A 45298-nucleotide genomic window follows, 5' to 3' on the forward strand; every position below is an offset into this window, starting at 1 on the left:
AGCTCGCGGAGCTCCGCGAGCACCATGCCGGTCAAGCCGGTGCGGCGCCGGGGCGTACCGCCGTTGGCGCCAGTCGTCTGCGCCTGCTCCGCCGCGTCGGCACGCGACGTGGGCGCGGCGTCGGCCGCACCCGCGGCCGTATCGCTGCTTAGCAAATCAGTGTTGCTCACCAATGTCCTTCCTAACCGGTCCCCGCCTCCAACGCGGACCAGCGGACCCGCCGCCCGACGGAACGCGAGACGGCGTATTCCCCGGCGCTGGCTGACCTTCGCCGCGACCGTGGCAACCTGGCGGGCCAGGCGGACGACTTGATCGCCAACGCGGAGTATCTCGGTCACCACCTCATCGGGTACCTGCCAACGCCGACTCCGGCCTGATAAGGCCGAGTCAACATCTACGCAGAAGATGCGACCCGGAAAGAGTTCCCCGGGAACTGCACCGGGCGCCCGCGCGCGCGGTGACTGAACGCCCACGAGGGTAGACGGACCTCACTCAACGTGCAACAACCGGGTCCCCGGCGTGGCACAACAGTGACAACCGCGCCGACCTCGGGTTTGTTCCCGACCCACGGTCCGACTGGTACGAACGCAGGCCCAACCGTCTTGCTATTGGCCAGAATCGGGCCACTGAGCGTCGCTTGAGCGACGTTGGAGCCGAAAACTACTCATAAGTAGTGGGGCCGGGAGACGCGGTGAGCTTCGACACAAGTCGAGGTCACGCCTGCCGGCGGACCGTGACGCCGGTCCGGTCGACCGGGAGCTCGCACGCGGTGAAGCCGGACAGGTCCACCTCGCCGGGCAGCTTTCCGTCCACGGTGCAGGCCAGCACTGTCGGACCGGCGCCGGAAACCGTTGCGGCGACACCGGTTTCGCGCAACGCCCGGACCAGGCGCATGGTCGCCGGCCAGGCGCTGGAGCGGTAGTCCTGGTGCAGCCGGTCCTCGGTGGCGGCCAGCAGCAGATCCGGCCGCGCGGTGAGCGCCTGCACCGCCAGGGCGCACCGGGCGGCGCCGAACGCGGCGTCGGCGTGCGGCACCCGCTCGGGCAGCAGGCCGCGAGTCACCGAGGTGGCCGACCGCTCCCGCGGAACCAGCGCGATCGGGCGCAGGTCGGCGTGCGGTTCGAGCCGCAGCGCGCGGAACCGGTCGCCCTCCCGCCAGGCCAGCACCAGGCCGCCGAGCAGGCTGGCCGCTGCGTTGTCGGCGTGCCCCTCCAGCTCGGCGGCCAGCTGCAGCGCGTCTGAGTCCGGCTCCCGCCCGGCCAGCCCGTAAGCCGCGGCGATGCCTGCGACGATCGCGGCGGCCGAGGAGCCGAGGCCGCGGGCGTGCGGGATCGCGTTGCGGCAGCGCACGGCCAGTCCGGGCGGGACGACGCCGAGCCGGTCGGCGGCCAGCCGCAACGCCCGCACGACCAGGTGCGACTCGTCCATGGGGACCGAGCCGGCGCCCTCGCCGTCGACGCGCACCGTCAGCCCCGAGTCGATCACCTCGACGTCGACCTCGTCGTACAGCGCAAGGGCCAGGCCCAACGCGTCGAAGCCGGGCCCCAGGTTGGCGCTGGACGCCGGCACGCGGACGTGGATCACGCCAGCTCCAGCGCGTGCGCCACGGCGGTCGGGTCCACCGGGACCGGCTCGACCTCGAGCATGCCGCGCAACGCCGTCTCCGGGTCCTTGAGGCCGTGGCCGGTGACCGTGCAGACGACGAGGGAGCCGGCCGGCAGCCGGCCGTCGGCCGCGGTGGCCAGCATGCCGGCCACGCTGGTCGCCGAGGCCGGCTCGACGAACACGCCCTCCCGGCTGGCCAGCAGCCGGTAGGCGGACAGGATCGCCTCGTCGGTGACCGAGTCGATCAGGCCGCCGGACTCGTCACGGGCCCTGATCGCCCCGGCCCAGGACGCCGGGTTGCCGACCCGGATCGCGGTCGCCACGGTCTCCGGGTCGCGCACCGGCCGGCCGAGGATCAGCGGCGCGGCGCCCTCGGCCTGGAAGCCGAACATCCGCGGCGTCGCCTCCACCAGCCCGTCCGCGGCGTACTCGCCGTAGCCCCGCCAGTAGGCGGTGATGTTGCCGGCGTTGCCCACCGGCAGGCAGTGCACGTCCGGCGCCCGACCGAGCACGTCGCAGATCTCCCACGCGGCGCTGCGCTGGCCGATCAGCCGGACCGGGTTCACCGAGTTGACCAGCTCGATCGGGTACTCGGCCGCGGTCTTGCGGGCCAGCTCGAGGCAGTCGTCGAAGCCGCCGTCGATCTGCAGGATGCGCGCGCCGTGCATGACGGCCTGGGCCAGCTTGCCCGCCGCGATCTTGCCGCGCGGCACCAGCACCGCGCAGGTCAGCCCGGCGCGCGCGGCGTAGGCGGCGGCCGAGGCGGAGGTGTTGCCGGTGGACGCGCAGATCACCGCGCTCATCCCGTTGGCCAGCGCGTGCGTGATCGCCACCGTCATGCCGCGGTCCTTGAACGAGCCGGTCGGGTTGGCGCCCTCGACCTTCAGCAGCACCCGGCAGCCGGACTGCTCCGACAGCCGCGGCGCCTCGACCAGCGGGGTGCCGCCCTCGTAGAGGGTGACCACCGTTGCGTTGGGCGGCAAGGAGATCCGGTCGGGGTAGGCGCCGATGACGCCCGGCCAGGACGAACCAGTCACAGCTCCTCGCCTTCCACCCGCATGACGCTGACCACCTCGCGCACCACGGGCAGCCCGGCCAGCTTGTCCACCGTGGACCGGAGGGCGGCGTCGGCCGCCGAGTGCGTGACGATCACCAGGCTGGCGTCGGCCCCGCGGCCCTCTTGCCGTACCGCCGCGATGCTCACGTCGTGCTCGGCGAACACCGAGGCCACAGCGGACAGTACGCCGGCCCGGTCGGCCACATCCAGGCTGACGTGGTAACGGGTGCTTGCCCGGTCGATCGGCCGGATCGGCAGCGCGGCATACGCCGACTCCCGCGGTCCGCGCCCGCCGGCCACCCGGTTGCGCGCCACCGCAACGAGATCACCGAGCACCGCGCTCGCGGTCGGCGCGCCGCCGGCGCCCCGGCCGTAGAACATCAGCTGCCCGGCCGCGTCCGCCTCGACGAACACCGCGTTGAATGCCCCGCCGACCCCGGCGAGCGGGTGGCTGCGCGGGATCATGGCCGGGTGCACCCGGACCGCGACGGACTCCGTGCCGTCCGGGTCGGTGACCCGCTCGCAGATGGCCAGCAGCTTGATCGTGCGGCCGAGCACGCGCGCGGCGGCGACGTCGGCGGTGGTCACCGCGGAGATTCCCTCGCGGTACACGTCCGCGGCGGTCACCCTGGTGTGAAAGGCAAGGGAGGCAAGGATCGCCGCCTTGGACGCGGCGTCGTAGCCGTCCACGTCCGCGGTCGGGTCGGCCTCGGCGTAGCCGAGCCGGCTGGCCTCCTCCAGCGCCTCGGCGTAGCCAGAGCCGGTCTCGTCCATCGCGGACAGGATGAAGTTGGTGGTGCCGTTGACGATGCCCATCACCCGGCTGATCCGGTCCCCGGCAAGCGACTCGCGCAGCGGACGCAGCAGCGGGATCGCGCCGGCCACCGCCGCCTCGAAGTACAGGTCCGCGCCGGACTCGTCGGCCGCGGCGAACAGCTCGGCGGCGTGCTCGGCCAGCAGCGCCTTGTTCGCCGTCACCACCGACTTGCCCGCGCGCAACGCATCCAGCAGCAGGGTCCGGCTCGGCTCGATCCCGCCGATCACCTCGACCACCACGTCCACATTGGACGCCACGAGGGCGGCGGCGTCGGCGGTCAGCAGGTCGGCCGGGACGTCCGGGTGCCGGTTGGGCCGGCGCACCGCGATCCCCGCCAGCCGCACCGGCTTGCCGACCCTGGCCGCCAGGTCGCCGGCCTGGACGTGCAGCAGGCGATCCACCTCGGAGCCGACCGTGCCGTGCCCCAGCAGTGCGACCTTGACCGGATCCTCGCTCATGACACTTCCAACCTGCACAGGTCGTCCTCGGTTTCCCTACGCAGCAACAACCTGGCCTCCCCCGCGCGGACCGCGACGACGGCCGGGCGCGGCAACCGGTTGTAGCCGCTGGCCATCGCGTAGCAGTAGGCGCCGGTCGCGGCCACGGCGATCAGGTCGCCGGGAGCCAGGTTCTCCGGCAGCCAGCAGTCCCGCACCACCACATCACCCGACTCGCAGTGCTTGCCGACCACCCGGCACAGCATGGCGTCCTGGCCACGCTCGCCGTCGCCGGCCGACCGCGACACCAACCGGCAGTCGTACACCGCGTCGTAGAGTGCGGTGCGGATGTTGTCGCTCATCCCGCCGTCCACGCTGACGTAGCGCCGGCCGTGGCCGTGTCCCAATGAGACGTCCTTGATGGTGCCGACCTCGTAGAGCGTCACCGTGCCGGGGCCGACGATCGCGCGGCCCGGCTCGACGGCGATCCGCGGCGGCGGCAGCTCGGCCTGCGCGCACTCCTTGGCCACGATCGTGCGCAGCTGCTCGGCCAGCCACTGCGGCGGGGGCGGATCGTCCTCGGCGGTGTAGGCGATGCCCAGCCCGCCACCCAGGTCCACAAGGGACAGATCGGCCAGCGCGTCCGCGCCGTGCTCGTCGCGCAGCTCGGCGAGCAGCCCGATCACCCGGTGCGCGGCGACCTCGAACCCGTCCACGTCGAAGATCTGCGACCCGATGTGGCTGTGCAGCCCGACGAGGCGCAGGCCCTCGGACTTGAGCACCCGGCGCACCGCCTCCGCGGCGTCCCCCGCGGCCAGCGAGAAACCGAACTTCTGGTCCTCGTGCGCGGTCGCGATGAACTCGTGGGTGTGCGCCTCGACGCCGACGGTGACCCGCACCAGCACCGGCTGCACCACGCCGCGGTCGCGGGCGATCTTGTCCAGCCGGACGATCTCGTAGAACGAGTCGAGCACCACCGCGCCCAGCCCGGCGTCCACCGCCGCGGTCAGCTCGGCGCCGGACTTGTTGTTGCCGTGCAAGGTGATCCGCTGCGGCGGGAAGCCCGCCCGCAGGGCCAGCGCGAGCTCACCGCCGCTGCACACGTCCAGGCTCAGGCCCTCCTGCGCCACCCAGCGGGCGATCTCCATCGACAGGAACGCCTTGGACGCGTAGTGCACCAACGCCGGGTCGCCGAACGCGGCGGCGTGCTCTGCGCACCGGGCCCGGAAGTCGGCCTCGTCGATGACGAACAGCGGGGTGCCGTACCGTTCGGCCAGCTCCCGCACGTCCACCCCGGCCAGTCGCACCGCCCCGTCCGGCCCGCGCCGGGCGTTGCGTGGCCACACCGACTCCAGCAGCTCGTCCAGCTGGTCCGGAGTGGAGGGTCGGGGTCCCGCGGTGTTGGCCGGCGGCAGGACTTCCGCGTGCCGTGGTCCCGCCGGGTGCGCGCGCACGGGCCTACATCCGTTCCGGCGCCGAGACGCCGAGCAGGCAGAGACCGTTGACCAGGACCTGTTTCACCGCAAGGCAGAGCAGCAGCCGCGCATTGCCGACCGGCTGGACCGGCTCGTCGCCCTTCGGCAGGATCCGGCAGTCGTCGGTGTCGTACCACTTGTGCAGCCCGCCGGCGAGCTGCTCGAGATACCTGGCGACCCGGTGCGGCTCGCGCAGCTCCGCCGCCGTCGCGACGACCGAGCCGAAGTCACCGAGGGTGCGGATCAGCTCACCCTCCCGCTCGTGCCGCAGCAGCGCGAGATCCGCTCCGTCGGCCGACATGCCGAGCCGCTCGGCGTTCTCCAGCACCCGGCAGATCCGGGCATGCGCGTACTGGACGTAGAAAACCGGATTGTCCTTGGTGCGCGAAGTGATCAGGTCAAGGTCAATGTCCAGCGTCGAGTCCACAGAGGACCGTACGAGCGAGTAGCGGGCGGCGTCGACACCGACCGCCTCGACCATGTCCTCCATGGTGACCACGTTCCCGGCGCGCTTGCTCATCCGCACCGGCTGGCCGTCCTTGATGAGGTTGACCATCTGGCCGATCAGAACCTCGACCGAGTCGGGGTCGTCGCCGATGGCCGCGGCGACCGCCTTGAGCCGGTTGATGTAGCCGTGGTGGTCCGCACCCAGCATGTAGATGCAGGAGTCGAAGCCACGGGCCCGCTTGTCTTCGAAGTAGGCGATGTCCGCGGCGATGTAGGCGGGCTCGCCGTCGCTCTTGATGACCACCCGGTCCTTGTCGTCGCCGTAGTCCGTGGTGCGCAACCACCAGGCGCCGTCGGCGAGGTACAGCCGGCCGTTCGCCTTGAGCTGCTCGACCAGCCGGGTCACCGCACCCGACGCGTACAGCGCGCTCTCGTGGCTGAAGACGTCGAAGTCCGTGCCGAACTCGTGCAGCGACCGCTTGACCCACTCGAGCATCACCGCGACACCGGCCAGGCGGAAGATCTCGTGCCGCTGCCGCGGATCGGACTGGTCGAGTGCGCCGGGGTTGCGGCGCAACACCTCGGCGGCGACATCGGCGACATAGGCGCCCGCGTAGCCATCCTCCGGTGTCGGCTCGCCCTTGGCGGCCGCGATCAGTGAGTTGGCGAACCGGTCGATCTGCGCACCCGCGTCGTTGACGTAGTACTCGCGGACCACCTTGGCACCCTGGGCGGCCAGCACCCGGCCGAGCGCGTCGCCGACCGCGGCCCAGCGGGTGCCGCCGAGATGCAGCGGGCCGGTCGGGTTCGCCGACACGAACTCCAGGTTGAAGTTGCGCCCAACCAGCGCGTCGCCGTTGCCGTAGTGCTCGCCCTCGGCCAGCACCTGGCGGACCACGGCGCCCTGCGCGTCGGCGGCGATGCGCAGGTTGATGAAGCCGGGCCCGGCGATCTCGGCGCTGGCCACCCCCTCGGCGGCGGCCAGCGCCTCGGCCAGCCAGCCGGCCAGCTCGCGCGGGGCCACCCCGACCTTCTTGGCCACCTGCAGTGCCAGGTTCGTCGCGTAGTCCCCGTGCTCAGGATTGCGCGGGCGCTCGACGGTCACCACCGGCGGGAGCGCGGCGGTGTCCAGTTGTCGGCTGGTCAGCACGTCCACGGCGGTGGTCCGGACCAGATCGGCGAGCGCTGCGGGGTTCACTCGATGAAGTCTATGTAGGTTCGGGCAGGGGAGTTGACGGCGGGCAGACATCGGGTCCTTACACTGGCCGCTGGCAGTGAGCGGACATCTCCACCACGAACGAGACGGGGCCTGAACCGGTATGGCCAGCGGGACGAAGAGCAAGGGCGCGAGCGGGGCCAGAGGCAAGGGCGGCGCCAAGGGCAAGAGCGCACGGGCCGCCCGCGGTGCGGTCGCGGCGAGCAAGCCGAAGCCGTGGGGGACGATCCTGGCGGTGATCTTCGTCCTCGCGCTGGCCGGCGGCGTGTTCACCTACGCGTACCTGCAGATCAACGAGAAGAACAAGTGGGTCGTCTCGGACGACAACCAGGACCCGTCGGAGAACATCGAGGGCGTCGAGCGGATCAAGTACGACTCCGGCCTGCACGTCGACAAGACCCAGCGGGTGGCCTACGACCAGAGCCCCCCGTTCGGCGGCCCGCACGACGGCGTCTGGGCCGACTGCACCGGCATCGTCTACCAGACCGCCGTGCGCACCGAGAACATGGTCCACTCGCTCGAGCACGGCGCGGTGTGGATCGCCTACAACCCCGACCAGGTCAAGGACGCCGAGCTGGACAAGCTCAAGGCCAGGGTCGAGGGTCAGCCGTACCTGATGCTGTCGCCCTACCCCGGCCTCGACCGGCCGATCTCGCTGCAGTCCTGGGGGCACCGGCTCAAGCTGGACCGGGCCGACGACACCCGGATCGACGACTTCATCAAGTCGCTGCGGCAGAACCGCTACCAGAACCCCGAGCCGCGCGGCCGCTGTGACGCCGCCGACCCGACCCAGTTCGACGTGTCCAACCCGCCGCCGTTCGTGCAGGACCCGCCGGGACCGGACGCGGTCAAGATGGACGGCACCGGCGCGAAGAACGAAAGCCAGGCCGAGCAGAACGGCGAGGTGCCGACGGCGCCGCCGAGCGCGCCCAGCGGCGTGCCCTCGTCCGGCGCGGCCCCGCCCAGCTCGTGACCGACGAGCGGGACCCGGCGCCGGCAGGCTTCTCCGGTCCGCGCCGGGCGCTGGTGCTGACCGGTGCGACGCTGGTGGTTCTGCTGGTCGGCGCCGCCATCGGCATGCTGATCACGACCGCCCGGGTGGATCGGGCGCCGAGCGCGCCGAGCCCGGAGTCGGTCGACGTGGGGTTCGCGCAGGACATGCAGGTGCACCACCTGCAGGCGGTCACCATGGCCGGCATCGCGCGCGACCACACCACCGATCCCGAGGTGCACACGCTCGCGTTCGACATCGAGTCCACCCAGCTCGGGCAGGCCAGCGAGATGGCGGGCTGGCTGACCGTGTGGGGCCGCCCCGAGCTGCCGGACGCCGGTCGCGGGCACATGGCGTGGATGACCGGCAGCGGCCATGGGCACGGCGACGCCACCACCGCGGCCGGCGGGAGCGCCCGGATGCCCGGCATGGCGACCACCGAGGAGCTGAACCGGTTGAGGACCGTGTCCGGCAAGGAGCTGGACGTGCTGTTCCTGCAGCTCATGCTGCGTCACCACCAGGGCGCGATTCCGATGGCCCAGTTCGCCGCCGACCGGGCCGGCACCGGCTACGTGCGCGACCTGGCTCAGAAGATCCTCTCCGGGCAGACGGCCGAGGTCACGCTGATGACCACCATGCTGGCCGCCCGCGGCGCGACCCCGCTGCCGCCGCCGAACTAGCCGGCCGGCTCGGCCGGCGCGGGCCGGCCGTCACCAGGACAGCTCGTGGCACGTGGCCGAGGCGCCGTCGACCTCCAGCTGCAGCGTCGCGTGCTCGATCCGGTACCGGGTGGCGAGCAGGTGCTGGGCCTCCCGCAGCACGTCCGACTGGTCGACGCCGTTGTCGATGTCCAGGTGCGCCGAGGCCACCTCCATGCCCGAGGTGAGCGTCCACACGTGCAGATCGTGCACACCCGTCACGCCGGGCAGGCCGCACAGCGCGCGGGTGAGCTCGTCGATGTCCACCCGTTCCGGCGCGTGCTGGAACAGGATCCGCAGCGACCGGCGGGCCAGGGTCCAGGTGCGCGGCAACACGAACAGTCCTATCGCGACACCGACGATCGGGTCGGCGTAGCGCCAGCCGAACAGCAGCGTGATCGCGCCGCTGAGCAGCACGCCGAGCGAGCCGATCAGGTCGGCGAGCACCTCGAGGTAGGCGCCGCGGACGTTCAAGCTCTCGGTGGATCCCTTACGGAGCAACAGGAACGAGACCACGTTGGCGAGCAGCCCGAGCGAGGCGGCGATCAGCACGGGCAGGCCGGGCACCTCCGGCGGGTCGGCGAGCCGCGTGGCGGCCTCGTACCCCACGTACCCGGCGACCCCGAACAGCAGCACGGCATTGGCAAGCGCGGCAAGGACTTCCGCCCGGTACAGGCCGAACGTCCTACCGGGACGCCCGGTGGAGCGCCGGGCGACCACGATCGCGGCGAGGGCAAGGCCGACGCCGACCACGTCGGTGAGCATGTGCGCGGCGTCGGAGATCAGGGCGAGCGACCTCGTGGCGAGGCCCACCACGAGCTCGACCACCATGAACGCCGCGGCGATGCCGAACGCCGCGGCCAGCGGGCCGAGGTGTCGCGCAGAGGCGCTGACCGGCGCCGCGCCGTGGCCGTGATCGTGTCCCAATGGCCCTCCCCCGTGGGTTCTCCCGGAAACATATAGTCACATGCGCATGAGTTCAACTTGGGAATCACTAGGTAACTACTCGCCCCGCCGGGCCACCTTGTCGGCCCGCGCGGCGATCCACCGGCCGAGAGCCCTGGTGAGGGCGGGCGCCGCCCGGGCGCCCGCGCTCACGATCCTGGCCTCCGGGGTCACCGGGACCACCAACCGGTTGTCCCGCACCGCCTTCAGCACGGCTTTGGCCACGCGGTCGGGTCCGTAGCCGCGCCGCCGGTAGGCCGCGGTGGCCCACTCGCGCCGGGCGCGCTCCTCCTCGGGGCCGGCCCCGGCGAACCGGGTGGTGTTGGTGATGTTGGTGTGCACCACGCCGGGGCAGATCGCGCTCACCCCGATGCCGCTCGCCCGCAGCTCGCCGGCCAGGCACTGAGCCAGCATCAGCACGCCCGCCTTGGTGGTGGAGTAGGCGGGCAGGTTGGGGGTGGCGAAGTAGCCGGCCATCGACGCGGTGATCACGACGTGGCCACCCTCGCCCCTGCGCACCATGGGCGGCAGGAACGCGCGCAGCGTGTTGACCACGCCCAAGAGGTTCACGTCGAGCACGCGCCGCCAGTCGTCCTCCGTGGTGTCGAGGAACGGGCCGGACACCCCAACGCCCGCGTTGGCCATGACGATGTCCGGCACGCCGTGCTGGGTGATCACCTCGTCGGCCAGCTCGCGGGTGGCGGCGCCGTCGGCGACGTCGAGCCGGTAGGCCAGCCCGGTCGAGCCGTGCGCCGCGACCTGCCGGGCGGTGTCCTCGGCGGTGTCGACGTCGATGTCCAGGCACAGCACGTCGGCGCCGGCCTCGGCGAAGGCCAGCGCGCTCGACCTGCCGATGCCGCTGCCCGCGCCGGTGACCAGGATCAGCCTGCCGGCCAGCGGTCGGTTTTCCTGGCCGACACGGGCCCTGGCCAGCTCGCGGCTCGCGGGGTGGCCCTCGAGGTGGTCGACGAACTCGGTGACGAACCGGGCCACGGCGTCCGGGTGGGTGCGGATGGCCCAGTGGCCGGCGGCCAGCTCCCGGCGCCAGAGTCGGTCGCACCAGGGGTCGGCGGCCGGCAACAGCGCTGGTAGGCAGTACTGATCCTGAGTTAGTGCTATCTGCAGGACCGGTACTTGCGTTCGGCTGGGTACTGCGCGCTCGGTGAACATGTTGGCCCGGTACAGCTGCAGCCCGTTGCGGGCGTCGCGGTGGTCGGCGTGGAACATCGCGCGCAGCTTGGGGATCCGCCACACGAGCTCCGGCACGACCGGCACCTGGAAGGCGGACATGTACCAGGAGCGCGCCGCCTGGCGCAGCGCCACCGGCAGCCGTCGCGGGTTGCGCCCCCAGGCGGCGATGTGCTCGAGGCTCGGCCCGGAGATCGACGTGAACGAGGCGAGCCGCCTGGCGATGTGGGGATCGCCGACCGCGGTCCACGCCATGATCGAGCCCCAGTCATGCGCGACGAGGTGCACGCGGGTGTCCGGGCCGGTTGTCTCGAGCACCGCGTTGAGGTCGCCGACCAGGTGCGCGATCCGGTACCCGTCGCGCCCGGCCGGCTCCTCGGAGTCCCCGTGCCCGCGCAGGTCGTAGCGCACCACCCGGAAACGCTCGGCGAGCCGGCCGGCCACGCCGTCCCAGACCGCGGAGTTGTCCGGATACCCGTGCACCAACAAAATCGTGGGCGCGCCGTCGGTGCGGCCCTGCTCCCGCACCGCGAGCCGCAGCCCACCCGAGTCCACCCACCGCCGGTCCGCCATACCGATCACCGTAGGCCCACTGATCAGCATTCACCGCCTTGGCCTATAGCCAACACCGCGCACGGAACCGCACGCTGGAGATCGCCCTTCCCTGCTTGCCGGGCCATCCCTCGCTGGAGGCACCCCATGGGCCGATTTCGCCTGCACAGCATCCTGTTCACCCTCACCGCCACCCTCATCCTGACCGGTCCCACGCCGGCACACGCCGCGGCGCCCGCCTACACCGCCCTCGGCGACTCGTACTCATCCGGCGTCGGCACCCGGACCTATTACTCCGACAGCGGTTCCTGCCTACGCTCCCCCTACTCCTACCCCGTCCTGACCGCCGCGCGGATCGGCGCCACGCTCACGTTCGCCGCATGCACCGGCGCCCGCGTCGCCGACGTGCAGAACTCCCAACTCGGCAGCCTCTCGCCGAGCACGAGCTACGTCACCGTGTCCGCGGGCGGCAACGACGCCGGCTTCTCCGATGTGCTCCTCGCCTGCGCCCGCCCATGGCCGTACACCTGCTGGAACGAGATCAACACCGCGAACTCCGTCATCAGCAACACCCTCCCCGCCCGGCTCAACAGCCTGTACTCCGCCATCCGCACCCGCGCCCCCACCGCCCGCGTGGTCGTCGTCGGCTACCCGCGCCTGTTCAACGGCGAAGAATGCAACCTGTTCGCCCGCATCAGCCCCGGCGAGCAGGCCGAGCTCAACCGCACCGCCGACCTCCTCGCCACCACCATCGCCGCCCGCGCCGCCGCCCACGGATTCGCCTTCGCCGACCCCCGCACGCCCTTCACCGGCCACGCCGTCTGCGACCCCGTCGAATGGCTCAACGGCCTCTCCGACCCCATCCGCGAGTCCTACCACCCCAACCGCACCGGCCAATCCTCCGGCTACACCCCCTTGGTCCTGACCCGCCTCGGCATCCCGGTCGCCGCCGTTACCTGAAACAGTCAGGGACTTGTCCTGAAAATGGCAATTGTGAACTTGATCTAGTTCAAATTAAGATCCAAAAAATGAACATGCTGCAACTGTTGCCACGCCCTCCTGGTGGCACCACATAATCAACGGGTGAGCCTGGCCGGTCACCCCGGCCACGGTGGTGTTGAGGAGGGATGCGCGTGGCGCTGCCGCCCTCGGCGGTCCACAGGACCATCATGGTGATCGACGTCGCCGACTTCACCAACCCGGCCAGGACCGTCACCCACCAGCTCGCCGTGCACAGGGGTATGTACGACGTGCTACACAACGCCTTCGCCGAATCCGGAATCGAGTGGACGAAGTGCCATGTGGAGGACCGCGGCGACGGCGCGATGATCCTGATCCCAGCGGAGGTGCCGAAGAACCTGATCGCCGATCGGTTGCCCGATCGCCTCGCCGCCGGCTTGCGCCGCTACAACGCGATTCATTCCGTCGAGGCGGCCGTCCAACTCCGCGTCGGCCTGCACTCGGGAGACGTATATCAGAACGCGAACGGCGTGGTCAGCCAGGCAGTGAACTTCGCTTTTCGCATCCTGGACGCCTCGGCGGCGAAATCGGCGTTGCGGGTGTCCCCCGGCGTGGTCGCGATCATCGCCTCGGATCCGTTCTACCGGGACGTCATCCTTCAGGACCCGGCCGCCAATCCCGACTCCTATCAGCGCATTCCTGTCTCGGTCAAGGGGACCTCGACCCAGGCGTGGCTCCGCATGCCCGGTGGTCCCGAACCCGTGCCCGATGTCGATCCTCCGAAGACGGTGCTTGACCTGCTGTCCAGCGAGGAGTTGGACCGGCTGTCCGGTTGGATCTCCGACATCACCGTTCCCAACGTGCTCACCATGGTGCGCCGCGCCGCGGGTCCCGCGGTCGCGGTACCGGCCAGTGACAACGCCTGGGACGTGTTTCGCGAACTCACCGACGTCAATGCCGGGCCGGACGGGATACCGCCCGCCCTGCTCTTCCTCGATTTGCTGACCGGCTTGGTCGACGACGAACTGCGAGCCAAACTGACCGACTGGATCGCGGCATACGCCCGCCAGCTGCGCGTCGAGTCCGCGCTCGAGACCCGCCGGAAAGCCGCATCGCCGGTGCCGAGTGAGCCGCACCTACATCTGTTGATCGCACTGGAACCATACGACGCCGATAGGTATCTGCTGTCCTCGTGGCGGCAGGACGATCCGGAGCTGTGGCCACCTCCCCGAGGGAACATCCAGGTCGTCACGGTCGAAGAGCTCGAGTATCGCGTCGATGAGGTGGTACTGGGTGCGGAACGGGAGTGGGCGTGCAAGAGTGCCCGGGTGACCCTGGAGTTCCTGCTCCCGCGCCAGTTGCTGCACTTGGCGGTGCATCACTGGTCCAAGGAGCACACGTCGGGTAACCCGAGCCCGCTGCGGCTCGATTACCCAATCATGCTCCGGTCACTAGAACGGATGAAGACGCGACACTGGCATCGCGTTTGGCGTGATCGGTGGCGCTCTATGCAGCACAATCCTTCACCGGCGCGGGTCCACTTCGGTGTGCTCGCCAACGCCGGCATCCCGCACCGGGTCGACGCCCTACTGAGAGACCCTCAATGGGTGTCGATGGTGCTCGCCTCGCCGCCGCCCAGCGAACCACGGCCGGGCCTCGACGAGTTGGCCGCCGCGCTGCGGTCGGGCCTCCCAGTCGTGATCTGGCATCCGGACGCGCCACCGGAGGACGTGCGTCGGATCGTTGACTGGCTCACCGACAGCGATGGCCTCGTCGACCTCCCAGCACGGTCGCACAAGTCACGGCTGTCCGAGTTCCTGCCCGATCCTGCCCCTTTCAATGTCGACGTTGCACGGGACCTGGTGATATTATGGGACGATCCCACTCGAATTGTCGCTTTCGATCAGCCACTAATCCCGTCGCGACAGTTAAGGAATACCGGGGATGAGCATCAACGAACACCCCGGTGAGGTGCGCCCGGCACCAGACTGGTGGATCTACCGCGGCACCGGCCGGCCCATCCACGACATTCAGGTGGCCGACCTGCTCCCGCCCCCGCCACCCTGGCGGAACTTCCGAGGCGGCCCGCTGCCGGCGCACGACGCGCCACCCGACGACGATCAGGACGCCGACCGGCGGCTCGGAGTGGAGTTCCATCTCGCCGAGCGACACGTCGATCCGCACGAGGTGGATATGGTCAACGCGGCGCTGTATCTGCGCCGCCCGTTGCTGGTGACCGGCCGGCCCGGAGTCGGTAAGTCAAGCCTGGCTTATCGAATCGCAAGAGAACTGCGACTCGGCCGCGTTCTACGTTGGTCAATAACGAGCCAGACCACTCTGAAAATGGGCCTCTACGAATACGATGCCATTGGACGCGCCCAGGCGGCCGCGACGGTTGCCGCCCGTCGCGGGTTGGACGGGGATGATCCGATGGAACCCCTACCGCAGATCGGCGAGTACATCCGGCTCGGCCGGCTGGGCACGGCGTTCCTGCCGTCGAGGCTACCGAGGGTCCTGCTGATCGACGAGTTGGACAAGAGCGAGGCGGATCTACCCAACGACCTCCTCAGCATCTTCGAGGACGGAGATTTCCTGATTCCCGAGCTGGAGAGGATGCGTCATCACACACGTGAAGTGACTGTGCATACCGCCGATCCGGGGATGACCGCCACTATCGTTGACGGTCGCGTCCGCTGCCGGGCCTTCCCCATGACGATCATTACCAGCAACGGCGAGCGGGAGTTTCCGGCCGCGTTCCTGCGCCGCTGCCTGCGGCTGGAGATCAAGGACCCGAACCCCGAGCAGCTCGCCGCGATGGTGGCCAACCACATGCTCGACCCGCACGGCGAGCATCGCGACCGGCTCGTCGCGGACTTCGTTACCCGATCTGCGACCAATGATGGCCTGCCGGCCGATCGCCTGTTGGAAGCGGTTTACCTGGCCACGTCGGGCGCGTACCGTGCCAACGACGAAGCCTGGCAACGACTGATTGACGCCCTGTGGCGTCGCTTGAATCCTCATTTGGTGCCGTGACGTGGGAAGACCAGCTGGAAACCCGGGGTCGCATCCCGACAAGCCGGCACAGTCCTCGGATGCCGGATCGTCGGGAACCCAACCATTGGCCGCGTGGGAAGTCGCCGACATCCTGTGGCTGGCGTCCGCCCGGCAAGACAGCGGGCTCGGAAGAGAATCCGTGTCCGACAGCCCGGAACCGGACAAGCAACCGGCAGAGCCGCCCCTTCCCGACACCCGATCGGTTACCGACGTCGCCGAGTCCGGCGCTGCACCGGCCCGGCCCACGCAACCCGTTCTCGAGCCGCTCGAGTGGGAACCGGGCGAGGCTCGGTTCCTCCCGCAATCGATCGAGGAACCTGGGTGGCTCAACGAGCCCGACGAGTACAGCTCGGTCCCGCTCGTCGAGCCGGCCCACGGCTCACTGGAGATCGTGCGAGCGCTCCGTCCGCTCAAACGCACGGTTCTCTCGTGGCGGCCCGACGACGTCGTCCTCGACGAGGAGACAACCGCCGAACGGGCCGTACAGGACGGCCTGTGGTGGCCGGTAACCAAACCCAACCGGGAACGCTGCCTAGACTTGACCCTGATCATTGACGACGGTCCGTCGATGTCGCTGTGGCGTACCCCGGTCGCCGCGTTCGCGTCCGCCTTGCTGCAGCTCGGCGCGTTTCGCACCATCCAGACGCGGCTGCTGGATACCCGTTCCATGGCTGATGGCATGCCCACCACGCCCACGCTGCGCGGGCCCACTAGCGACACCCCGGCCCGCGATCCCGGCGAGATCCTTGACCCCTCCGGCCGCCGCCTCGTTCTTGTGCTCACCGACGGCGTCGGCGACGCTTGGCGCCACGACCTCGCCGGCCCGATCCTCGCCCGCTGGGCCACGGCGATGCCCGTCGCAGTCATCAACCTGCTTCCGCAACGCCTCTGGCCGCGCACCGGCCTCGCCGTCGAACGCGCCCATCTGACCCTGCCCGCCGGGTTCAAACCGAACCGCCAGTGGTCGCTGCGCCTGCCCGACGCCTGGCTCGACCCCACCACAGCCGACGGCACCATCCCCATCCCCATCGTTGAACTGCGCCCCCGGGCACTCGCCTCGTGGGCCCAGCTCATCACCGGCGCGACCAACGGCCCGGCCTATGCCAAGGTGCTGCTCACCGCCGACAAACCCCGCCCGTACAGCGGCGGCTACGACCTCACCGGCAATCCATCGGCCACCGAGCTCGTCGACCACTTCCGCAGTGTCGCCTCACCCCCCGCCTTCCGTCTGGCCACCCTGCTGGCGACCGTTCCTGTCACCCTCCCCATCGCCGAGCTCCTCAAAACCGAGATGGTGCCGGAGGCCGGGCCCGAGCACCTGGTCGAGGTCTTCGCCAGCGGCCTCCTCACCACGTCTTCCCAGTCCACATGGGACGCCGCGACCTTCGACTTCCCCGAAGACGTCCGTGCGGTCCTGCTCAGCGCCCTCCGTCGCTCGGAAACCCAACGCGCCGTCAACCTCGTTGCGGGCAAATTCGCCAACGAGATTTGGTGCGTGGGTCGCCTCCGCGACGCCATCGCCGCCCCCGACGACACCCCCGATCCGGAATTCACTCCGGACACCGCGGCGGCCGTCGTGCTCGAAAGCGTCGTCATGCGAGCGCTGAGCGGCCCGTACCTGTCTCGCGCGGACCGGCTTCGTCACACAATGGTGGACGCTTCAATCCCGGGTAGCAGCGCCTCCCCCGATGCCCCGCGGCCACGCGATACAAGTGCTGGCGTGAGCAACACGGAAGCAATAGGGTTGGATGCCGTGACAGATCGCACGGAGCTAGCGAGCGCCCCGGATGCAGCCCATACTTCTCAACATCTGGACGCCCGTCGGGAGCGGCCGACCGAAACGCACAGCGGTGACTCCGACACGGTTAGCCAAGCTGGCTCGGCGATAACGTTCGGATTCCGTGAGCGCCAAGCGGACGATGCCCCACCCATTTGGGGGAACGTGCCCCCGCGCAACCCGAACTTCACGGGCCGCGTCGAGTTGCTCGACCAGTTGAGTAAACGGTTGGTCGCCGGCAGCACCACGGCCGTGCTACCGGCCGCCCTCCACGGCATGGGTGGAATTGGCAAGACCCAGATGGCGGTGGAATATATCTACCGTCACCTGCGTGACTATGACATCATCTGGTGGATCCAGGCGGCCCAGCCGACCCAGATCCGGTCCGGCCTGACCGAGCTGGCCAGGGCACTCCGCCTCCCGGGCAGCAACGAGGCTCACACCGCCGTTCCCGCCGTGCGTGAGGCGCTGCGGCTCGGCCAGCCGTTCCGCAGATGGCTGCTCGTGTTCGACGCCGCCGAAACACCCGAGTCGGTTCGCCAGTTCTTCCCGACGAACGGCCCAGGCGAAATCCTGATCACCTCGCGAAACCCTGACTGGGCAGGCATCGCGCGGCCACTCGAGATCTCGGTGTTCAAGCGCGAGGAGAGCATCGAGCTGCTGAGGCGGCGCGGACCCGATATCGCCGACGAAGAAGCCGGCCAACTCGCCGAAAAACTCGGCGACCTCCCCTTGGCTATCGAACAAGCCGCTGCCTGGCGCGCCGAGACCGGCATGCCGGTCACCGAATATCTCCGCCTGTTCGACGAAAAGGTCGCCGAAATCCTCGACACCTCAACCCCCGTCGACTATGATCTTTCTGTCGCTGCCGCTTGGAACGTCTCCTTCGACGAACTCCGCAAACGAAATCCCGCCGCACACCAGATCCTCCATATTTGCGCCTTCTTCGCCCCGGAGCCAATATCCCGGGACCTGTTTACCGGCGTCCGGAACGTAACGGTGTCTCCCGAACTCGACGTTGCACTACGCGATCCGATCCAGCTCGCCCGCGCGATTCGCGACATCAACCGCTACGGGCTCGCGAAGATCGACCATGGCAACAACACCATCCTGTTGCACCGCCTCGTCCAACTCGTTCTGCGCAACCGGGTCACTCCACCGCAACTCCAGGCACAGATGCGCCACGGCGCCCATCAACTGCTCGCCAGCCTCGACCCGAACGACCCTAACGCGGCCAGGAACTGGCCGCGCTACCGCGAACTGCTGCCGCACGCGTACGCCGCGGAGGTGATCGACTGCGACGACGGTTGGGTGCGACAGTTCGCCATCAACCTGATGCGATTCCTGTTCCAGTGGGGCGATCACGAGGAAGCGTACAGTCTCGCGCACCGCGCATACGAAAAATTCGCCAGCTCACCCGCGCTCGGTCCGAATCACCCCCAAACTCTCGAAGTCGCAGAACGCCTTGGCTTCTACATGTGGGTGGTCGGCCGGTTCGCCGAAGCGGCCGCGCTCAACAAGCGAACTCTCGAGTTGCGCATAAAGGAGCACGGGGAGAACAGCGAAGAAGCACTTCGTGCACAGCTCAACGTCGTAAGAGACCTCCGGGCCGAGGGCAATTTCGCGTCTGCCCGGAAACTAAGTGAAGAGATCTTCCAGAAGTCCACCAAATTGTTTGGACCCGACGATCCGGAAACGCTGGTCGCAGCCTTCCAGCATGGGATCAGCCTCCGCCTTTCGGGCGAGTACGCCGCCGCGGCGGAACTGGATGAAAAGACCCACAAACGCCGAGTCGAGGTTCTCGGTTTCGAGAACCTCGACACCTTGAGTACTTATTCGGCACTGATTGTTGATCGCCGCGAGTCGGGTGACTATGTATGGGCGCGGGCCGAGCATGAAAAGCTTGCAGAGCTCATGAGGGAACGCTTCGCTGAAGGCCAAGCCGACACCTGGGTCGTGTCTTTTCTGCTGGCTGTCGCGCGGCGCAAGGATGGTGACCACAGTGGTGCTCTGGAGTTGTCCGGCCCGGCGCTCGAACAGTTCCAGAATCGCTATGGCGAAAACCATCCAACCACCATGGCTTCTGCGCTCGCGCACTCGATCGACCTGCGCCACTCACGTGACTTGGCGGCCGCCCGGAGTCTGGGCGAGGAGACATTCGAGCGGCACCGGAACAGCCTGGGTGAGCATCATCCGCAGACCCTCGCCGCCACCGTCGACCTGGCCGTGACACTCCGGCTGTCCGGCGACGCGGCCGGCGCCCGGGAGCTTGACGAGCGTGCGCTCGAGCATCTTCGCGAGGGTGTTGGCGCCGATCATCCCTATGCCATTGTCGCCGCCGTCAACCTGGCGAGCGATCTGTTCGCATTGGGAGAGCTCGACGCGGCATTGTCGCTTGACACCGAGATCGTTGACCGATCGGCTCGAGTGCTTGGCCCCGAACACCCCACGTCACTTGCGGTGTCGATGAACCTCGGTCTCGACCTGCGCGCCGCCGGCCGCCCGAAGGAAGCGGAGCCACGCTACACAGATACGCTTCTCCAATATCGCAAGGTACTCGGCGAGGCGCACCCGGGAACCCTGGCTGCTGCCAGGGGCGTGCGCGCAGACTGCGACATCGATCCAATGTTGCTCTGATCGATCGAGGTCACGCCCGCGTTCAGTGTGCGGCCCGACCGATCCAGGCCGCAAGATCGACCGGTCCCGGACTGGGTGAGCCGCTTGCCCGGATGCTGCGGTACACGGCACGCACAAGTTCTGGGTGATGCAACAGAGCACCCGAGGCGAGGCGTTCTCCGGTCCTCGCCAGGGCGATGCCGAGTCCGGTCCAGGATGCGGGGCGGTCCGGGTCGGTTCTGAGTTCGGCGCTGTACTGCCGGATCGCTTCCTCGACCTGGCCGGTCGCGTAGGCGAGATCGGCCACGGTCGCGCCGGGCATGGTGGACCAGACCTTACGCATTGTGCGGCGGTCGGTGTCAATGGCGAGCCGGATCAGATCCACGCGCGCACTGGACCATGAACCATCCGGCACCGGCGTGGGCGCCGACCCGACCATGGTCGTGTGCATGACCGGTGGTCTCGAGCGGCCGGCCAGCCAGGCCGTTGTCAACTCCGCAACCATCACCGGATCCGGGCGGAGATGCCGGATTCGCCATCCAGCATGGTGATCCGCTCCCATCGCCTCGGCCAACTCGATCGTGTCGGCCGGCAACGGCTCGCTCTGCCAGGGGCCCAATTGGGCGGCGATCCCGTTGATGAACCGCCGACCGGACGAGGTCAGGCTGGCGTCCTCGCGGAGCGCACCGAGAACGCGCCATGTCTGCCCGCGCCAATAGGCGAATTCGAACGCGGCCCGCCGTCCTACAGCGGGTTCGCCGGCGCGGGCGAGCGCACGCCAGAACGCGGTGACGCCGAAAAAGGCATAGATGCCTTGGAGGACGCGGTTGAGCGGACGCGGGTCGTCCCGCCAGGGGACGTAGAACCGCTCTCGTGGATCGTCGTCGTACAGCCGGGTCAGATGCAGCACACCGCCAAGGACGATGTGCTGGAACTCGTGGATGAGCGTGGCCGCGAGCGACGCGGCGTCTGTTGGGCGGGCGACGAGCGCACTGCCGAAGGCCTCGCCGGAAGAGGCGCTTGGGTTGCGGAAGGGGACGCTCGGCGCGGGCACCAACGAGTCGAGGCCGACTGGGATGGCGCGGGCCAGCTTAGGGAGATGACGCACGATGAGCTGCCACGCGTCCTCGAGCAGACATCGCCACGTACCGACCTCGTCGGGGTCGAGTCGTTGCGGTGGCACGGGCCCGTACAGACCACGATACGGATCTACGTCGTCCAGCCAGAGTGCGAGCCGTCTGCCCCCGGTTGTCGCCGTGGCCCGACGGATGCTCCACCATCCCGGCGCGTCCTGATCGAGCGGGCTGGGCAGACGAACCCGATCGATACCGTTGCTCACCTCGAATTGTCCATTTTCGCCAACGACTTTGGCCACCGCATGCTGCTGTGCGGTGGGCAAGTTGACAAGGCCCAACGAGGGCAGGATCGCGTTGCCGTTCCACAGCGGCACGGAGATCTCGAAGTTGAGCCTGGCCCGAATCGCAGCGGCCGCTGCGATCGCATGCAGATGGCCAACGTGCATCCATAAAGGACATACACCTGTGATGTTGCTGTGCACTAAGCGCGTCGTGTAGCCGGACCAACTTCCAGTGTAGGGATGGGCGAGCAGCAGGTTGAACGTGGCGGACGATCTCGCCTCGACCCGGGCCAGCAATTCCCAAGCCGCCTCCGGTGACGAGAACGGGCCGGTCAGTTCGGGCATTTTGACAACTTCGTCCACCAGCGCGCGCAACAGCAGTAGACGCCTACTCCGTTCGGCGTCCCTGAGTAGTCGCACCGAACTCGGGTCGACGTTGCCACAGGCCAGCTGGTCGAAATGAAGCCAGGACAAACGGTGGAAGGCAAAACTGTCGTGATCGTCTCGACACTCGGGTTGCATGTCTTCGAATGGGCTCGATCAGTCGATCCGCTCACCTCCTGAGCTGCCTGAACTCCTGGATGTGATTCTGACCTGTCCGGTTCGCTCTACTACGTGTCGTAGGGCGCCGTGGAGAGTGGCGCCGTCGAGGTCACGCAGCAGCGCGAATGGGACCGTGCTGAGGTCGATCAGCTCGGATTCGATGCCCGGATCGGGGTCGGTGGAGAACGTGGTCATGATTCCCCTCCCTGTGGCGGCGGTGGGAGCGCGCAATTCCATGATGGCTCATGGGTTTGGTTTCAGGAAGGGGGCTGAAGGTTTGGTGGGGTTCCTGAGGCCAGGGAGCGGAGGAGGGCGGGGTCGAGGAGGGTGATGTGGTGGCGGGCGGTGCGGATGGCGGACAGGCGGCGGAGGGAGTCTAGGCCGCGGATGAGGGTGGAGCGGGAGACGCGGGCCAGGGCGGCGAGTTCGGTTTGGGTGATGTGGAGGTCGACGGTCACCTGATCGGCGGTTTCGGGGGCTTGGTGGGTGAGTTCGAGAAGGATGGCGGCGAGGCGGTGGGTGAAGTCCGGGCCGCCGGACTCCAGGCGTAGGCGGTCGGATTGTTGGAGGCGGATGGCGGCGGTGCGGAGGAGCTCTTCGGCGATGCGGGGGAGGGTGCGGAGGACGGCCAGCAACCGGTCGCGGGGGATGACCAGGGCGTGGACTAGGGACATGGCTTGGATGGTGGCGGTGCGGGGGAGGCCGGTGATGGGGGCGAGCTCGCCGACGATCTCGGCGGGGCCGCGGGTGGCGAGCGGGGCGTGGTCGCCGCGGTAGTTGGTGGCCGAAATTTTCACGCGGCCGCTGAGAATGACGAACATGCTGGTGGTTTGATCGCCCTGGAGGGCGATGATCTCGCCGGGGTGCCAGTTGCGGGGGTAGCCGGCGGCGGTGAGGGCCGCCTGTTCCGCCGAGGTGAGGCGGTGCCAACCTCGGATGTCCGATTCGAGAATGAGTTTCTGGATGGGGTGTTCCATCTGACACATCGCCTGTTCCCGTGCGCGCAGAACATGAGGGCGTCCGCGCTGTTGACCACAGGGAACTAACGATGGCAGCTCATTCTCGCGATCGCCAGATGCCGTCCGCCACGATGCCGCGGGCCTTTCCGCCGCATCCGCCGCTGCAGTCCGGAGGGTGGTACCGAAGCCTGGTGCGGTGGGAGGTCCTCGGGCCGGGGCGGTATCCGGTCGATTTACCCAGGCCGAGATCGGTGGCCGCGGCGCTGGTGTTGACGGCGATCTTCGGGCCGGTCGGGCTGTGCTACCTGTCGGTGACGACGGGGCTGATCGCCACGGCGTTGGCCACGGTGATACTTGTCATCTCGAATGCGGGGGCGGCGCCGTTGCTCGTGTTGTGGCCGCTGTCCATGGTCTGGGCGGTGATCGGCACGAACTCACTGCGGCGGGCCGTCGTCGGGGGGCGGCGGCACCTTGAGGGGGCATAGCCGCGCCCAGGCCGGGAAGGCGGCCGCCGGGTGCGGGGAGGGACGATCCGCCGCCGCGCTGGTGTTGACGGCGATCTTCGGGCCGGTCGGGCTGTGCTACCTGTCGGTGACGACCGGGCTGATCGCCACGGTGATACTTGTCGTCTCGAATGCGGGGGCGGCGCCGTTGCTCGTGTTGTGGCCGCTGTCCATGGTCTGGGCGGTGATCGGCACGAACTCACTGCGGCGGGCCGTCGTCGGGGGGCGGCGGCACCTTGAGGGGGCGTAGGCGCGCCCACGCTATGAAGGCGGCGGCGACGGCGAGCATGCCGATGCCGGCCCAGAGGTTGATGTTGACGTTGGCGGAGCGGGCGATCTGCTCGTCGGGGGTGAAGGCGATGCCGAGAACGGTGAGGACGAGGCCGTAGACGCCCATCAGGAGGGCGACGATCAGGCGGATGTCGAACATCGGTGCCTTCCTAGAAGACGAGGTTCAGCGCGATGGTCACGACCAGGACGATTCCGGCCAGGAGCCCGGGGTTGCGGTACCAGCCGGCGTCGGCGCCGGTGGTCGTGTGGCGGCGGTCGGCCTTGGGAGTGAGGGAGTAGACGAGGCCGACCAGCTCGGCTTCGGGTTTGGGCGTGGTGGCATAGGAAACGGCCACGCTGACCACGACGTCGACGACGAATGCCGCGCCGGCGCCGACGAAGGCCGAGCCCTGGCCGGGCAGGTCGATGACGCCGCTCTGCGTCAACCCGAACACGACCACCGCGGAGGTGATGCCGCTGACCAGGCCGAGCCAGCCGGCGGTCGGGGTCATGCGACGCCAGAACATGCCGAGGATGAACGTGGCGAACAGCGGCGCGTTGAAGAACGAGAACAGCTGCTGCAGGTAGTCCATCAGGTTGGTGTAGCTGGCCGCGATGAACGCCGTGCCGATCGCCAGAACCGTGGCCCCGGCGGTGACCACCCTGCCGACCCCCAGGTAGTAGCCGTCCGGCCGGTCGCGGACCAGGTAGTCCTGCCAGATGTCGTAGGTGAACACCGTGTTGAACGAGCTGAGGTTCGCCGCCATCCCCGCCATGAACGAGGCGAGCAGGCCGGCGATGGCGATGCCGAGCATTCCGTTGGGCAGCAGGTCGCGCATGAGCAGCAGCAGGGCGTTGTTGAACGTGGCGCCGCTCGGCGCTTCGCCACCGGCCAGCAGCGCGGCCTTGTTCTCGCCGGCCAGCTCGGCCACCGAGACGCCGGCGATCATGCCGGGAATGATCACGATCAACGGGATCAGCATCTTCGGGAACGCCCCGATGATCGGGGTGCGCCGGGCCGCCGACATGCTCCTGGCCGCCATGGCTCGCTGCACCTCGACGAAGTTCGTCGTCCAGTAGCCGAACGACAGCACGAAGCCGAGCCCGAACACCAGGCCCAGCACGGACAGCAGGTCGTTGCCGAAACCGGTGAGCTGGTTGCCTGGCCAGGAGTCGAGCTGCTCGGCGCCCCCCGGGCCGGCGGAGACCTTGTCCACCAGCCCCTGCCAGCCGCCGACCTTGTACAGCCCGACGATCGTCAGCGGCAGCAGGGCGGCCACGATCACGAAGAACTGCAGCACCTCGTTGAAGATCGCGGCGGACAGGCCGCCGAGCGCGGTGTAGGCCAGCACGATGGCCGCGGCCACGATCACCGACACCCAGATCGGCCAGCCCAGCAACAGGTTGACCACGCTGGCGAGCAGGTACAGGTTGATCCCGGCGATGAGGATCTGGGCGGTGGCGAAGCTGATCGCGTTGACCAGGTGCGCGGGCTGGCTGAACCGGCGCAGCATGAACTCGGGGACGCTGCGGACCTTGGAGCCGTAGTAGAACGGCATCATCACGATCCCGAGGAACAGCATGGCCGGGATCGCGCCGATCCAGAAGTAGTGCGCGGTCGGCATGCCGTACTGGGCGCCGTTGGCAGACATCCCCATGACCTCGATGGCGCCGAGGTTGGCCGCGATGAACGCCAGACCGGTCACCCAGGCCGGCAGCGAGCGGCCGGAGAGGAAGAAGTCGAGGCTGGTGGACACCTGCCGGCGGGCCAGGTAGCCGATGCCAAGCACCAGCACGAAGTACAGGCCGAGCAGGACGTAATCGACCGCGTTGGCGTCGAGTCGCAGGTCGGCCTCGGCGAGCACGGACAAACCAGCCACCTCCCCTGGTCGCGCCGCACCACCAGCAGATCACAGGTGATCAGGATCCGCATGACGCGACGCCGGGAGGGGTCGGGTGATGTAACGGTTAAGAACGGGGATTGACGCGGGTTACCCGCGGTGGTTCGCTATCCGTTACTTATCCGGTTCAGTGACGTGCACGCGTGCCCGAGGTGAATCACTATGCGAAACCGGTCCCGGTCCCTGATCCTGCTCGCGGCCGCCAGCCTGGCCCTGGTGGCGTGCACCGAGGGGGGTGATGGCGCCGGCCCGCCCGGCGGGGTGCCGGGTGGCGGGCAGCAGGCGGCACAGCCCGCCTCCTACCCCCGCAACGAGACGCTGTTCACCAGCGGCACGCAGTGGGGCCCGCCGGTGAGCTGGAACCCGATCGCGACGCAGAACTACGCCACCGGCACGATCGGCTTCGTCTACGAGACGCTGTTCCTCTACGACCCGCAGACCGACAAATACGAGCCGTGGCTGGCCGAGAGCGGCAACTGGACCAGCGACACGACCTACGAGGTGAAGCTGCGCGACGGTGTCAACTGGACCGACGGCAAGCCGCTGACCGCCGACGACGTGGTGTTCACCGCAGAGCTCGGCAAGATGAAGTCGGTTCCGTACAGCAACCTGTGGAACTATCTGCAGAAGGCCGAGGCGACCGACCCGCGCACGGTCAAGTTCACCTTCGGCGCCCAGCCCAGCTACCAGCAGTGGGCCAACTGGGTCTACTTCAACGCGATCGTCCCGAAGCACCTGTGGCAGGGCAGGTCCGAACAGGACGTCACGGCCGGGGCGAACGACAAGCCGGTCGGCACCGGCCCGTACCTGTACCAGACCCACGACCAGGACCGCATGGTCTGGGTGAAGAACGACAACTGGTGGGGCAAGCAGAAGCTCAACCTCGACCCCAAGCCCAAGTACATCGTGGACATCGTCAACTCCAGCAACGAGGCCGCGCTCGGGCTGCTGCTGCAGGGCGGCATCGACCTGAGCAACAACTTCCTGCCCGGCATCTCCACGCTGGTCCGCGGCGGCTACAAGCTGGAGACCTACTTCCCCGAGGCGCCGTACATGCTGTCGGCCAACACCACCTGGCTGGTCATGAACACCAAGAAGGCGCCGATGAACAACGCGGCGTTCCGCCGGGCGCTGGCCAACTCCATCGACATCAACAAGATCGTCAACGGGGTGTACGGGCAGATCGTCAAGCCGGCCAGCCCAACGGGCCTGCTGCCGATCTGGGACAAGTACATCGACCAGGCGGTGGTCGACGAGCTCGGGTTCAGCTTCGACACCAACCGGGCCAAGTCGATCCTGGCCGAGGGCGGCTTCCGCGACACCAACGGTGACGGGCTGGTCGAGAACACCGACGGGTCCCCGATCGAGCTGACGCTGGCCGTGCCGACCGGATGGACCGACTGGATGGAGGCGATCCGGACCATCGCCGAGGGCGCCAAGGCGGCCGGGATCAACATCAAGACGGAGTTCCCCGCCCAGACGCAGGTCGAGGACATGCGGGAGAGCGGCAGCTTCGACATGATCCTCAACAACGAGCGGCAGATCGACAACACGCCGTGGACCTACTACGACTACGTGTTCCGGCTGCCGATCCAGCAGCAGCAGACGACTGTCAACTTCGGACGGTACGAGAACCAGCAGGCGTGGGACCTGGTGAACCAGCTGGACAAGACCAAGGTCGACGACGTGGCCGGGATGAAGGCGGTCACCTCCCAGCTGCAACGGATCCAGCTCACCGAGATGCCACTGATCCCGTTGTGGTACAACGGCTTGTGGGCCCAGTACAGCAACGCGGTCTGGACGAACTGGCCGTCGGCGAAGGACAACGCACCCAAGCACCTGCCGACCACGTGGCGGGGCTACATGCAGCGCGGCGCCATCAAGATGCTCTCCGACCTGAAGCCGGCACCACCGGCCAAGTAGGACGGCGGCGGGGCGCTGGGCGGCGAGGAGGATCGGATGCGGCGGTACTTCGCGAGGAAGCTCCTCATCTACGTCCTCACGTTCTTCGTCGCCGTGACGATCAACTGGATGATCCCCCGGTTGGTTCCGGGGGATCCCATCCAGGGCATGGTGGCAAGGGCGGGCGCGCAGACGCCGGAAGCGGCGGCGGCGATCCGGGCGCAGTACACCGAGTGGTTCGGGCTGGACGTGCCGCTGCTCGAGCAGTACCTCAGGTTCTGGGCCGACCTGCTCGGCGGTGACCTCGGGGTCAGCATGTGGCTGTTCCCGGCGTCGGTGCGCTCGGTGATCCTGACCGCGCTGCCGTACACGCTCGGGCTGCTGCTCCCGGCCATCCTGCTGAGCTGGTGGGCCGGCAACAAGTTCGGCGCCTACGCGGCCCGCCGCAAGGTGCTCGACAACGCCGCGCTGCCGATCTGGTACGTGCTGACCGCCACGCCCTACATGTGGTTGGCGATCCTGCTGCTGTGGAGCCTGGGAATCGTCGCCAACGTCTTCCCGACCGCCGGGGGCTACGGTTTTCTCGTCGTTCCCACGTGGTCTTTGGACTTCGTCGGCAACCTCGCCCTGCACTGGTTCCTGCCGTTCGCGTCGCTGTTCCTGGTCGCGTTCGGCGGCTGGGCGATCGGGATGCGCAACCTGATCATCTACGAGCTGGAGGCGGACTACTCCCACTACCTGCAGGCGCTCGGGGCGCCCAGCCGGCTGGTGCGCCGGTACGCGTTCCGCAACGCGATGCTCCCGCAGGTCACCGGCCTCGCGTTGCAGCTCGGGGTGATCATCGGCGGCGCGGTGGTCACCGAGATCGTCTTCAGCTACCCGGGACTCGGCTACATCACGCTCAAGGCGATCGAGAGCGGCGACTACTTCCTGCTGCAGGGCGTGTTCCTGTTCATCGTCGTCGGGGTGCTGGTCGCCAACTTCATCGTCGACGTCGTGTACGTCCTGGTCGATCCGCGGACCAGGACCGGGGTGGGAGGTGGTCGGGCATGAGCACGCCGGACGAACGCAAGGCCGCCGCCGTGCCCGGGGTGGGCGCCGTGTCCACTGTGGTCAGCGCGCGGCGCGAGTCGCTTTACTTCGCGCTGCGGAACAGGAAGCTCGTCGGCGGGCTGGCCGTGGTGCTGCTGTTCCTCGGCACCGGCCTGATCGCGCCGCTGTTCACCGCGGCCAACCCGCTGGACTACGTCGGGCCGCGCGGGGAGGGGCCGTCGGCCGACTACTGGTTCGGCACCACCATCTTCGGTCAGGACGTGTTCAACCAGTTCGTCCACGGGCTGCGCGGCACGTTCTTCGTCGGGTTCTTCGCCGGGCTGCTGGCCGGCGTCATCGGCATGCTCATCGGGTTCGTCGCCGGCTACCGCGGCGGGATGCTGGACGAGATCCTCAACATGTTCACCAACATCGTGCTCGCGCTGCCGGTGCTGGCCGTCCTGCTGATCATCGCCGCATACCTGGAGGTGCGCGACATCCAGGTGCAGGCGCTGATCATCGGGCTGTTCTCCTGGCCATGGGTGGCCCGGGCGGTCCGGGCGCAGACCATGTCGTTACGCTCGCGCGACTTCGTCGACCTTGCCCGGCTCAGCGGGGCCCCGGTGCGCCGGATCATCCTCCGGGAGATCGCCCCGAACATGGCCTCCTACCTGTTCATGGTGTTCATCCTGCTGTTCGGCGGATCGGTGCTGTTCGCCGCCACGCTCGACTTCATCGGCCTCGGCCCGACCGAGGGGATCTCGCTCGGCCTGATGCTGCGCAACGCGGTCACCTGGACCGCGCTGCAGCTGGGCATGTGGTGGTGGTTCGTGCCGCCGGGGCTTGGCATCACGGCCATCGTCGGCGCGCTCTACATCATGAACGTGGGGCTGGACGAGGTGTTCAACCCCAGGCTCAGGGAGACGTGATGAGCCTGACGGTCACGGGTCTCGCGGTGTACTACCGGACCCTGCGCGGGGATGTGCGGGCGCTCGACGGAGTGACGTTCGCCGTCGCCGACGGGGAGATCATGGGGCTGGCCGGGGAGTCGGGCTGCGGCAAGACCACGCTCGGCAAGAGCCTGATCCGGCTGGACGGCCGGATGCGGCACGTCGCCGGAACGGTCGAGCTGGACGGCGCGGAGCTGCCCATCTCGGACAACGTGCGGATGAACCGGTTCCGGTTCACCGAGGTCTCGCTCATCCCGCAGTACGCGATGAGCGCGCTGAACCCGACCCGCAAGATCGGCAAGCTGACCCGGGACCTGGTGGAGTCGCGGGGAATCCGGTTCGCTTCGGTGCGGGCCGAGCTCCAGCGCCGGCTCGAGCTGGTCGGGCTCGACGCCGACGTGCTGAGGCGGTACCCGATCGAGCTGTCCGGCGGGATGAAGCAGCGGATGGTGATGGTGCTGTCCACGTTGCTCAACCCGGCGTTGCTCATCGCCGACGAGGTCACCTCCGCGCTCGACGTGTCGACGCAGCGGGCCGTCGCCGAGGCCCTCGTCGGGTTCCGGGACCACGGGTTCGTGCGAAGCATGATCGTCATCACGCACGACGTGTCGCTCGTGTACCAGATCGCGGACACGATCATGGTGATGTACGCCGGAAAGCTGGCCGAGAAGGCGCCGGCCGAGGCGTTGGTGGGATCACCCCTGCATCCGTACACGCAGCTGCTGATCTCCGCGCTGCCCGAGGTCGGGGTGCGCTACGAGGGCAAGCGGCTCAGCGGGATCGCGGGGAGCCCACCGTCGCTGTTGAACGCTCCGACCGGGTGCCGGTTCCGGGACCGGTGCCCGCTCGCGTTCGACAAGTGCGCCGAGGAGCCGCCGTTCGTCGAGGTGGAGAAGGATCACTTCGTCGCGTGCTGGAAGGCGGGGTGACGATGCTGCGGCTCGAGGGTGTGTCGAAGGTGTACCGGGTCGGTGCGTTCGGCGGCCGGAAGAGGGACGCGGTGCGGGACGTCAGCTTCACGCTCGGGGCCGGGGAGGTGGTGTCGCTCATCGGGGAGAGCGGGAGCGGGAAGACCACGATCGGGCGGATGATCCTGCGGCTCACGCCGGTGAGCGCGGGGACGATCACGCTCGACGGCCAGGACGTCTCGGCGTTGCGCGGCTCCCGGCTGAAGTCGTTCTACCGCAAGGTGCAGGGGGTGTTCCAGGATCCGTTCAGCTCGTACAACCCGGTGTTCAAGGCGGACCGGGTGTTCGCGATGATCAGGTCGGCATACTTCCCCGGAGTGTCCGATTCGGACTGGCGAGCCAAGGTGGCCGAGTCGTTGGCCGCGGTGCGGTTGCGGCCCGATGCGGTGCTGGACAAGTATCCGCACCAGCTGTCCGGCGGCCAGCTGCAGCGGTTGCTGATCGCGCGGGCGCTGCTGCTGGACATCAGGCTGCTGGTGGCCGACGAGGTGATCAGCATGCTGGACGCGTCGACCCGGATCGACGTGTTGAACCTGTTGGGGGATCTCAAGGAGCGCGGGCTCGGCATCCTGTTCATCACGCACGACCTGGCGCTGGGCAACTACCTCAGCGACCAGACGGTGATCCTGCGCGGCGGCGAGGTGGTGGAGCAGGGGCCGACCGCGGACGTGTTCGGCAGCCCGCAGCACCCGTACACCAGGCAGCTGCTGGCGTCCGTGCCGCAGCTGCACAAGAAGTGGAGCGAGGTGGACGCCGAGCTAGCCCAGCGGTAGCACCGCGCGCTGGTTGTCGAAGGCCAGCCTGGCCGCGCCGAGCAGGCCGGCGGACCGGCCGAGCGGGGACGCCGCGACGCGGACCCGGCGGCCGCTGGACGCCACGACGGTCGCGGCGAGCGTGGTGCCGCCGGCGTCGATCGCCAGCGCGTGCCCGGTCACGGCCGGGCGCCGAGATCGTTGACGCAGCGCAGCACCGGCGGCGCGGTGAGCGCGGTCGGGTCGAGCCCGAGGCTGCCGCCCACCCGGAACGTGGCGGACTCGCCAGGCAGCAGAGTGATCAGCATGTCGTCCACTGTGGACTCCGGATTCAGCCGATCGGGAAACAGCGCGACATCCCGCAGCAACACACCGGCGGTGACGGTGACCTCCAGGTTGTCGCCGGCCTCGGCGACCTTCACGTCGTAGCGCGGCGGCGGCAGCGCGAGGTCGATGTCCTCGGCAAAGAAGTGGTGGTAGCGGTTGCCGCCCTCGGTGATCGTGAGCAACTCGGACGCCGGATCGCCCGGCCGGCTCACCTCGTCGGGCAGCGGCAGGCGCACGGCGCCCCGCGGCGGGGCCAGAAAGTCGAGCACGGCCTTGGCCTCCGGCTCGCCGGTGAACAGGCTGCGGGTGAGCACAGCCTGGCCGCGCCACTGTGTGCCGGTGTCGTTGACGGCGACCAGATCCAGCGCGCCGCCGCCGGCCGGCCGGGGCTGCACGGTCAGCAGGCGCTCGGCGAACGCGCGGCGCAGCGCGTACCACAGCGGCTTGCGCCGGCCGTCGCCGTCGACCGCCGCCCAGGAGATCACCGGCCAGCAGTCGTTGAGCTGCCAGACGATCGCGCCGGTGCACAGCGGGTGCAGGGAGCGCAGGTGCTCCACGCCGAACCGCAGCGCGCGCGCCTGGTTGAGCTGGGTGGACCAGTGCCAGTCGTCGAAGCCGGCCGGCGGCGGCAGGTGCCCGGCAAGGCCCCGGAGCAGCTTGGTGTTGCCGTCGACGGCCTTCTGCCGGTGCGCGATGGCCGGCGACTCGGGATCAAGCGGCGCCGAGGTGATCGCCCGGCGCAGGGTGCTGTACATCGGTGGGCCCTGGAAGCCGAACTCGGCGACGAAGCGCGGGCGGTAGTCGGCGTAGTGGGTGTAGTCGTCGGTGTTCCAGACGTCCCAGATGTGCGTGCTGCCGTGGGCGGGATCGTTGGGGTGCAGGTCGAAGTGCCCGGAGTACGGGCTGCCCGGCCAGTACGGCCGGGTCGGGTCCAGCTCGGCGACGATGCGCGGCAGCAGGTCGAAGTAGTAGCCGGCGCCCCAGGTCCGGCCCCGCAGGGCGGCCGCCCAGCCCCAGTCGGCGTGGCCCCAGATGTTCTCGTTGTTGCCGATCCACAGCACCAGGCTGGGATGGTGGGCGAGCCGGACGACCTGCTCGCGGGCCTCGGCGGCGACCTCGGCGGCGATCGGCTCCTCCTCGGGGTATGCCGCGCACGCGAACAGGAAGTCCTGCTGCACAAGGATTCCGAGCTCGTCGGCCAGGTCGTAGAAGTCCTCGCTCTCGTAGCGGCCGCCGCCCCACACGCGCAGGAAGTTCGCGCCGGCCTCGGTTGCCTGGCGCAGCCGGGTGGCGTACCGGGCGCGGTCGACGCGGTGCGGGAAGCAGTCGTCGGGGATCCAGTTGAACCCGCGCGCGGAGATCGGCCGGTCGTTGACCATCACGGTGAACGGGGTGCCGTCGGCGTCCGGCGTGGTGTCCAGCCGGACCGACCGGAAGCCGATCCGGCGGTGCCAGCGATCCAGTGGCACGCCGGCCGGGTCGGTGAGCGTCACCTCGAGGTCGTAGCGGGGCTGCCCGCCGTGGCCGCGCGGCCACCAGCGCTCCACAGTGGACAGATCGAGCCGGAGCGTGACGGTCCGCTCGCCCGGCGGCACGATCGCGTCGGCCGCCTCGCCGGCGACCGTGGCGGTGACCCTCAGCGGCTCGTCGCCGGCGCGCTCCAGTGCGATATGGAGCTCGACGTGCCCACCGTCACCGGCCACGGTCACCAGCGGCCGGACTCGGTCCAGCCGTCCCGTGCGCCAGCCGTGCAGCCCGATCGGCTGCCAGATGCCGGCGGTGACCAGCGTGGGCCCCCAGTCCCACCCGAAGTTGCAGGCCATCTTCCGGATGAGGTTGAACGGCTCGGGGTAGGCGTTCGGACGCGCACCGAGCCTGGCCCGCAGTTGCTCGGCGTACCGGTACGCCGAGGTGAACCGGATCAGCAACGTGTTCCTGCCGGGGCGGAGCATCGGCCCCACGTCGAACCGGTAGGACCGGTGCATGTTCGCCGTGCGCCCCACCTCGGCGCCGTTGAGCGTGATCGCGGCGACGGTGTCCAGTCCGGCGCACACCAGCTCGGTCCGGTCGGCGCCGCCGTCGGTCCAGTCGAACCCGAGCGCGTACGTCCAGTCGGCCCGCCCGATCCAGCCGAGCGATTCCTCGTTGAGATCCAGGTACGGGTCGGGGATGATGCCGGCGGCGAGCAGATCGGTGTGCACGCAGCCCGGCACGGTGGCCGGCAGCCCGGCCACGCCCGGCCCGGCCGTCGAGGACAGCGTCCAGCCGTCGTGCAGCGGGCGGTAACCGGTCACCTGGCAACCCTTCGAGGCGAAGGTACTTAACCGGAAAAGTACCTCTCACGCTAGAGTTGCGACGCCTCGGTGTCAACGCCGACAAATACGGTTCAGCTATCCTTCCGGCATGAGACGGCCGACGATCGCCGACATCGCCCGGCGCGCGGGAGTGTCCAAGGGCGCGGTGTCCTACGCGCTCAACAACCGGCCCGGCGTCTCACCGCACACCCGCGAGCGGATCCTGGCCATCGCCGAGGAGATCGGCTGGCGGCCCAACAGCGCCGCGAGGGCGCTGTCCGGCGCGGCGGCCAACGCGATCGGCCTCGCCCTGCACCGGCCGGCCAAGATCCTCGGCATCGAGCCGTTCTTCATGGAGCTGGTCAGCGGCATGGAGGGGGTGCTGTCCGCCGCCGGCTCCGCGCTCATGCTGCAGGTGGTCGGCGACGCGGACACCGAGCTGGCGCTGTACCGGCGGTGGTGGGGCGAGCGTCGCATCGACGGGGCCATCCTCACCGACCTGCGCACCGACGACCCGCGGGTCGGCCTGCTCACCGAGCTCGCCCTGCCCGCGGTGATCGTCGGCGGGCCGACCGGAGTCGGTTCCCTGCCGCACGTGTGGTCCGACGAGGCGGCGGCGGTGACCGAGACGGTCAGCTACCTCGCCGCGCTCGGGCACCGGCGGATCGGCCGGGTCGCCGGGCTGCCCGAGCTGCTGCACACCCACCACCGCGACGCGGCGTTCGCCACGGCCGGCGCGACGCTGGGCGTGGACACCTCGATGGTGATCTGGACCGACTACACCGGCGACGAGGGCGCGCACGCCACCCGCACGATGCTGAGCAACCCGGCGCGGCCGACGGCCATCCTGTACGACAACGACATCATGGCGGTGGCCGGGCTGTCGGTGGCACACGAGATGGGCCTGGCGGTGCCGACCGACCTGTCGATCGTGGCCTGGGACGACTCGCCGCTGTGCCAGGTGGTCCGGCCCCCGCTGACCGCGCTCACCCGGGACATCCCGGCCTACGGCGCCCGCAGCGCCGCGCTGCTACTCGAGGTGATCGGCGGCGAGCCGGGCGCGGGGGTTGAGGTGCCGCACCCGCGGCTCACCCCGCGGGGCACGACGGCGCCACCGCCCTGACCGGTCATTACTTAAGTGGTCACTGTGGAGCGCAGTGCGACAATTGCTCGGGCGCAAATAAAGTCACAAGGGCACGGCCACATTGCGCTCCACCTTGGACGATCAAAGCAACAGTTCTTCGACACGGTTGAGCACCGTCGCACGCGACTTGTCCACCGAGTAGGCCGCCTCGGAAAGCCGGTCAAGGGTCTGGCGGTAGCGGGCGATGTCCTCGGGGTCGTCGTAGTAGGTCCCGCGGATCCGGTCCTCGGTGTAGGCGACGCCGGGGTCGTTCTGGAACACGGCGGGGAAGGTCAGCAGCGCGAACGTGCCGGTGATGCCGGCGTGGACGCCCGCGGCGAGCGGCAGCACCCGGATCGTGACCGTGGGCTGCGCGGCGAGCTCGAGCAGGTGGTTGAGCTGCTCGGCGAGGACGGCGTCGTCGACGGCCGGCCGGTAGAGCACCGACTCGTCCAGCACGCTGGTGACGGTCGGGGGTTCGGGGCGGGTCAGGATCTCCTGCCGAGCCAGGACGAGATCGACCCGCTGGGCCACTTCGACGTCGGACAGGTCCGGCTCGGCCGCCCGCACGATGTGCTCGGCGTAGGCCGGGGTCTGAAACAGGTCGGGGATCACCAGCGCGTCGTAGCTCGAGATCTGCTCGGCGCTGGCCTCCAGACTCAGGTAGAGGTGAAACCAGGACGGCGCGGCGCCGGCGAACGGGGTCCACCAGTCGCGCCCGGCCCGGGCCTCGTCGAGCAACTCGACGAACGCCGGGATACGGTCCTCGGCGTCGTAGTGCCGCAGCAGAAGCTCCAGCTCCGGCACCTTGGGTAGGTTCCGAGCGACTTCCAGGTGCGTGATATGGCTCGTCGCGCACCCGGCCCGCTTGGCGACCTCATCGCGCTTGAAACCGGCCGATTCTCGCAATCTGCGCAGTTCGAGCGCCACATATCGCTTGAGCACGGTCGGGCTCGGTGCGATCACTTGGCCTCCTTCCTCATCTAATCGTGACATGCACCCATTCCATTACGCGTGGTTACGGCGTAACCTTTTACTCCGTAACGCGTTACGGCGTAACCGCGGCAGCTCTAGACGACCCACCCACATTAGACCCTGGCAAGGTCCGGTGCACGCACCAGATCGCCGCATGATCATTTGAGGAAAGTGACCATTAGCCGAGCGCCAACAGCCCGGCGGCGGCCGCCGCGTTCCCTCCCGCACGCGGCCCGGCCGCCGCCTCCCTGCACACGCAAGTTGCTCCCCCAACGTGCGCGCCACCGTGGCTGGCCAGCTGACCGAGCTGGAGGCCGACGTGAGCCAAGACAACACCGCCGCCCTGTCCCACCAGCCCCAGCCTCAGCCCTCCGTATCCGCCCACCGTTCCCCCGCCACGTCAGCAGTTCTGGCACCGGATTCGATCGACAGATCCCGGTTGGCCCTGTCCATCGGGGTCCTGCTCGCGGTGCCGCTGCTGGCCCTCAACCTCCGTCCCGCGGTCACCAGCATGGGCTCGCTGCTGACCGACATCCGTTCGGACACCGGGATGTCCGCCGCCCTCGCCTCGGCCGTCGTGGCCGTGCCCGTCTGGTGCTTCGCCGCCGGCGGGGGGCTCGCCTGGGCGCTGCGAATCCGGTACGGCACCGGCCGGACCGTCACCTACGCGCTCGCCGTGCTTGCGGTTGCGCTCGTCGCCCGCGTCTTCGGCGGGCCGTACCTGCTGCTTGCCGGAACCGTGGCCGCCTGCCTGGCGATCGCCGTGCTCGGCACCCTGCTTCCGGCCATCGTGCACGCCGCACCGGCCCGCGAATGGGCCACGCTGACCGGTTGCTACATCGCCGCGCTCGGCAGCGGCAGCGCGGTCGGCGCGCTCATCACGCCGCAGATCAGCCACCACACCTCGTGGCAGCTCGGGGCCAGCAGCTGGGCGCTGCTGGCCATGGCCGCCGGGCTGATGTGGCGGGTGGCCGCCCGGCGGCTGCCCGAGCAGCCGGTGGCGGCGACCGCCAAGCCGAGCCCGCTGCACCTGCGGCCGGCCACCACGGCCTGGTCCCTGACTGTCCACTTCGGACTGACATCGGGGTTCACGTTCAGCATCATGGGTTGGCTGCCGAGCATCCTGATGGACCGGGCCCAGCTGCCGCCCTCGACGGTGGCCTGGCTGTTCACCGTGGCCATGGCGCTTGGGGTGCCGGTGGCGCTGCGGGTGCCCGCCTGGGCCCGGCGCAGCTCCAACCAGGCCGGCCTGGCCGTGCTGCTCGCCCTGCCCAGCCTGGTCGGGGTGGTCGGGCTGCTGATCGCGCCGACGATGATGCCCTGGGTGTGGGCGGCCGGGCTCGGCCTCGGCATGCCGGCCGTCGGGCTGGCCCTTGCCGCGATCTCGCTGCGTGCCGACAAGTCCACCGACACGGCCGCGGCGCTGTCGTCGATGGTGCAGGGCTTCGGTTACGCCCTTGCCGGCGCCACCGCGCTCGGGTGCGGCCTGCTGTACTCCGCGACGCAGTCCTGGGAGGTGCCGCTCGCCGCGCTCCTGGTTGTCCTGTGTGGACAGATAAGCAGCGGGGCGATCGCCGGGCTCCCGGTCACGGTCCGCTCCTGCCCGCGGGTCCGCCCGAGCCGGCGGGCCGCCGCCCAGCCGAGGCAGCTACCGCCCGGCCAGCCGGTGCCACCGGTTCGGCCGATGCCGGCGTCGCGGCCGATGCCACCGCCGCACCTGTTGCCACCGGCCCCAGCGGCGCCACGCTTGCAGCCGGTGCCGTCGGCCCAGCCGGTGCCGCACCTTCAGCCGGTGGCCCGGGTGCAGCCGGTGCCGTACATCCCGCCCGGCCAGCAACCGCAAGCGCCGCTTGCCCATCCGATGCCACCGGGTCAGCCGGTGCCGCCGGGCCAGCTGATGCTGCCGCTCGAGCTGCCGCCGGTCCGGCCGGCGCCGTGTCTGAAGCCGGTGGCGCGGGTGCAGCCGGTGCCGTACGTCCCGCCGGGCCAACGACCGCTGGCCGACCCGCTACCGCCGGCCCCTCCGGTACCGCCGGGCCAGCCGATGCCACCTGGCCAGCTGATGCTGCCGCCCACCGCGCCCCCGCCGGCCCGGCAACCGAACCTGCCACCGTGGCACCAACCGAACCTGCCGCCGTGGCACGAGCCGACCCTGCCGCCGTCGCAGTACCTCGAGCCCGGGCTGATTCCCATGCAACGGCAGGAAGAGCCGCCGCTCGGCCCGCCGCCCGCACCCGATCGGTCCGGCCGGCTGAACCGGAAGCACCGCGACCGGCAGCGGTTGCGCGGCTGAGCTACCGGCCGGCCATCAGCGTGTCGAAGTCGGCGAAGCGCTCGGCGAGGCGGTTGCCGGTGAAGTTGCCGACCCAGCCGTCATCGTCGTGGAAGAACCGGATCGCCACGTAGTCGGGCCGGGTGCCCATGTCGAACCAGTGGGTGGTGTTCGCCGGCACGCTGAGCAGGTCGCCGGCCTCGCACAGCACGGCGTACACCTTGCCCTTGACGTGCAGGTAGAACACGCCGGCGCCGCGGGCGAAGAAGGGGTCCTCGTCATCGTCGTGGGTATGCTCGGCGAGGAACTTCTGCCGGGCCTGCCGCGCCTTCTCCGTCCACTCCGGACTGTCCGACGGCGTCATGTGCAGCGCGTCCACCAGCACGTAGCCCTCGGTCTCGACCACCCGGTCGACGTGCTCCCGGTACGCCTCAAGCACCTGCTCCGAGCTCGGCTCCGCCGGCAGCCCTTCGACCACCGGCCACCGCTCGAACCGCACCCCGAGCCGCTTCAGCTCGACGGCGATCTCCCCGGCATCCTCGGTCCGGGTCAGCGCCGTGTCCGGATCCTCGTCCGCCCACACCGTCAGCAGCGTCATCGCACTCCCCTTCCCTACATGCCGAGTGTCGTCCCCACCGCGAAGCGGAGCAACCACTCGAGGCACTCGAGGCGGTGGCGGGCCTGGTAGAGGTCGACGCCCCAGACGTAGACGCCGTGCCGGGCCACGACGAGCGCCGGGGTGTCTTGGCGGAAGCCCACCTCGAACGCGTCGCCAAGGTCGTCCATGTCCTGGGCGTTGGGGATGACCGGGACGATGACGACGTCGCGGTGGGCGGCGCGGCCGAAACCCTTGAGCATCTCCAGGTCCTGCAGGGGTATGCCGGTGGGCCAGCGTTCCGCGGCCAGCACCGGGGCGAGGGCGTGCACGTGGACCACGGCGCCGGCGCCGGACACGGTGGCGATGCGGGCGTGCAGGCCGGCCTCGGCCGACGGGCGCCGGTCCTGGCCGGGCAGGGCCGCGCCGGACCCGTCGACGAGCACCGCGTCCCGCGGGGTCAGCTCGCCCTTGTCCAGGCCGCCGGCGGTGACGGCGAGGCGGAGCGGGTCGCGGTCGACGACCACCGACAGGTTGCCGGAGGTGCCGCGCATCCAGCCCATCGCGGCGTAGCGGGCGGCCTCGGCGGCGAGGGCCCGGCCGGCCGCCCGCAGCCGGTCATCCACGGGTGATCCGGATCTCGGCGAAGGACCGGATTGTCCGATGTGGACCGAAGTCGGCATCGGCGTACGGCTCCCCCGGCCGGGCCACGCCGACGGTCTGCCAGCCGGCACCGGCGGCGGCATCCAGCTCGGCCGGAACGTCGGACAGGAACACGATGCCGCCCGGGTCTGTGTCCAGTTCGGACGCCATCGCGCGGTAGGAGGACGCCTCCCGCTTGGGGCCGGCGTTGACGGTGTCGAAGTGCCGGGAGAACAGGCCGGTGACATCTCCGTCGGTGGTGCGGGAGAACGACGCGACCTGGCCGGCGACCGAGCCGGACGAGAACACGGCCAGCCGCAGCCCGTCGGCGTGCCAGGTCCGCAGCGCCGGCGCCACATCGGGGAAGAACTCGGTGATCAGCTCGCCGGAGGCGTAGCCGCGTTGCCAGATCAGGCCCTGCAGGGTCTTCAGCGGGGCGATCTTCTCGTCGGCCGCCATCCAGCCGTGCAGCACCTCCACCACCTCGGCGGTGCCGGCCGACTCGGGCAGCCCGGCCAGCTTCTTGGTCCGGGCAACGGCATCGCGCACCTGCGGGTCGGACGGGTGCGCGTCGATCCACGGGCCGAGCCGCGGGCGGGCATAGTCGTAGAGGCCGACGTGCACCGCGCTGGTGGCGGTCAGGGTGCCCTCGATGTCGAGGACCACCCAACTGGCGATCAGGTTCACGGCGCCTCCCGGTAGTAGTCGGCGAGCTTGCGCGGGTCGAACGGGCCGCGGTCGGTCACCACGAGGGTCACGAACCGCGGCGGGGTGATGTCGAACACCGGGTAGCCGCCGGTCAGCCACTCGTCGCCGGAGCGGTGCTCGATCGGCACGTCGGCGGCGGTGGCCGCGTTCCGGTCGGGCGCCTGAACCATTGCCAGGAACGGCACCTCGAACGCGTGCGCGGCGACCGCCAACCCCAGCGTGCCGATCTTGTTGACCACGTGGCCGTCCATCGTCACCCGGTCGCCGGCCGTGACCAGCGCGTCGACCTCACCGGCGGCCAGCACCGCGGCGCCCATCCCGTCGGTGATCACCCGGGTGTCCACGCCCATTTCGACCAGGGTGGCCGCGGTGAGCCGGGCGCCCTGCAGGTACGGCCGGGTCTCGGTGCACACGAACCCGATCCGTTTGCCGGCCCGGCCCAGGGCCAGCACCAGCTCGACCAGGTACAGGTCGGCCCAGCAGTGGGTGAGCACGGATCCGGAGTCCGGCAACAACTCCGCGGTGAACTCGCCGAGCAGGCGGCTGCGCGTCCGGTAGCGCTCGTCGCCGGCCCGCGCCCCGGCGAGCGCGGCGGCCTCCAGCTCCGCCCCGGTACGCCAGCCCGTGTCGTCCACTGTGGACAGCACGGCGCGGACGGCCTTGCGCAGGTGGTTGTTCGTGCGCCGGGTGGCGGTCAGGCGCGCGGCTGCCCGGTCCAGGTACGCCCTGGCCGCGGCCGGTTCCAGATCCGCAGCCTCCCTGGCCGCCAGCACCATCCCCCAGAGCACCGCGAAGTACGGCCCGGACGACTGGGTGACCATGTCCTCGACGGCCCGTGCCACGTCCTCGACGGTCCGGCAGCGCACCCACACCCGCTCGGCCGGGAACACCCGCCGGTCGAGGATGTGCACGCCGTCGTCGGCCAGCCGGACGCTGTCGGCGAGTACCGGAAGCATCAGCTGTACCCCGTGAACGGCGGGTACTCACCGGTGAGGAAGTGCGCACCGACCTCGCGTGCCTTGTACGCCACCGGATCGTGCAACGTCAGGGTGCGGGCGTTGCGCCAGAAGCGGTCGAAGCCGAACGCGGCGGCGGTGGCCCGCGCGCCGGCGAACTCGAAGATCCGCGACGTGGTCTCGGTGACCACCCGGGTGGACAGCACCTTGGCCGCGGAGATCGTCACCGCGGCCGCACCGCGCTCCTCCGCGGTCAGCTCCGAGCCCCGCTCGGCGGCGGCGTGCAGCGCCGCGGCGGCCTCGTCGGCCAGCAGCCGCGCGGCCCGCACGCCGGCCACCAGCTCCCCGTATCCGGCCAGGATGTACGGGTCCGCCACCGCACTGTCCACTCCGGACAATGTCCACGGCCGGGTCCGGCGCCTGGTGTACTCGGCCGCCTCGGCCAGCGCGCCTTCCGCGATGCCCACGTAGATCTGGCACAGGATGAGCTGGAACCCCAGGGCGGCAAGGGAGATCCGCACCGCCCCCGGCGCCAGCGGGTCGTCCGGCTGCACGCCCAGCACGTCCCCGGCCGGCACCGCCACGTTGTCGAACACCACGCCGCCGCTGGCCGTCAGCCGCTGACCCATGTTGTCCCAGTCGTCGAGGTAGCCGATCCCCCTGGCGCCGGCGTCCACCGTGAACGTGACCTTCTCGCCGCTGTCCGCCCGGACCGCGCTGACCACGAGCCGGTCGGCGACCATCGCGCCGGTGGCGAACGTCTTGCGCCCGTCGACGGTGAACCCGTCGCCGGCCGGGGTCAAGGTGAGGTCGGCGTCGAGCGGGTTGCTCACCCCGGCCCAGAACCAGGAGTGCCGCACGGTCTGCCGCCGCAGCCGCTCGGTGATCTCCCGCCGGTCGAACAGCTCGCTGCGCCACTGGTGGAGGTAGTGGTAGCCGATCAGGTGCCCGACCGAGGCGTCGGCGCCGGCGACGATCCGGGTGACCGTGTTGGCGTCCGGCCACGCCCCGCCCCCGCCGCCGAGCTCCACCGGAATCAGCAGGGTGAGCAGGCCCGATCCGCGTAGCAGCCCGACCTCCTTGACCGGCGGCCGGGCCGCGCGGTCCCGCTCGGCGGCGTCCACGCGCAGGGTCGCGGCGAGCTCCTCCGCCGCCGCGCGCCCGACCTGTGCCGGTGTGCTCATCGGACCTCCGCGGTCGTGTGCTCCGAGAACAGGGTGACATTTGCGTCAAAACCGGGTACTTAGGCCCCCTCATCCGGGGCCAGGAGACCCTGTCCGTGGGGGCACGGTTCAGGCGATCGTCATGGTTCGAGCAGGAGTGGGTAGCAACAGTGACGCGTTTCCTCGACCGGGACACCGTGTACGCCGCGCTGGAGCTGGCGGTGCGAGCGCCGTCGGTGCGCAACTCGCAGCCGTGGCGGTTCCGCGTCGGTCGCGGGTCCATCGACCTGTACGCCGATGCCACCCGGCTGCCCGCGACGGACGGCCGGGACCTGTTGATCAGCTGTGGTGCGGCCCTGCATCACCTGCGGATCGGGCTGACCGCACTCGGCTGGCTGCCGGCGACCTACCGGCTGCCCGACCCGCGGCGGCCGGATCACCTCGCGTCCATCGAGACCGTGCCCCGCTTGCCCGCCCGCGCCGATGTCACGCTGGCCGTGTCGATCCCCCGCAGGCGTACCGATCGCCGCGCGTACGGCCCGCTGGAGGTGTCCGGCGCCCGCATCGCCGAGCTCACCCACCTCGCCGGGGCCGAGGGCGCCCAGCTCCGCGTCGTGCATCCCGGCGACGCCCGCGCGCGGTTGCTTTCGGTGCTACCGGATCTCCATCGGTCCTCCGTGTACGCATTGGCCCGCGCCGGCCCCGCGCTCCGCCGTGACCATGTCGAGTCCGAAGAGGACGGTGTGGGAACGCTGCTGGTTCTCGGTATGGGTGCCGACAGCCGGCTGGCCTGGCTGCGCGCCGGCGAGGCGACCAGCGCCGTCCTGCTCGCCGCCACCCGCAGGCGCCTGGCCACCTGCGCGCTCACCGAACCGCTCGACACGCCCGGTACCCGCGACCTGGTCCGCGCCGGGGTGCTCGGCGGCGGCTCCGTCCCCCAACTGGTGCTGCGGGTCGGCTGGCCGGCCGACGACCCGGACCCGTTCCCGGCCACCGGCCGCCGCCCGATCTCCGACGTGGTGGACTGGGCTACGGGGTGACGGCAAGGAACAGGAACGCGCCGAAAGATCGTGAGATGAACGGTGCCCAGCATGAGGGTGGCCTTGCCCGGGGCGACCGCCACGAGGGCCAACCCCACGCCGAGGTCCCGGCCCCTGGTCACCGCCAGCACCAGCGCGGCCACCGGCGGCACGAGCACCGCCCACCAGGGCAGACCCGACCTGACCATGCCGCTCGCGCTAGTGGCGCGGTCCTAAGTGTGCTCCGCGGCCACTCGCTCGACCGACTTGCCGGCGACCAGGTCGTCCAGCACGCCGATCATGACCGGACACTCGTCGATCGGATGCGCGCTCGGGCACTGCAGCGCATGGGACAGGAAGTTCTTGGCCCCCTGTGCCTGTGCGATCAGCTCGTCCAGCGCCGCGATCTGCGCGCGCACCGTGTCCCGCCACGACTCGTTCGGCGCGTCCATGATCGCCCCGACGGTGTCCAGCGGCACCCCGAGCCGGTGGGCGAGCTGGATGAGCGCCAACCGCCGCAACTCGGCCCGGCCGTACATCCGTTTCCCGCCCCGCCGCTCGGCCGGCGCCACCAGCCCGCGCTCCTCGTAGTAGCGCAGCGCCGACGTGTTCATCGACAGCTTCTCCGCCGCCTCCCCGATCGGGATCAGCTCCGTCACGTGCACTCCCGTTCCACCAGCTCGACCCGACCGAGTGTCTAGCGCCTGGATCTTCGACACAGCATGATGGAAGATGCCCGGCCCCGCGATCTCTAGGCAGCATCAAGAAACAGCCTGTGACGACGAAGTGGAGCTTTGCCATGACGACGGCAGGAGTCAAGCAACGGCGCTGGTTAGGTCCGGACGGGTTGCTGAACACCAAGTATCACCGGGCCGCGGTGAACGTGTTCCTCCTTGTCGTGATCGCGCACTGGGTCGAGCACATCGCCCAGGCCGTGCAGATCTTCGGGCTGGGCTGGCCGCGGCCCAAGGCGGGCGGCGCGCTGGGGCTGGCCTTCCCGTGGCTGGTCAAGTCGGAGTGGCTGCACTACGGGTTCGCGATCGTCATGCTGGTCGCGTTCGTGACGCTGCGGCACGGGTTCACCGGGCGGGCGCGGACGTGGTGGAACGCGGCGATGTGGATCCAGGTGTGGCACCACTTCGAGCACCTGCTGCTGTTGCTGCAGGCCCTCACCGGCGCCTACCTGCTCGGCAAGACGGTCCCGACGAGCATCGCCCAGCTGATCTTCCCAAGGGTCGAGCTGCACCTGTTCTACAACGCGATCGTGTTCATTCCCATGGTGGTGGCCATGGTCATGCACATGCGCCCGCGGCCGGAGGAGCGCGCGCTCATGCAATGCTCGTGTGCGCTGGCGCCGGCCGCCGCACCGGCGCGGTGAGCCCGCACGACCACGTTCTCTCCGTCGGGGTCAGCATCGGCCCACTGCTGCTTCGGGTGCTGCTGCTCGCCGCGATTCCCGTCGTCGCGGGATTCGCCCTGCTGCGCGGTTTCCTCGCCGAGCCGGGGCGGGTCACCGCGACGGCGGTCGCCGGCGTCGCGGGCGGCGCGGTGGTGCTGGAGCTGATGCTGGCCGGCGGGCTCGATCTCCCGGCGCAGGCGGTGCCGCTGGTGCTGGCCGCGCTCGCCGGACCGGTGTACGTGACCCGGTCCAGGAATCCCCGGTTCGCCGGTCTGGCAAGCCGGTTACGAATGATCGCGCCGTGGATCCTCGGGCTGGCCGGCACGATCGCCGTCGTGGAGTTCGCCCGCGCCGTGCTCGGCGGCGGTCCGGCGGCCACCGTGCGGCTGCTGCTGCACACCGGCGTGGTGCTGGCGCTGACCGGCCTTGCGTGGTTCGTCGTGTGCCGGCCGCGCACCAGGATCGGGACCGCCGCCGTCCGGGTGATCGCGGCGGTCCTGGCCATCGCGCTCGCCGGGGGCGTGGCGCAGGCGGCGGTGCTGCGGTCGCCCCCGCCGGTCCCCGGGGTGGCCACCATTCACCAGGCCGCGATCGGTTCATCCACAGTAGATGTGCTGGTCGTGCCGAACCGGCCGGGCTGGAACCTGGTGCACGTGGCGGGCGAGGGCGCCGAGGTGGGCACCGACCCGGATCACCTCGTGCCGGCCGAATCCCGGGCCGGCACCACGGGCGCCTGGGCGGCGGTCCGGCTGCCACCGGGCCGAAGTGGACTGTGGATCCGCTACGGGGGCAACCTCGGCGCCGTCACCACGGACACCGGCGCCGGCGCGCCGGCGCCGGACCGGATCACCGG

The 45298-nt window shown here is 69.9% G+C and carries 39 protein-coding genes; 18 read left to right on the forward strand and 21 right to left on the reverse strand.

What is annotated here, in order from left to right:
- Positions 1-714 precede the first annotated feature (714 nt).
- Genes thrB through argS form a run of 5 tightly spaced genes read right to left on the reverse strand, consistent with a single transcriptional unit; the run spans position 715 to position 7036 of the window.
- Positions 715-1584 (reverse strand): homoserine kinase, encoded by an 870-nt coding sequence (gene thrB / locus VGX25_RS02740; protein ID WP_326915956.1) that lies wholly within the window; start codon positions 1582-1584, stop codon positions 715-717.
- Positions 1581-2642, reverse strand: coding sequence for a threonine synthase (gene thrC / locus VGX25_RS02745; RefSeq protein ID WP_326915957.1), 1062 nt, complete (start codon positions 2640-2642; stop codon positions 1581-1583). The genes thrB and thrC overlap by 4 nt, the downstream gene beginning before the upstream one ends.
- Complete coding sequence (locus tag VGX25_RS02750; protein WP_326915958.1) at positions 2639-3937, reverse strand: homoserine dehydrogenase; 1299 nt, start codon at positions 3935-3937, stop codon at positions 2639-2641. Before VGX25_RS02750 ends, thrC begins: the two co-directional genes overlap by 4 nt.
- Positions 3934-5370, reverse strand: coding sequence for a diaminopimelate decarboxylase (lysA, locus tag VGX25_RS02755; RefSeq protein WP_326915959.1), 1437 nt, complete (start codon positions 5368-5370; stop codon positions 3934-3936). Before lysA ends, VGX25_RS02750 begins: the two co-directional genes overlap by 4 nt.
- A gap of 4 nt (positions 5371-5374) precedes the next feature.
- Positions 5375-7036: an arginine--tRNA ligase gene (gene argS, locus VGX25_RS02760; RefSeq protein WP_326915960.1), complete on the reverse strand. Its 1662-nt coding sequence runs from the start codon at positions 7034-7036 to the stop codon at positions 5375-5377.
- A 121-nt stretch (positions 7037-7157) separates the two neighbouring features.
- Between argS and VGX25_RS02765 the strand changes: the two genes are divergently transcribed.
- Both VGX25_RS02765 and VGX25_RS02770 read left to right on the forward strand, forming a co-directional pair.
- Entirely contained in the window at positions 7158-8027 is an 870-nt protein-coding gene (locus tag VGX25_RS02765) for a DUF3105 domain-containing protein (RefSeq protein WP_326915961.1), read from the forward strand.
- Positions 8024-8725 carry a DUF305 domain-containing protein gene (locus VGX25_RS02770; RefSeq protein ID WP_326915962.1) on the forward strand — a complete coding sequence of 234 codons (702 nt, stop codon included), beginning with the start codon at positions 8024-8026 and terminating at the stop codon, positions 8723-8725. The genes VGX25_RS02765 and VGX25_RS02770 overlap by 4 nt, the downstream gene beginning before the upstream one ends.
- Before the next feature lie 30 nt (positions 8726-8755).
- Here the strand turns inward: VGX25_RS02770 and VGX25_RS02775 are convergent, their stop codons facing one another.
- A complete protein-coding gene (locus VGX25_RS02775) occupies positions 8756-9670 on the reverse strand; it encodes a cation diffusion facilitator family transporter (RefSeq protein WP_326915963.1) in 915 nt (304 codons plus the stop codon).
- Positions 9671-9745: 75 nt separating this feature from the next.
- Positions 9746-11449, reverse strand: coding sequence for an SDR family oxidoreductase (locus VGX25_RS02780; protein WP_326915964.1), 1704 nt, complete (start codon positions 11447-11449; stop codon positions 9746-9748).
- Positions 11450-11575: 126 nt separating this feature from the next.
- Here VGX25_RS02780 and VGX25_RS02785 point away from each other — a divergent pair, with 126 nt between their 5' ends.
- From VGX25_RS02785 to fxsT, 4 genes are all read left to right on the forward strand, one after another.
- Positions 11576-12388, forward strand: coding sequence for an SGNH/GDSL hydrolase family protein (locus VGX25_RS02785; protein WP_326915965.1), 813 nt, complete (start codon positions 11576-11578; stop codon positions 12386-12388).
- A gap of 173 nt (positions 12389-12561) precedes the next feature.
- On the forward strand, positions 12562-14358 hold the full coding sequence (locus tag VGX25_RS02790; RefSeq protein WP_326915966.1) for a hypothetical protein: 1797 nt from the start codon (positions 12562-12564) through the stop codon (positions 14356-14358).
- Positions 14333-15421 (forward strand): MoxR family ATPase, encoded by a 1089-nt coding sequence (locus VGX25_RS02795; RefSeq protein ID WP_326915967.1) that lies wholly within the window; start codon positions 14333-14335, stop codon positions 15419-15421. The genes VGX25_RS02790 and VGX25_RS02795 overlap by 26 nt, the downstream gene beginning before the upstream one ends.
- Position 15422: 1 nt before the next feature.
- Positions 15423-19856 carry an FxSxx-COOH system tetratricopeptide repeat protein gene (gene fxsT / locus VGX25_RS02800; protein ID WP_326915968.1) on the forward strand — a complete coding sequence of 1478 codons (4434 nt, stop codon included), beginning with the start codon at positions 15423-15425 and terminating at the stop codon, positions 19854-19856.
- Between the two features lie 22 nt (positions 19857-19878).
- On the opposite strand, the gene VGX25_RS02805 is transcribed toward fxsT, so the two are convergent.
- From VGX25_RS02805 to VGX25_RS02815, 3 genes are all read right to left on the reverse strand, one after another.
- Entirely contained in the window at positions 19879-21537 is a 1659-nt protein-coding gene (locus VGX25_RS02805) for an aKG-HExxH-type peptide beta-hydroxylase (protein WP_326915969.1), read from the reverse strand.
- 195 nt (positions 21538-21732) lie between these two features.
- Positions 21733-21930, reverse strand: a complete 198-nt coding sequence (locus VGX25_RS02810; RefSeq protein WP_326915970.1) for a hypothetical protein — start codon at positions 21928-21930, stop codon at positions 21733-21735.
- 62 nt (positions 21931-21992) lie between these two features.
- Positions 21993-22712 carry a Crp/Fnr family transcriptional regulator gene (locus tag VGX25_RS02815; protein WP_326915971.1) on the reverse strand — a complete coding sequence of 240 codons (720 nt, stop codon included), beginning with the start codon at positions 22710-22712 and terminating at the stop codon, positions 21993-21995.
- Between the two features lie 233 nt (positions 22713-22945).
- On the opposite strand from VGX25_RS02815, the gene VGX25_RS02820 reads away from it, so the two are divergent.
- A complete protein-coding gene (locus tag VGX25_RS02820; protein ID WP_326915972.1) occupies positions 22946-23179 on the forward strand; it encodes a hypothetical protein in 234 nt (77 codons plus the stop codon).
- A 217-nt stretch (positions 23180-23396) separates the two neighbouring features.
- Here the strand turns inward: VGX25_RS02820 and VGX25_RS02825 are convergent, their stop codons facing one another.
- Together VGX25_RS02825 and VGX25_RS02830 are read right to left on the reverse strand one after the other, a co-directional pair.
- Complete coding sequence (locus VGX25_RS02825) at positions 23397-23627, reverse strand: hypothetical protein (RefSeq protein ID WP_326915974.1); 231 nt, start codon at positions 23625-23627, stop codon at positions 23397-23399.
- Positions 23628-23637: 10 nt separating this feature from the next.
- On the reverse strand, positions 23638-25338 hold the full coding sequence (locus VGX25_RS02830; protein WP_326915996.1) for a sodium:solute symporter family protein: 1701 nt from the start codon (positions 25336-25338) through the stop codon (positions 23638-23640).
- A 192-nt stretch (positions 25339-25530) separates the two neighbouring features.
- Here VGX25_RS02830 and VGX25_RS02835 point away from each other — a divergent pair, with 192 nt between their 5' ends.
- From VGX25_RS02835 to VGX25_RS02855, 5 genes are read left to right on the forward strand one after another with little or no spacing between them, the layout of a single operon-like run.
- Positions 25531-27291: an ABC transporter substrate-binding protein gene (locus tag VGX25_RS02835; RefSeq protein ID WP_326915975.1), complete on the forward strand. Its 1761-nt coding sequence runs from the start codon at positions 25531-25533 to the stop codon at positions 27289-27291.
- 36 nt (positions 27292-27327) lie between these two features.
- The gene (locus VGX25_RS02840) at positions 27328-28323 is read left to right on the forward strand and encodes an ABC transporter permease (RefSeq protein ID WP_326915976.1); all 996 of its coding nucleotides are present in this window, start codon (positions 27328-27330) and stop codon (positions 28321-28323) included.
- The gene (locus VGX25_RS02845) at positions 28320-29231 is read left to right on the forward strand and encodes an ABC transporter permease (RefSeq protein ID WP_326915978.1); all 912 of its coding nucleotides are present in this window, start codon (positions 28320-28322) and stop codon (positions 29229-29231) included. Before VGX25_RS02840 ends, VGX25_RS02845 begins: the two co-directional genes overlap by 4 nt.
- Positions 29231-30181: an ABC transporter ATP-binding protein gene (locus tag VGX25_RS02850; RefSeq protein WP_326915979.1), complete on the forward strand. Its 951-nt coding sequence runs from the start codon at positions 29231-29233 to the stop codon at positions 30179-30181. Before VGX25_RS02845 ends, VGX25_RS02850 begins: the two co-directional genes overlap by 1 nt.
- Entirely contained in the window at positions 30163-30993 is an 831-nt protein-coding gene (locus tag VGX25_RS02855) for an ABC transporter ATP-binding protein (protein ID WP_326915980.1), read from the forward strand. The genes VGX25_RS02850 and VGX25_RS02855 overlap by 19 nt, the downstream gene beginning before the upstream one ends.
- Here VGX25_RS02855 and VGX25_RS02860 read toward each other — a convergent pair.
- Together VGX25_RS02860 and VGX25_RS02865 are read right to left on the reverse strand one after the other, a co-directional pair.
- A complete protein-coding gene (locus tag VGX25_RS02860) occupies positions 30979-31155 on the reverse strand; it encodes a hypothetical protein (protein WP_326915981.1) in 177 nt (58 codons plus the stop codon). The two genes, VGX25_RS02855 and VGX25_RS02860, sit on opposite strands and share 15 nt — an antisense overlap.
- Entirely contained in the window at positions 31152-33593 is a 2442-nt protein-coding gene (locus tag VGX25_RS02865) for a glycoside hydrolase family 2 protein (protein ID WP_326915982.1), read from the reverse strand. Before VGX25_RS02865 ends, VGX25_RS02860 begins: the two co-directional genes overlap by 4 nt.
- 109 nt (positions 33594-33702) lie before the next feature.
- Between VGX25_RS02865 and VGX25_RS02870 the strand changes: the two genes are divergently transcribed.
- Positions 33703-34716 (forward strand): LacI family DNA-binding transcriptional regulator, encoded by a 1014-nt coding sequence (locus VGX25_RS02870; RefSeq protein WP_326915983.1) that lies wholly within the window; start codon positions 33703-33705, stop codon positions 34714-34716.
- A 102-nt stretch (positions 34717-34818) separates the two neighbouring features.
- Here the strand turns inward: VGX25_RS02870 and VGX25_RS02875 are convergent, their stop codons facing one another.
- Positions 34819-35682 carry a helix-turn-helix transcriptional regulator gene (locus tag VGX25_RS02875; protein ID WP_326915984.1) on the reverse strand — a complete coding sequence of 288 codons (864 nt, stop codon included), beginning with the start codon at positions 35680-35682 and terminating at the stop codon, positions 34819-34821.
- 448 nt (positions 35683-36130) lie between these two features.
- Between VGX25_RS02875 and VGX25_RS02880 the strand changes: the two genes are divergently transcribed.
- Entirely contained in the window at positions 36131-37984 is a 1854-nt protein-coding gene (locus VGX25_RS02880; protein WP_326915985.1) for an MFS transporter, read from the forward strand.
- Between the two features lies 1 nt (position 37985).
- Here VGX25_RS02880 and VGX25_RS02885 read toward each other — a convergent pair whose 3' ends face one another.
- The 5 genes from VGX25_RS02885 to VGX25_RS02905 are packed head-to-tail and all read right to left on the reverse strand — an operon-like array spanning position 37986 to position 42048.
- Positions 37986-38561, reverse strand: a complete 576-nt coding sequence (locus VGX25_RS02885; protein ID WP_326915986.1) for a cupin — start codon at positions 38559-38561, stop codon at positions 37986-37988.
- A gap of 14 nt (positions 38562-38575) precedes the next feature.
- A complete protein-coding gene (mtnB, locus tag VGX25_RS02890) occupies positions 38576-39184 on the reverse strand; it encodes a methylthioribulose 1-phosphate dehydratase (RefSeq protein ID WP_326915987.1) in 609 nt (202 codons plus the stop codon).
- Positions 39177-39887 (reverse strand): acireductone synthase, encoded by a 711-nt coding sequence (mtnC, locus tag VGX25_RS02895; RefSeq protein WP_326915988.1) that lies wholly within the window; start codon positions 39885-39887, stop codon positions 39177-39179. The genes mtnB and mtnC overlap by 8 nt, the downstream gene beginning before the upstream one ends.
- The gene (locus VGX25_RS02900) at positions 39884-40864 is read right to left on the reverse strand and encodes a methylthioribose-1-phosphate isomerase (protein WP_326915989.1); all 981 of its coding nucleotides are present in this window, start codon (positions 40862-40864) and stop codon (positions 39884-39886) included. The genes mtnC and VGX25_RS02900 overlap by 4 nt, the downstream gene beginning before the upstream one ends.
- Positions 40864-42048 (reverse strand): acyl-CoA dehydrogenase family protein, encoded by a 1185-nt coding sequence (locus VGX25_RS02905; protein WP_326915990.1) that lies wholly within the window; start codon positions 42046-42048, stop codon positions 40864-40866. The genes VGX25_RS02900 and VGX25_RS02905 overlap by 1 nt, the downstream gene beginning before the upstream one ends.
- Positions 42049-42197: 149 nt before the next feature.
- On the opposite strand from VGX25_RS02905, the gene VGX25_RS02910 reads away from it, so the two are divergent.
- Entirely contained in the window at positions 42198-43067 is an 870-nt protein-coding gene (locus tag VGX25_RS02910) for an NAD(P)H nitroreductase (RefSeq protein WP_326915991.1), read from the forward strand.
- A 51-nt stretch (positions 43068-43118) separates the two neighbouring features.
- The gene (locus tag VGX25_RS02915) at positions 43119-43283 is read left to right on the forward strand and encodes a hypothetical protein (protein ID WP_326915992.1); all 165 of its coding nucleotides are present in this window, start codon (positions 43119-43121) and stop codon (positions 43281-43283) included.
- Here the strand turns inward: VGX25_RS02915 and VGX25_RS02920 are convergent.
- Positions 43280-43705 (reverse strand): MerR family transcriptional regulator, encoded by a 426-nt coding sequence (locus VGX25_RS02920; protein WP_326915993.1) that lies wholly within the window; start codon positions 43703-43705, stop codon positions 43280-43282. The genes VGX25_RS02915 and VGX25_RS02920 overlap by 4 nt on opposite strands.
- 140 nt (positions 43706-43845) lie before the next feature.
- Between VGX25_RS02920 and VGX25_RS02925 the strand changes: the two genes are divergently transcribed.
- Together VGX25_RS02925 and VGX25_RS02930 are read left to right on the forward strand one after the other, a co-directional pair.
- The gene (locus VGX25_RS02925) at positions 43846-44424 is read left to right on the forward strand and encodes a hypothetical protein (protein WP_326915994.1); all 579 of its coding nucleotides are present in this window, start codon (positions 43846-43848) and stop codon (positions 44422-44424) included.
- On the forward strand, positions 44382-45298 hold a 917-nt coding region (locus VGX25_RS02930; RefSeq protein WP_326915995.1), incomplete at its 3' end, for a DUF6239 family natural product biosynthesis protein. The genes VGX25_RS02925 and VGX25_RS02930, both read left to right, overlap by 43 nt.

The organism is Actinophytocola sp. (genome assembly GCF_035942955.1).
In the GTDB taxonomy this organism is placed as follows: domain Bacteria; phylum Actinomycetota; class Actinomycetes; order Mycobacteriales; family Pseudonocardiaceae; genus DASYTH01.

Coding starts and splice junctions, on each gene's coding strand:
- VGX25_RS02750 (WP_326915958.1), bottom strand. CDS start 3,937: ATGAGCGAGGATCCGGTCAAGGTCGCACTGCTGGGGCACGGCACGGTC.
- VGX25_RS02765 (WP_326915961.1), top strand. CDS start 7,158: ATGGCCAGCGGGACGAAGAGCAAGGGCGCGAGCGGGGCCAGAGGCAAG.
- VGX25_RS02780 (WP_326915964.1), bottom strand. CDS start 11,449: ATGGCGGACCGGCGGTGGGTGGACTCGGGTGGGCTGCGGCTCGCGGTG.
- VGX25_RS02785 (WP_326915965.1), top strand. CDS start 11,576: ATGGGCCGATTTCGCCTGCACAGCATCCTGTTCACCCTCACCGCCACC.
- VGX25_RS02795 (WP_326915967.1), top strand. CDS start 14,333: ATGAGCATCAACGAACACCCCGGTGAGGTGCGCCCGGCACCAGACTGG.
- VGX25_RS02805 (WP_326915969.1), bottom strand. CDS start 21,537: ATGCCCGAACTGACCGGCCCGTTCTCGTCACCGGAGGCGGCTTGGGAA.
- VGX25_RS02810 (WP_326915970.1), bottom strand. CDS start 21,930: ATGACCACGTTCTCCACCGACCCCGATCCGGGCATCGAATCCGAGCTG.
- VGX25_RS02815 (WP_326915971.1), bottom strand. CDS start 22,712: ATGGAACACCCCATCCAGAAACTCATTCTCGAATCGGACATCCGAGGT.
- VGX25_RS02825 (WP_326915974.1), bottom strand. CDS start 23,627: ATGTTCGACATCCGCCTGATCGTCGCCCTCCTGATGGGCGTCTACGGC.
- VGX25_RS02835 (WP_326915975.1), top strand. CDS start 25,531: ATGCGAAACCGGTCCCGGTCCCTGATCCTGCTCGCGGCCGCCAGCCTG.
- VGX25_RS02840 (WP_326915976.1), top strand. CDS start 27,328: ATGCGGCGGTACTTCGCGAGGAAGCTCCTCATCTACGTCCTCACGTTC.
- VGX25_RS02845 (WP_326915978.1), top strand. CDS start 28,320: ATGAGCACGCCGGACGAACGCAAGGCCGCCGCCGTGCCCGGGGTGGGC.
- VGX25_RS02850 (WP_326915979.1), top strand. CDS start 29,231: ATGAGCCTGACGGTCACGGGTCTCGCGGTGTACTACCGGACCCTGCGC.
- VGX25_RS02870 (WP_326915983.1), top strand. CDS start 33,703: ATGAGACGGCCGACGATCGCCGACATCGCCCGGCGCGCGGGAGTGTCC.
- VGX25_RS02885 (WP_326915986.1), bottom strand. CDS start 38,561: ATGACGCTGCTGACGGTGTGGGCGGACGAGGATCCGGACACGGCGCTG.
- VGX25_RS02900 (WP_326915989.1), bottom strand. CDS start 40,864: ATGCTTCCGGTACTCGCCGACAGCGTCCGGCTGGCCGACGACGGCGTG.
- VGX25_RS02905 (WP_326915990.1), bottom strand. CDS start 42,048: ATGAGCACACCGGCACAGGTCGGGCGCGCGGCGGCGGAGGAGCTCGCC.
- VGX25_RS02915 (WP_326915992.1), top strand. CDS start 43,119: ATGAGGGTGGCCTTGCCCGGGGCGACCGCCACGAGGGCCAACCCCACG.
- VGX25_RS02925 (WP_326915994.1), top strand. CDS start 43,846: ATGACGACGGCAGGAGTCAAGCAACGGCGCTGGTTAGGTCCGGACGGG.